This is a genomic window from Peptoniphilus genitalis, assembly GCF_023614525.1.
Classification (GTDB): domain Bacteria; phylum Bacillota; class Clostridia; order Tissierellales; family Peptoniphilaceae; genus Peptoniphilus_A; species Peptoniphilus_A genitalis.
This window is the reverse complement of sequence record NZ_CP097885.1, coordinates 1,008,645-1,066,315: the sequence shown is the minus strand read 5'-3', so window position 1 is coordinate 1,066,315 and position 57,671 is coordinate 1,008,645. Positions and strand designations below refer to the sequence as shown.

Sequence of the window (57,671 nt, the reverse complement as noted above, 5' to 3'; positions counted from 1 at the left end):
AATCCAGGGATTGAAAAATTATATAAGTTTAGTGGAGGGTTTCCACCAAAGGTAGTTGGTCCCATGACAATGGCATAAAGGGACCCAATAATCATGCCAAGTATAAGATACATCATCTTGCCTCGATTATTCCTCATCCTCTGTCTTATAATCCTTATGGACATAAAAATTCCAAATAGGACTCCAAGGGTCATAACTATAAGGGGCATGAGCTTGTCAAAGTTAAACCTCATGACTTCACCAAAGGCTTCAACTACAGGTATGTAGACTCCTGCTATGAGAAGTATTGATGAGCCAGAGATTCCTGGCAAGACCATGGCAGAGATGGCAAGGCCACCTGCTAGGAAGAGATAGATATAGTCAAAGACATTGGGATTAATTAGGTCAAAGTCCCCAATGAATTTTGACTTCCCCCTAAAGATTACTAAGACTACAACGATAAGAAGTCCGAGAAAGATAAAATAAAAATCTTCCTTATTTTCCCTTAAAATTTTTATCTCAGTAGAAATTAAAAAGGGAAGGGACATAAGGGTTAAGCCGAGAAAGACTGAAGTCATGAAGTAAATCTCCCTTTGAAAAAGTTCTGATAGGAAAAAAATACTCAATAAGAGTCCAAAGATCCAACCTAGACCGAGATTAAAGAGATACTTAAAGGCCTGCCTCCTCTTTTCTCCTTGGCTTCCAAAAAATTCGTGCAAGCTGTCTATAAATTTATCATAAAAACCTAGGATGAAGGCAAGGGTGCCCCCGCTGACTCCAGGCACAGAGTCGGCTATTGCCATGACCATCCCGTGAAAAAAATTAATTAACATAATTCCTCCCTTTATCTATGATAACATTTAATTGTGAGAAATATTTTTATATGGGGAAATTTTACAAATTTTTAATATTCTTTAGTAAATTAAAGGTTTATCCTTTAAAATTGTTTTCAAGAGGTCTATAATGATAAACAAGAAAAACTTTTATAGACTAGATAAAATTTGACAAGGAGGATAAGCATGAAAAATAAAAAATTTTTAGGGAGTTTAATAAGCATACTTCTTGGACTGGGACTTGTTACTTACACAAAGGACCCCTTCTTAAGCATCTTTATCTATATCTGCCTTGTAGCTGTCTACAAGTTAATAGGATTTTTGGTTTTAGAAGCTAAATAAAGTCTAGAGGCTCGACAGAGTCTCTTTTTTATTTGGTTTTTCAAGCTAATAAAAAATTCCACTATCTCAAGTGGGAAAATTTTTGTAATTTATATGAGTAATTTTAATAATTTTTTATAAAAAGTATTAAAATGTCCTTAAGAATTTTAGGAGGAAGTATGAAGAATATAAACGTAGACGAACCAGTAGCAAGTCTCATTGAGAAATTTCCAAATTTAAAAAACATTTTAAAGGATTTAGGTTTTACTGAAATTACAAATCCCCTAGCCCTTTCTACTGTGGGAAAAATGGTTTCGATAAAAAAAGGAGCCAAGATAAAAAATATAGACTTGGATTTAATCAAAGAGAAATTAAGAGAAGAAGGCTTTAATCTAGTTGATGAAGAAATTGTTAATGATGGTGGCAAGGAAGATAAGGATAGACTTGAACTTTTAAAATCTTATATCGAAAGACTTTCCAAGGGCGAAGACTTGGAGGCTGTTAGAAGTGATTTTGTAAAAAATTTTAAGGATGTATCTTCAAAGGAAATTGTCAATGCTGAACAAGAACTAATTATGAGTGGCCTTCCCCTAGAAAAGGTCCAAAAACTTTGCGACATCCACTCTGCACTTTTCCACGAAAGTAATATTGTAGATGAGAGTCAAAAGGATTTAGAAAAAATCCCAGGTCATCCCCTAAATATTTTAAGCTTAGAAAATAAAAAAATTAAATTTTTGGCTGACGAGGTTAAAAATAGCGAGGACAAGTTAGCTAAGATAAGAGATCTTTTAAAAATAAATTCGCACTATGGGAAAAAGGCTGGACTTATTTATCCCCTTTTGAAAACAAAATACAATATTAATGGTCCTAGCGATGTTATGTGGGCTGTTGATGATGAAATAAGAAGTGACCTATCACGCATTGTAAAGACAAATTCTTATGATGAGGAAAGCTTAAATAAACTTTTAGATAGGATCTATGAAATGATATATAAGGAAGAAAATATCCTCTTCCCCCTTTTAAAAGAAAACTTCACAGAGGAAGAGTGGAATAAAATTTATGGCGACTTTGAAGAATATGGACTAGACCTTCTTGATGATGTCCCACTTTGGAAGGACTACAAGCCAAAAGAAATCCTACCAAAAGAAGAAGTTTCTTGTGGAAGCCTTGAATTCGAAACTGGAAGCTTAAAGATAAAGGAAGCCCTTCAAATTTTTAGGACCCTTGATGCCGAACTAACCTTTATAGATAAGGATGACTTTGTAAGATATTATTCTGAGGGTAAGGACAAAATATTTCCTAGACCTAAGTCATGTTTAAATAGAGATGTTGCCTCTTGTCATCCTCCAAAAGTTGTCCCAATGGTAAAGTCCTTGCTTGATGATTTCAAAAGCAAGAAGAGAGATCGTCTAGTTGTGTGTAGAGATATTAAGGGAAAGAAAATCCTAGTTAAGTACCTTGCAGTTTATGATGAAGCTGGTGCTTATATGGGTACCTTAGAAACAGTTGAGGATATAAGCAAATACTAATGATATGAAAAAAGCCCCTGAGGGGGCTTTTATTTTATGATATTAAGTATTGTGTCACAGGATTTTTTAATATCTTCATTAAAAACTTTATAAAAAATTTCCTCCTTATTTATAGAGTAATTGGCGTCATAGTATTTTATTATCAAGTCTTTAATTATAAGCTCGAAGTTTTCTTCATCCAGCAACTTCAAATAATTTTCGTATCTCTTTGCACTTATATATCTCCTTAAATTTTCAAATGCCGAGATAAGCTCTTCTTTTTTCTCCAATCCATAGTCACTTAAATAGTCGGACTTAATTCGCTCTATTCTTCTTTCAATTGTGTCCTCAATTAAAAAAACTTTATCAGTCTGCGCCATAGCCTTTATAAGTTCTCCAGGAAGATTTATGCTTCCTATACGTGAAGACTCTCCTTCTACAAAGACCGGACCTTGTTTAAAACTTTTAAAGCTTTCCATAAGCTCCGACTCAAAGGTCTTTTGAGAAGGCTGCAAGCCCATGCCTACTCCCCCAAAGAGGGATCCTCTGTGTCTTGCAAGTCCTTCAAGGTCAAGGACATTCTCCCCCCTTTTCCTTAGCTCTTGTAAAATTTCCGTCTTGCCACAGCCAGTGTAACCTTTAAGGACTACATACTTGTAATCCTTAAGAGTCTCCATAAAGTTGAGGACATGTTTTCTATATGACTTGTATCCGTGATCTAACTTGTAGACCTTGTGTCCCAAGGTCTTTAAGAGATTAAAAAGTGCAGTAGAACGAAAACCTCCCCTAGAACAAAAGAGGACAACTTCATGGTCTTCTTCCATTTGGGAAATGCGCCTATAGTAATCTGTAAGCTTAGGTGCAAAAAACTCCACACCTTTTTCCTTTGCTCCCTTTATATCTCCTGACACATAGAGAGTGCCTACAATTTTTCTCTCCTCATTTGAAAGTAGAGGCATGGATATTGCTCCTAAAATTGTCCCCTCTTCAAACTCTCCTTCACTTCGCAAGTCAATAAAGAGAGGATTTTTAAATTTTAAAATTTCTTCATAATCTGTTGCTTTAAACATAGCTTTATTATAGTTGTTTTAAAAAATTTTTTAAAGTGTTATAGTGAGTATAGAGGTGAAACGATGAAGCTTCAAGTATGCGGAGGTTGTAACGCAAAAATTTCAGCCTCCTCTTTAAAAGCAACTTTAGACATATTGGAAGTATTTAAGAGAAAGGAAGTCTTGGAAGGCTTTGCAAAAAATGACGATGCCGCCATTATAAAATTAAGTGACGATATAGCAGTGGCACTTACCTGTGACTTCTTTCCTCCAATGGTAGAAGACCCCTTTGCCTTTGGAGAAATTGCGGCGGCAAATGCTCTGTCAGATATTTATGCCATGGGTGGCGAGCCTGTGGCAGCACTTAACTTAGTCTGCTTTCCAGAAGAGGAAGACAGAAGTATTTTGGAAGAAATATTAAAGGGTGGAGCTGCAAAACTTAAAGAGGCCCAGTGTAGCTTGGTGGGCGGCCATTCTATTCACGACCCAAGAATAAAATATGGACTTTGTGTCATGGGAATTTTAAATCCCCAAAAAATTTACAGCAACAACTCGTCAAGAGTGGGTGACAAATTAATACTTACAAAGCCCTTGGGCGTGTCCCTACTATCATCTGCAAGGACTGTGGGTGAATGTGAGGATAAGTACTTTAAAGGAGCAGTGGAATCCATGAGGACTTTAAACAAGTACGCCTGCGAAATACTTAAAAAGTACAAAGTAAATGCCATGACCGATGTGACTGGCTTCGGTCTTATAGGCCACTTAAGTGAAATGGTCTCAGACACAGCTGTAATTTATTCAAAGAATTTAAAGATACTTCCCGGTGCCAAGGAGGCTGCAGAAGAATTTCTCTTTACTGCAGGAGGTCAGCGCAACAGAAAGTCTTACGCCGACTTGGTGGACTTTGAAATCCAGGACTTCGCCTTGGAAGAAGTCCTTTTCGATCCCCAAACATCAGGTGGACTTTTGGCAGCACTTGCTGAAGACGGAGAAAAAGCTTTGGAAGAATTGAAAGCTGCAGGAATTCCCGCAGCAATTGTGGGAGAAATAATTCCCCCTCAAGATAAAAAAATAATAGTGAGGTAAAAAATGAAAGAAATCGATGCACTTGGACTTCTTTGCCCAAGACCTGTAATACTTGCGAAAAAGTTAATTAAAGAAGAAAACCCTAAGGAATTTGCAGTCCTTGTAGACAATGAAATCGCAACTGAAAATCTCTCCAAGATGGCGGACCAATTGGGCTACGGCACAGAGGTGGAAAAGGGAGACAAGGTCTACAAGGTAAAATTTAAAAAAGATAGGGACAAAAAGCTTGAACAAGACTACAGCAAGGATGAATTTATTGTAGTCTTTTCATCAGATGAACTTGGCATAGGCGATGAAGAATTTTCCAAAAAACTTTTGGAAGGATTTGTCTACTCCCTTTCAGAAAAAGACCAAGTTCCCACATATGTAGTCCTTTATAATCACGGAGTAAGGCTTTCAACAATAAATGAAAACACCGTAGCCGACCTTAAAAAGTTGGAATCAAAGGGTACAACTGTACTCTCCTGCGGCCTTTGCTTAGGCAACTACAACTTAAAGGAAGAGCTTAAAGTGGGACAAGTGACAAATATGGACAAGATTGTGGATCTGCAAATACATTACAGGACAGTGAAACCCTGTTGAGTTACAAACTTTTAACCTTTAGGTCGGTAAACTATGCCATGGAAGCGGAGAAAAAGACTAAGGACTTAAGGACCCGCCTTATCACTCTCCCATCTTGGATCACATCTGATTGCGGCTTCGGTCTTAAAGTGGGAGAAAATTTGGAGGACGTTTTGAAAATTTTAGGTAGAGAAAATATAGAAGGGATTTACGATCTTAAATGATTTACTTAGACAATGCATCAACAACTTTGATAAAGCCTGAATCAGTAGGCATAGCCGTAATGGAAGGGATTAACTCTCACAATTTCGCAAACCCCAACAGAGGCTCCTATGAAATGTCTTTAAATTCTTTAAGAGCCCTTTACGACTTGCGAGAAAACTTGGGAGAACTTTTTGGCGTGAAGGCACTGAACCTGTCCCTCTGTGCAAATGTCACTACTGCCCTTAACTTAGTTTTAAATTCACTTTTACATGAAAAAGATCACATAATAACTTCAATGGCAGACCACAATTCCGTCCTTCGTCCTTTAAATCATTTAAAACTTAAAGGAGTAGAAGTGTCCTACCTGCCTTTAGTTGGAGATAAAATCGACTTAAGCTACCTAAATAAACTCCTTCAAAAAAACACAAAGGCAGTTTGTCTTACAGCAATGTCAAATGTGTCGGGACAAATCACCAACTTAAAAGCTGCGGCAGACTTTTGTAAAAAACAGGGACTTATTTTAATCATAGACGGAGCACAAGCTACAGGCAGCATGGACTTAAATTTAAAAGACTTTGACCGCACCATCCTTTGCTTCACGGGACACAAGTCCCTTTACGGACCAGAGGGCACGGGAGGTATTGCCCTAAAAGGAGATATAAAATTTGAAGAAGTCTTCTCAGGTGGAGGCGGAAATTCAAATGACGAGCACCAAAGCCCATTTATGCCTGACATATTTGAATATGGCACCATAAATGTCCATTCCAACTTGGGACTTTTGGCTGGAGTAAAGTATGTAAAGTCAATAGGCATTGATAAAATTTCAAAGGACCTCTTTGAACTTTCATCCTACCTTTACAAGTCCTTGAAGTCTTTGGAAGGCATAAGGCTTTATGGTGACCACGACTATCCCCACGGACCAATTGTGTCCTTTAACTACAAGGACTATGCTTCAGAAGAAGTGGCTGACCTACTTTGGCAAAAGGGAGAGATCGCCACGAGGGCAAAACTTCACTGCGCCCCTCTCTTTCACAAGGCCATGGGCACAGATAAAAGAGGCATGGTGCGAGTGTCCCTTTCCACCTTCAACAGCTTTGAAGACGTGGACAAACTTATTGAAACATTAAAAAATATAGCTTAATTATAAGAATACTTATATAAGCTATAATCTGTGAGGGAAGGGGAAAAAGTTAGATAGGTGCTAATTTAGGACTAAAAGGAAGTAGATTAAGCCTAATTTAAATTTCTATTTTAAATTAAAGGGGATAGATGCAAGCCTAAATACTTGCGTCTATCCCCTTTAACAAATTCCCCAATAAAAAAGCAGGTCTTTAATTATTTTTATCTTTTGCCCTTTCTATTTTCGTAGTCTTCTATGATTTCGTTCTTCCATAGAAGACATTTAAGCTCTCTCTTGGGCATTCACAATTAGATCAAGGTTGGTGAATCCATCAAGCTCGGCTTAAGTTAAAAATATTCCCAATATCAACATTGCTCCCAAATAAAAAAGCCTATGAATTTAAACTCATAGGCTTTTCTACTTAAAGACTTCCTAAATCAGTTTTCTAAAATCCCTAATTCAATAAGCCTTTGAATTGACTTTTTTAATTTTTATTTCCTATGACTTCATTGTAAATTTCTTCTGACCTGTCGATGTAAATGTCAGACAAGCTTGCACGGAAGGGTGGTGTACAGAAGAAGAGAGTTATAGCTGCAATTAATCCAAATATAATTGCTAATATTGCTGCTGCAGGTGCTTTAATAGATAGAATTGCTGTGACAAGTGCAATGACTCCAGTAAGCAAAGTAATCTTATAGGCCCTAAGACCTGCCATAAAGCTTTTAGAAAATAATTTTATACCTGCCTTTATTATAAGTATAAGGCTGTCAAAAAAAGGAAGGTCCCTGTATCTTTCATCTGCCATAAAGAAATTCATGTAAGCAAAAATAAAAGATAAAAAAATTGTTACTAGGACATATAAAACTATTAAGCTTATGAGCACCCACTTACTTTCAATTGCAGAACCATAAACCACCATGGAGCCTGCTCCTGATACAAGTGTTGCTAACAAAATTAGGATGACAGTAATAGCTCCCACCAAGATATTCATCAAAAAGACCTTGCCTGTCATAGTTTTTATTCCCCTAAAGTAGTCAGAAAAACTTCCCTCCCTATTATAAAGAAGTCCCCTGCAAATTATGTAGTCAGCTATAAAAGCCACAAAGCCGCCAAGAATTGAAAGGTCACCATCAAAAATATTTTGCAAGATACCCACAATTATTGCATTGACTATAAGTATTAATAGAATAGATCCGTAACTGTACTTTCTCATTAAATCATCTCCTTGTATGTTTTATAAACCCATATTATCACAAATTATTTTAATTCTGTAGTTTTTATTATTTATTTTTGTCGTATTTAATTTTACAAATTATCAAATAAAAAAATATTGCAATCGGTTTCTTTTTCATGCTATAATATTTTTCCGAGTTCATAAATAGGAGGTGAATTATGTTTTTAAAACGAGAAGAAATAGTTAAAAAAATTGAAAAATCTATAAAGAAAAGTGAAAGATTTATTGGAGAAGGCGAGCTAGCAACTTACATACCAGAACTTGCCAATGTTGATCCAAATGGCTTTGCCTTATCCATTGTAACTACGACAGGAGATGTTTACAACTTTGGTGATATAGACACTGTCTTCTCTATGCAATCCATTTCAAAAGTTATCTCACTTATAATGGCTTTAAATGATAATACTATACAAGATGTATTTGAAAAAGTTGGAACTGAACCAACTAAATACAAGTTTAACTCTTTAATACCAATTGATGACAAGCCATCTAATCCTTTGATAAATGCAGGCGCAATAACAACTGCATCTTTAATCGTTGGTAAGGATGTGGACGAAAAATTCCAAAGGGTTTTGAATTTGGTAAAGAAATTATCAGACAGCGAAAAGATAAGCTTCTTAAAAGAAGTTTACACATCTGAAATGGAAACTACTGATGTCAACAAATCAATTGCCTATTACCTTCGAAGCAAAAAAATCTTTTCTTTAAACGCCGATGAAGTTCTAGACCTATATATAAGAAATTGTTCTATAGGAATTAATGCAAGTGAGCTTGCTCACCTTGGAGCAGTTCTAGCTAATGGTGGTTCTGATCTTGTAACAGGCGACGAAATGGTTTCAAAAGAAACCGTTAAAATTGTCCTTGCACAAATGGCATCCTGCGGTATGTACGAAGAAAGTGGAGAATTTCTTTTAAACGTGGGGATTCCATCAAAGAGTGGGGTCAGCGGAGCAATACTTGGCATCGTACCTGGTAAATGTGGAATTTGCACTTATTCGCCAAGACTTGATGCTTCAGGAAACTCAATACGTGGCAAGAATCTTTTGAAAATCTTGTCAAACGATCTAAATTTAAACATATTTTTATAAGGAGTAATTATGGAAACTATAATTCAAACTATTCACGACATAGGAAATTTACTTGGGCAGAAAATGTATGCTGATGCCTTCTCAATGACCACTGGTCTTTTGAGTGACACTATTTATACATACCTGCTTATACCACTACTACTTGGAATTGGAATTTTCTACACTTTTAAAATCAAGGGTGGTCAAATAACAAATATCGGACATGCAATAAAGCTAATTTCTAAGCCAGCTGAGGATAAAAACTCTATTTCCCCTTTTAAGGCTTTCACAATTTCAGCCGCATCACATATTGGTACTGGTAATATCGTTGGTGTTGCCGCAGCCGTATCTATTGGTGGTCCTGGCGCAGTATTTTGGATGTGGGTAACAGCTCTTATTGGTGGAGCATCATCCTTTGTAGAAAATACTCTTGGTCAAGTATTTAAAGAAAGAAACCCTGATGGAACTTTCAAGGGTGGTCCTGCTTTTTACATGGAAAAGGCTCTTGGTAAACCAAAGCTTGCTGCCTTATTCTCAGTTGTAATAGCAGTAGTTTATGGTATTAACTTTAACGCAATGCAAGCTAATACAATCGCAGCTGGATTTAACTCTTCTTTTGGTCTTGACAAAAAAATTGTTGCATTTGTACTAATAATCCTAGCTGGATTAATTATCTTTGGTGGACTAAGAAGAATCGCTGATGTAACAAGTTTACTTGTACCTTTCATGGCAATTATCTATATGGCAGTTGTACTTTTCATAGTAATAAAAAACATTGCTCTTATACCACACATGTTTGGTCTAATCTTTGAAGGAGCCTTCTCTCTTAAAGCAGGCTTTGGCGGCTTATTTGGAACAGCAATCCTAAATGGTATTAGACGTGGACTTTTCTCCAATGAAGCTGGAATGGGTGCAGTACCAAATGCATCAGCAGTAGCAGATGTTTCTCACCCTGCAAAACAAGGTCTCATCCAAGCACTTGGAGTTTATCTAGACACAATCCTTGTTTGTTCAGCAACAGCTTTCGTTGTAATCTTATCTGGCGAAGGAATTTATGCATCAGACTTAAAAGGATTAGAAATCACACAAGCAGCCCTTGCAAATGAAGTTGGCTCTTGGTCAAATTACTTCCTAACATTCTGTGTATTAATGTTTGCCTTCTCTTCAATTGTTGGTAACTATTACTACGGAGAAAATAACATCTTAAAGCTAAACTTTGGTAAAAATGCCCTTAATATCTACAGGGTAATTGTCCTTATAGCTGTAATTCTTGGTTGCGTTGGAGACTTCTCAATCGTTTGGAACACAGGGGACGTATTCATGGGTATTATGGCAGTAATCAACTTAGTTGTATTAATATTTTTAGGAAAGATCTCTGTTGGTGTTTATAATGACTATATGAAACAACTTAAAGAAGGAAAAGATCCTGTATTTAATCCAGAAGATGTAAAAGAACTTAAACCATATTTAGATAAAATTACAGCATGGAATAAGAGATAAAAAAGTCGCAGCTTAGTCTGCGATTTTTCTTTTTAAGATTTTAATTTATAAAAGTCCTATCTATGGTATAATAAGACTACGCAATACATAAAGGAGGAAGACATGAAGAAAATACTTGGCGCTCTAGTGGCAAATGCCTTGTCATTTTACCTACTAGACCTAATGTTTAACAATGTATATTTTGAAAAAGCAAGTGCCTTTGTGGCAATGGCAATAATTTTTTCACTGGTTAACCTTACAATAAAACCAATCCTAAAGTTTTTGTCCTTCCCAATTACACTTTTAACACTGGGCCTATTCTCACTAGTTGTTAACGCAGTGGTCCTTAACATTGCCTTTAGCTTGGTGTCCACAGCCCACATTGGAAGCTTTGGGACAGCCTTTTGGGCATCAATAGTCCTAAGTTTTATAAACAGTGCCATAAGAGAATTTATAAGCAATAACTTTAATTAAAAAAACAAGCCGTAGGAGAAAAAACCTACGGCTTGATTTTTTTAACGGTATTTAATTACATCAGTTGCAAGCTCAAGCATTTCAATGGCGACATTAAAGTTTTCACCAAAGAGGTCAAAGACTGCATCTTCAGAAAGGACTCCACAGGCAAGGTCTTCTGGTAACTCGCCCTTGTCATACCTTTCTAGGTCATCAAAATATTCTTGAGAGCTGTAATAATTGCTAAGCTTCATATATTCATCTTGGTGGTCAGCAAACTTTTCAATTGCAGCCCTTAGTTCTTCAATCAAAGCATTGTGATCATTTAAAATCTTTTCCATCTCACTAATTCTCTTAACAGGATCCATAACATCCTCCTTTATAAAATAAGAAAAACTCTTTTGCATTTATGATTATAATATAAAACTTTTATTAGGGGTGGGAATTCTATAAATTTAACCTAAACTTAACAAAATTCATAAGTCTACAAATAGAAAAAGATAGACACAAAGCCTATCTTTTTCTTAGTTTTGGTTTTTCTATTGTATTTTACTTATTTGATATAGTGAACGTGATTTATTATGTCCTTGTAGACTTCTTCTTTTCTCTCATTATAGATGACCTTGTTTTGTTCGAATATATTGTTTCCTTCACTGTCTATAGAAACAATTAGGGGACCAAATTCTTCAACATCACATACCCAAAGTGTTTCTGGCATACCAAGTTCCTTCCACTGTGCATCTACAATTTCTTTTACCCTCGTAGCTGCCCACACAGCGTTACCTGCTGGGATAACTAGGTGAAGGGCCTTGTTTTTCTTACAACCACGAGCAGTTCCTTCGCCCATGCCACCCTTTCCAATAATTATTCTCACGCCAGTTTTATCTATAAACTCTTCTTCAAACTTTTCCATTCTCATGGAAGTTGTTGGTCCAACAGAAATCATTTCGTACTTGCCATCTTTTTCAGCAATAATTGGACCTGCGTGTAGGATTGCCTTGTCCTTTACATCAACTGGAAGTTCAAGTCCTTCTTCTATTACCCTTCTGTGAGCAACGTCACGACAAGTTACCATTCTTCCTGTTAAATAAACAATATCTCCAACCTTTAAGTCTTTTATATCTTCAGCTGATATAGGTGTTGTTAAAATTTTTTTACTCATAGTTCTATCCCCTCATGACTTAGTATTTCATAATTCATTTCTTCGTCAAGTACAATTAGACCTCTTCTGTGTGACCAACATCCAACATTAAGTGCAACAGATAGTACACTTGGGTGTCTAGCTGTGTTAACAATGTTAACTCCCATTACAGAGTTTTCTCCTCCAAAACCTTGAGGTCCAATTCCAATTTTATTAATTCCTTCTTCTAATCTTTTCTCTAAGTCTCTAGCTCTTTTGTCTTCGTTTTCTTCTCCAACTTTTTTCATAAGGGCAAGCTTGGAGTTTACTGCTGCAGTTTCAATTGATGTACCAATTCCAACTCCAACTAAAAGTGGTGGGCAAGCATTAAGTCCATAGGAAGTCATCCTATCAAGAATGAATTTTACAACTGCTTCGTAGCCTTCACCTGGCATAAGAGTTACACCTGCACCTGGAAGTGAACAGCCACCTCCTGCCATGTAAGTGTAAATTTTTGCTGATGAACCTGGAACAGTTTTTGTAAATACTGTTGGTGTTCCCTTACCAATGTTTTTGCCTGTGTTGTACTCTTCAAAAGTTTCAACACTGTTGTGTCTTAGTGGAGTTTCCATAGTTGCCTTGTAAGTTGCTTCTCTTAGAAGTTCTTCTAAGTTTCCTCTTAGTGGGAAGTCTTCTCCAACTTCACAGAAGAATTGTAGGACTCCAGTGTCTTGGCAAGAAGGTCTCTTCATTTCCCAAGCAAGTTCTTGGTTCTTTTTCATTGTTTCGTAAATAGTTTTTGCTAGTGGACTAGTTTCCTTCTTTGAAAGCTCTTCAAGTTTGTCTTCAACATCCTTTGGAAGTTTCATACTAACTAATCCAACAAAAGCTGACATTTCGTCTATTAATTTTTTTTCTAAATTTTCTTTGTTCATTTTATACTCCTTTTAATTTGGGAAGAAAGGGAAGAATATTGGTAGTAGGATTAGGGCAAATATTCCACAAACTATAATAAGTGGCAAGCCTGCCTTTACATAATCGTTAAACTTATATCCCCCAATGTTATAAACCATTGTGTTAGCTGGCATTCCTATTGGCGTTGCGTAAGCCATGGATCCACCAATTACTGTTGCCATTAGGACTGCTCTTGGGTCTGCTCCAATTGCCTGTGATATGGAAATGGAAATTGGAACCATAAGGGCAGTAGTCGCTGTGTTTGACATGAAGTTTGTAAGTATTGCGCAGATTATAAAAATTATAATCATAAGTGCTGTTGGAGAAGGATTATCTCCTAACTTTGACACAATTGTGTTGGCAATTAAGTCACCTGTGCCTGTTTCCTTTAAGGCTGATGCAAGTGCAAGTGATCCAACATATAAGAGAATTGTGTTCATGTCAATTGATTTTATAGCATCTGATGATGAAATAACTCTTGTAACTACAAGAACTAGGGCTCCAATCCAAGCTGAAACAAAAAGTTTTATTCCTATTTTCTTTTCAAATACCATGGCAAGTACAGTGAAAATTAAAACTATAAGTGAAACCCATCCCTTCCATTCAGGAATGTCATCGTAGGATTTTTCTTGTGAGTAAATTGAATCTGCATCTTCATTAGCTGCATTGTCAGGAAGAAGTTTAAATCCAATTGTCACGAAAAATATTATTCCAACAATCAAAATAGGTAGTCCAATCTTCGCATACTCAAAAAATCCAAAGGACTCTCCAATAGTTTCAAGTCCTGATTGGGCGATCATGTTACCTGGTGCTCCAATTAAACTCAAATTTCCACCCATAGCTGCTGCAAAAACAAGTGGCAGCAAAATTTTTGATTTTGGGAACTTTGTCGATTGAGAAATCCCAATTAAAACTGGAATTAAAACTGCAGCTGTTCCTGTGTTTGATAAAATCCCCGACATCAAACCAGTTATAATCATAACTGCAGCGATAAGTTGCCTTTCAGTTTTGGCAAACTTTGTAACAAGTCCACCAACTTTTTGTGCCATTCCTGTTTCGAAGAAGGCAGCTCCAATGATAAACATTGCCATAAATAGGAGTACATTTGAGTCAGTGAAACCAGCAAAGGCATCCTTAGCTTCTAGTATATTTGTTAGTGTTAGGCCCACTGCAACGATCATAGCAGTAACCCATAGTGGAATTTTTTCCCATGCAAACATAACTATTGCAAAAAGTAAAAATCCAAGTGTAATTGTTTGCGTATTCATAATAGCCTCCTTAAACTTTGTTGATTCCATTATATGGAAGGCATTCTAGCTAATCTATCCCTATCTTAAGTAAAAATTTTGTCATGAAAACAAAAATTTTTAAATTTTTAAAAATTTTTAAGAAAAGCTTTTCCATTTAATCTTAAGATTTTACATCTTTAGTCCTATTTTATCCCATAAATTGCCCCTTCTTTATATTTTTAATAAAAAAACCTATCTTAAATTTTTGATAGGTAAAATTTTAAGATTTGAAAATTTATATTTTTTAATTTCAAATAAAAAACTTCGGCATAACCGAAGCTTCTAATTTTATAAATTTTTCATTTCCTCTTCTAAGTTTTTAATTATTCTCTCGTAAACTTCTCTCTCAATGTCTTGAGTCCTTAACTTTATCTTATCCTCTTCCTTATTTTCTCTTGGCATGGACCAGTCTCTTTTTGCCCTCAACCAATGTGGATTGTCTTCGCTTAAGAAGACTTTTTTAAACTGGGCATCTATCTCAAGAGTTTCCTTGTCCAAACTTTCCCTGTATTCAGAGGGTGACCTGCCAAAGCTTTCTCTAAAGGCATTGTTAAAGCTCCTAACATTAGAAAAGCCATGATCAAAGGCTATATCAGAAATTTTTTTCTCACTTTGCTTGAGGTCCTTTGTTGCATTTGAAAGTCTCTTCCTCTGCAAGTATTCTGTAAAAGAAATCCCAAGATTCTTTGAAACAATTTCAGAAGTGTAGTTTGGATGGTAGCCAACAAGGTCAGCCAAGTCCTGAAGACTAATTTTCTCCCTGTAATTCTCGTCTAGGTACTTTATTATCTTCCTCATAGCTTCATCGCTGTCTGCCCCAAACTTTTCACTCTTGCTTCTTACTTCTTTCTCTGCAAAGTACAACAAGGAATTTAACACAACTTCATCACTTGCAAGAGACCTCATCATGATTTTTTCCAGAGAATCATCTTCAAAAGAAGTAATGATGTTGACAATAGATTTTCTAATTTCCCTTGCATAGTCACTGTTTCTTGTCAAGTCATCTGTTGCTCCCTGCCAAAAATACCTATCTCTATTTTTCCCGAAGGCATTTAAGATTTTGGGACTAAAGTGAAAGACAAGGGCAATAGTTTCTCTCTCCTTAGCAAGAGTTGCGTGGCCCTCATTGCTATTAAAGAAAATTATGTCATCTTTTGAGAGTTTATAAATTTTTCCATTGACGCAGGCCTCAAGGCTCCCATTTATTACCACCAAGCACTCAACGTCTTCGTGCCAATTATAATTAAAGGCACCTACATAGTAGGCGTAGCATTTTATATTTATTTTTTCATTTTCAATCTTCCTGTCATAGGAAAAATTAAGCTCTTTCATAATATCAACCTCAAGACAATTTTATCATATACCTTGAGTTTTTGCCTCTTTAGAAAATATTATTACAAAAAAAGATAGACCTATGGCCTATCTCTTTATTAGTCTTCCATTAAATACTTCACTGTTACTGCTGCCATGGTCTTTGCACAAATAACCATTGCATCTTCTCTGATGTCAAATTTTGGATTGTGGTTTGCATAGGGTGCGTCTTCTTTTTTTGCTCCAACGAAATAAAAACAAGATGGTCTTTCCTTTGCGTAGTAGGCAAAATCTTCTGATGCTGTTTGAGGTCCACCATCATAAATTTTTTTGACTTCTTTTATATCTGCTTCTTTAATTGCATCTACTACTAGGTCTGTCATGGCTGGGTCGTTGTAGAGGACTGGGTAGTCGTTTTTGCATTCTACTTGGACTTCCATGCCAAAAGTTTCGCCAATTCCCTTGGCAATTCTTTCTATTTCTTTTTCAATTTTTTCTCTTGTTTCATCTGACATGGACCTTATGTCTCCTACTAGTCTCACAGAGTCCTTTATTATATTAAAACTTCCTTCACCTTCAAAGGATCCAATTGTAACAACTCCGTTTTCAAAGGGAGACAGCCTTCTTGATACAATAGTTTGAACTGCTGTTACGAAGTGTGAAGCTGCAACTATAGAATCATTTGCTAGGTGGGGCATAGATCCATGACCGCCTACACCTTGGAACTTAATAGAAAACTTTGACCTACTAGTTTGGGTGTTGCCCTTGTGGTATTGAACATCTCCATAGTCCACGGCTGACATTACGTGAATACCAATGACATTGTCCACTCCATCAAGAACTCCAGCTTCAATCATTTGCTTTGCTCCCCCTGGTGGTGTCTCTTCTGCGTGTTGGTGGATAATTACAATCTTGCCCCTTAGTTGGTCTTTCTTTTCTCGCAAGATGTCTGCCAAAACCATGAGGTAGCCTGTATGAGCATCATGACCACAAGCGTGCATTACGCCAGGATTTTTTGATGCAAAGGGAAGCCCTGTCTCTTCCTGAATTGGCAAAGCGTCAAAGTCTGCCCTAAGGGCAATAGTCTTGCCAGGCTTACCTGTGTCAATGACAACTCTAAGTCCATTGCCTCCCATATTTTTTGTGACCTCTACGTCCTTGCTCTTGTAGTAGTCGGCAAGGTACTTCGCAGTCTCAACCTCTTCAAAGGAAAGCTCTGGGTTCTCGTGAATGTGGCGACGGTGTTTTACCATCTCATCTTGTCTCTTATCTATCTCGTCAAAAATCTCTTTAAGTAACATATTCTCCCCCTCTTTAATTTTTATTTTACTAAATTATACTCCTAAAAATTTGTATTTTAAAGGGACTAGAAAACTAGCCCCTAGATATTTATATATTTATTTTTAATTAGTCTGCCTTAAAGAATTCTACTCCTGCTGTGAAGATGTCTTCAAGTTCCATGTCTCTGATGTTCTTGAATGTATTTTCTACAAATCTTTCGCTGTGGCCCATCTTGCCAAGGATTTTTCCGTCTTCTGACATAAGTGCTTCAACATTTAATGCTGAGCCGTTTGGTGCATCTGCGTAGCAAAGTGCAACTTGTTCGTTTCCAAAAATTTCCTTTATTTTACTAATATTATTTGCAAAAAGTATATATTTTACACTATTAACTACGAAACACAATTTACTAATAATTTATATCCATATTATTCTAATACTAATTCAAATCTATAGACTTGTTTGGCTTCAGGATATTTAACTTTGTCCACTTTAGATATAAACATATCGAATGGTCTAACATAAATTTTAAAGTCTCCATACAACGCTTTATATACTACAAATAACTCTCCTGTTTCGCTATGTGTTGCAATATTAAGAACCTCATAGTAATTACCTTTAAAATGTCTATAAGTCCTATTTATAAAAATTTGCCTATTCATAACTACACCTTTTTATTTTTTGATAGATTATTAATTTCTTTAAAGATTCCAAAATTAATAATACCTATGCAAATACCAATTATTATTAGAGCAAAGGTTACACTAACCCAAGGTTCTTTATCAATTAATTTGCCTATATTTTTTATATACCCTATAAAATCACTAACTTGATTTACAGAAAGACCTATAAGAAAAGCTAAAACAATACCTATAACAGTGAGTTCTTTATAATCTCTTAATTTATTCATAGCTCTTTCTTCATCTAATCTACTCTTAGCATCCTTAATTGCCTTACTAGAAACTTCTTGTTTAATTTCTGCTAAAATTTCAGATTTCAATTTTTCCTCGACTAAATCTTTGGTCTTAGCATCTAGCTTGCTATATTCTTGGCTGTTAGATATAGCTAAATCAATAAGTTTGTCCAATTCTTTTCCCATTATTAATTACCATCTTTTATTTTTTCAACAATTTTATCTATTTTATCATCTTCTTCATCAGAAAAAGGACCAATAAATTTAATATCTTCATTATGATAAATTGCATCAATTTTATTTTTATATAATTTATTATCAGATGGTAATTCATTAAGTTTTTCAAAAACAATTTGACAAATTCCTAAGTCTGGATATATTCTTAATGGTCTATTTTGCAAGTTATAAATACCTATTCTCAATCTACCTGAGTAAGTTGAATTGATATGTTGAGCAGATACATATACCCCAGCTCTAATATATCTTGTTCGAGGCATTATATGTGCACTTACACCATTCGGAATATCCACCTTTTCTTTTAAAGATGCAAGAATAAACTCGTTTGGTCCTATACTATATCCAAAATCACTTAGTTCTTTTTCTTCATACAAGTTTTTTAAAATATCATTATCTCTTAAATCAATAGTTTGAACATCATTTTTTAATACATAAATTTTTTCACCTATGTGTAAATCATAAGATTCACTTTGCAAACTTTCTTCGTCAAAAGGAACAATAATATTTTTATATTTTCGTATATCGTTATCTACTAAAATCATTTTCACCATCCCTATTTTGTTTTAGTATACAACTTAGACATATAAATTACAATTAAATTAAGCTAAAACAGAAATATTAATAAAATCTCATAAACTTACACAAATTTTTAGTAAATATAAATTATTTGTGGACTACAAATGTAGCCCAAAATTTTTTTATATTTTTACTAACTTAGTCTGCCTTAAAGAATTCTACTCCTGCTGTGAAGATGTCTTCAAGTTCCATGTCTCTGATGTTCTTGAAAGTATTTTCTATAAATCTTTCGCTGTGGCCCATCTTGCCAAGGATTTTTCCGTCTTCTGACATAAGTGCTTCAACATTTAATGCTGAGCCATTTGGTGCATCTGCGTAGCAAAGCGCAACTTGTTCCTTGTCTAAGATTTCCTTGATAGCTTCTTCACTTGCAATGAATCTTCCTTCTCCGTGAGAAATTGGAACCTTGTAAGTTTTGCCTTCGTCAAGTTTAGCAAGCCATGGTGAATTGTTTGACATTACTACTGTGTCTACAACTCTTGCAATGTGTCTTGAGCAAGTGTTGTATGTTAGAGTTGAATCATCTTCTTCAAGGTCTTTGATCTTGCCATAAGGAAGAAGTCCTGTCTTAACTAGAGCTTGGAAGCCGTTACAAATTCCAAGGATCAGTCCGTCGTTGTCATCTAATAGTGTTTCGATTGCCTTCTTAACTTTTTCAGACCTAATTACATTGGCAATAAATTTACCAGATCCACCTGGTTCATCTCCTAGTGAGAAGCCTCCAGGTATTGCAAGAATTTGTGCCTTGGAAATTTTTTCTGCCAATTCCTCTATAGATTCTTGAAGAGCCTTGTCGTCCTTGTTCCTAAAGATTACAACTTCTGGTTTTGCCCCAGCTCTTTCAAAGGCTCTTGCTGTGTCGTATTCTGAGTTTGTGCCAGGGAAGGCTGGGATAACAACCTTAACTTCATCAACTGGCTTCTTAGACTTCATCCTTCTCTTTGGAGCCTTAGCTTGGTCAATCTTTTCAAGTTTATGTGAGTCAAGTGGCTTGAAGATTTTATCCATTGTAGTTAGATATGCCTTAGATAGTTTTTCTATATCTAATTTTTCTCCATTGACAATCATTTCATCTTCTGTGAATTCACCAAGTTTTTCTATGAAGTCCCTATCTTCTAGGTACTCAACTATAAAGGATCCATAAAGTGGTGAGTATAGGTCATCTAATTTTATATCAAAGCCCACATTGTCTATTGCCATTTCAAAAATTTGTGGAAGGCTACCCTTATGAGTTATAGCTGCAGCAGAAATTACATTTCCTGCCTCAATTTCTTTTTGTAGGCTTAGGAAGTTTTCTTTTGCCATGTCTAGGTCAAGGGCTCCAATGTCATCTCTCTTTGTTCTTATAAGTCCAAGTTTACCCTTGCCCTTAAATTCTGGGCTGATGATGTTTTTCGCATCAACAATATTTACTGCAAAGGAAATTAATGTTGGTGGAACATTTATGTCCTCGAAGCTTCCACTCATGGAGTCCTTGCCCCCAATTGGTGGTGCGTCAAAGAATCTTGATGCCTTTAGGGCTCCAAGAAGTGACTTAAGTGGCTTTGACCATGACTTCTTGTTGTCCATCTTTTCATAAAATTCTTGGAAGGAAAGTCTAATGCCTTCAAGTGGTGCACCTGCTGCCACAAGTTTTGCAATAGATTCAACTACTGCATAGTAGCCGCCAAGAAATTGTGATTCTTCAGATAATTTTGGATTAAAGCCGTAAGACATGACTGAAGCTGTTCTCGATTCGCCATCATCTGTTGGGATAAGGGCTGCCATAACTTGGGCTGGTGTATTTTGTTTTTTACCTCCAAGAGGTTGCAAAACTGTTGATGCTCCTACTGATGAGTCAAAGAGCTCAATCATATTCTTCTTAGAAGTTATGTTTAAGTCTTGTAAATATTTTTCAAGATCTTCTAGTCCATCCTTCTTATTTAAGAATTTTGGAAGATCTTCGCTTACAACTTCAACTTCTTCAAATCTCTTGGCACCAGTTTGGTTTACAAAGTCGTAACTCATGTCGCAGATAAGTTCGTCCTTGTAGTACATCTTTAATCTATTGTCACCAGTTACCCTAGCAACTAAGGTAGCTTCAAGATTTTCCTTGTCAGCAAGTTCCATAAATTTGTCTACGTCGTCTTTGTCTATAACAACTGCCATTCTCTCTTGAGATTCTGAAATTGCAATTTCTCTTGGCTTTAGTCCCATGTACTTTAGTGGAACCTTGTCAAGTTTTACTTCGATGGAGTCTGCAAGCTCGCCAATGGCAACGGAAACTCCACCTGCACCAAAGTCGTTACACTTTTTGATTAACTTTGCTGCTTTTGGATTTCTAAATAGTCTTTGAATCTTTCTTTCTTCTGGAGCGTTACCCTTTTGCACTTGGGCAGATTCTGTTTCAATAGAAGAAACATTGTGAGACTTTGATGAGCCAGTTGCTCCACCAATTCCATCTCTACCAGTTCTTCCACCAAGAAGAATAACTACATCTCCTTCAGTAGGTTCTATTCTCTTTACATTTTCAAGAGGACAAGCTGCTATAACTGCACCAGTTTCCATCCTCTTTGCCACATAGCCTGGGTGGTATAATTCGTCAACAAGTCCAGTTGCAACTCCAACTTGGTTACCATAAGAAGAGTAGCCAAGTGCTGCTTCTGTGACAATTTTCTTTTGTGGTAATTTTCCTTCAAGAGTTTTTTCAATTGGAGTGAAAGGATCTCCTGCTCCAGTTACCCTCATAGCTTGGTAAACATAGGACCTACCAGAAAGTGGATCTCTTATGGCACCACCAAGACAAGTTGAGGCACCGCCAACAGGTTCAATTTCTGTTGGGTGGTTGTGGGTTTCGTTCTTAAACATAAGTAGATAGTCGCGGTCTTCTATCTTGCCATCAACTTCTACCTTTACCTTAATCTTTACAGAGCAGGCATTTATTTCAGATGAAACTTCTAGGTCATCTAGTTTTCCATTTTTTCTAAGTTCCTTGGATAAAATTGTGCCAAGTCCCATTAGGGTAACTGGCTTTTTAACTCCAAGCTCTTCTCTCATCTTTAGGTAGTCGTAAAAAACTCTCTTGATTTCCTTGTCAAGTTCAGTCACTACGTTAAAGTCAACGTCAAGTTCTGTGTTAAAAGTTGTGTGCCTACAGTGGTCAGACCAATAAGTATCAATTATTGCCACTTCAGTTTCATTGGGGTCCCTGTTTTCTGACTTGAAGTAGTCTTGCAATACCTCTAAGTCTTCTGGACTCATGGCAAGAGACTTTTCTTCAACAAATTTAATAAGTCCATCCTTGTCAAGTTTATTGAAGCCATCATAAACTAGATTTTCGTGATTTTCCTTTGCATCTTCCCTAAGTTCAGTTTCCTTATATACATCAACTTCTTGAGAGTCAACTGGGTTAATCAAGAAGGCCTTAATCTTTTCAAGGTCAGCTTGGCTTACTCCTCCAATGTCATAAACTTCTGTGACCTTGGCTCTTAGCTTTTCATCAGTGAAAAGGGCAAGAGTTTGGATAAGTCCCTCTTCCCTGTTGTCAAATTGTCCTGCTTGGTATTGGATTCCAATAGGATTTTCAAAGGACTCTTCTAATTTTTTGTAGTCTTCATAATAAACTTCTTCTACTGGAGCTTCATAAAAAACGCTGGCCAAAGTTTTTTCTAAGCTTTCATCTTTTATGTCTACGTCGTATCTCCTGTAGGTCTTTATATAAGTAGTTTCGATTCCAAGAGAGTTTTTAATTTCTTCTCTTAGGGCCTTTGATTGGTGGTCAAATTCATTTTTCTTGCAGATATAAATTCTCTTAACATTATTTTTCATCTTGAACTAACTCCTTTGGCTCCACTGCGTAAGTTCCATTAAAGCAAGCTTCGCAGAATTTATTTTCTTTCATCAAAGTAGCATTTAACATTCCCTCCATGGATATAAAGGCAAGGGAATCTGCTCCAATCTTCTTTCGCATTTCTTCTACAGAATAGTTTGCAGCAATAAGTTTTTGTCTGGAAGGTGTGTTAATTCCATAATAACAAGGGAATTTTACTGGAGGAGAAACTATCCTCATGTGGACTTCCTTGGCTCCAGCCTTCTTCATCCTCTTGATGAGATTTTTGGAAGTTGTTCCTCTTACAATGGAGTCATCAACTAGGATAATTCTCTTTCCCTTTAAAACAGTTTCAAGAGGGTTAAGTTTTAATTTTACAGAAAGTTCTCTTTCTTCAGCAGTTGGTTTGATAAAGGTCCTTCCCATGTACCTGTTTTTAACAAGACCTTCTGCAAAAGGAATACCAGATTCTTGTGCATAACCCATGGCAGCTGGGGTACCAGAGTCTGGAACTGCAATTACAAGGTCTGCCTCAACAGGAGCTTCTCTCGATAAGATTTCTCCACACCTTCTCCTAAAGTTGTAGGAGTTAACTCCGTCTAAAGTGGCATCAGTTCTTGCAAAGTAAACATACTCAAAGATGCAGTGTTTCTTTTCAGCTTTTTCAAAAAAGTCTGAGTGGATTCCCTTCTTATCTACAACAATAATTTCTGAAGGTTCAACATTTCTTATGGCATCAGTTCCAATTATTTCAAGAGGAGCATTTTCAGAAGCAATTATTACTTCTCCATTTTTTGCCCTGCCAATAAGAAGTGGTCTAAAACCATTTGGGTCCCTAAAGGCAATTAGCTTGTCCTCAAAAAGCATTACAACGCTGTAGGCTCCCTTGATTCTTGCCATGGTCTTCTTAACTGCTTCTACAATGTCGCCCTTGTAATATTTAGCAACTAGTGAAAGGATAACTTCTGTGTCGATTGCAGTTTGAAAAAGCATGCCTTCTTCTTCAAGCTCATCCCTAATTGATTGATGGTTCACAAGGTTTCCATTGTGAGCAAGAGCAAACTCTCTGTTCTTTGAAAAGGCAAGTAGGGGTTGTGAGTTGTACCTATAGGATCCGCCTGCTGTTGCATAACGAACGTGACCAATCCCAACATTTCCCTTTAGCTTCAAGAAGCTTTCATCATCAAAGTTGTCATAGACAAGTCCCATACCCTTGTCTAATATCATGTCCTCTCCATTAAATACACAAATACCTGATGCTTCTTGTCCCCTATGTTGAAGGGAATTGAGTCCGTAAAATAATTTTTTACTCACATCATTTTGTGAGTAGATTCCTATAACGCCACACATTATTCTGCCACCTCGTTCTTCCTAAAATAAAAATCTTCCATTCTTCCTCCAATTAAAAAAGCTCATCAAAAAGATGAGCCAAAAATACCTATTAAAAAATTAGTCGCAAATATAGAGTCTATACGGCCGTGAGCTTTATCCATAAAAAATTTTGAATTCATAGGACATGATAACATGGCTAATAACCTCCATAATGTAATGAATTAATTATATCATAAAATTTTTATAATGTGGAAATAGCTTTTAAATTTTAAATTTTTATCAATTAAATGTTTTTTATGTCTTAACAAATTTTCTCTTATGAGTTTCAACAGAGAACTTTATTCATCCTTCTTCTTTGCTGCCAAGCTATCTACCATGAAGATGGCAATCATTGTGTAAAGAAGCCAAGACTTCTTTGGGTAGGAAAGATAAATTGGCTGCCAGATTGGCTTGAACTTTTCCTTGTAGGCCCTAAGACCTTCAAAGGAGTAAAACTTGTAGCCAAACTTATAAACCAAGTAAGCAATCTTTTCTTCCACAAAACTGTTGCTATTGATGCCGACATTGGAGAGTGGCGCCATGCCCATTGCAAAATATTTTTTTCCCTTGTCCTTAAAGTATAGGAAGAGATTTAAAAATAAATATTCCATAATGCTGTTGGGAGTTCCCTCTCTGTAATACCTCATGAGGTCAATGGTTGCCCAAGTATCTCCAGGGTTGGGCATAATATTTGCAAAGGCAAGGATCTTTCCATCTTCATCTTTTACTATTGCCATGTCACAAAGTCCCAGGTAATCCCTGTCGAAATAGCCAAGAGAAAATCCCTTTTCCCTTCTTCCTCCAAGCCAGTCATTGGAAATTTCTTCGAGAGTATCTAAGAAGTCCTTGTCAAAGGGACCACTTACAACTTCAAAGCTATAAGAGTTCTTTTCAAATTTTGACATTACATTTCTTTGTGACTTGTGGTCACGACCCTCTAGGCTAAATTCTTCTAGGTCAATGGATGCAGTTTCTCCAAACTTTATAAAGGAGAAGCCAAAGTCATGGAGCTTAATAGTTTCTTCTTCGCCAACTTCATAAAAAATTGCCTTGTAACCATAGAGGTCTGCTTCCTTTACAAATTTTTCAAGGAGCTTCTTGTAGTCCTCTTCCTTACCAAAGGGTGACCCCATGACAATGATCCTGTCCCAGTAGGTGTAAATGGACATGCCACAAGTTGCCTGACCTTCCTCTTCATAATAATAAATTTCCTTGTCACCGACTAGGGCAAGGGGAGCTTCTGGTCCAGACTGGTAGTCTGATAATATCTTCATGACCTTGTCCCTATCTAGCTCTTCGCCTAACTTAATTTTTTCTCCCTTTAAATATCCTATCAAGACCTTCATTATACAAATCAAAATCAAGAAGAAGAAGAAAAAGTTGAGGAAGGACCTTTCAAAGGGAATCAATAGAAAGTCCTTGTAGTTAAGAGGAGTGAGCCTGTAGTTTAAAGCCATAAAATAAATTGTCACAAGAGAGATGAAGGCAAGGACAAGAAGGTCCAAGGTTAGGGCCTCTGGCGAGTAAACAAATTGCTCTCTTGTTGCCACGTCTTTAGTTTTCACTCCTAGGTAAATTAATATTAAGATGTAGAAAATTTCAATTAAGCCAAAGCCTGAAAAGATTGAATAAACTAGGGCTAGACTTAAAATGATTAAGCTTAAGCTTCCTGCCCTCTTCACTCTTTCCCTCTTGGCTCGTCCCAAAATAATAAAGGCAAGTCCAAAGATTATGCTTGGAAATTGGTATAGCAAGTTGGCATTTATTGGAGAAAAATTCTTGAGCCAATGAAACTTTGACAACTCGTCGGGAATTGTAGATGAAAAAATCATAAAGGACCCGCCAAGATAGAGCATAAGGGAAAAGATATCAAGACCCAGAGATTTTATAATTCTCGAGGGAATCTTGTCATTCTTCTCATCAAAGATAGATCCCAAGTCATGAACAAAAAATACTGCCCCAAGCATAAAGGGAAGGATGTAGTAAAAAAGTCTATACAAGAGTAGCCAAGATAGAATCAAGTCTGTCTCAATCCCAAAGGACTTCATGGCTCCCAAGACAACAAGTTCAAAGGATCCAAGTCCACCTGGTATAAAGGAAGCAAGTCCAAGAATACATCCAATCGCAAAAATTCCTATTACCTTAAATAGGCTTAGTCTTACCCCAAGAAAAGTTCCAATAATATAGAAGAAAAGACTTGCACAGGACCATTCCATAAGGGAAACCAAGGACACATCTCTTGCGTATTTTTTTGAAATGGAAAAATCTCCATCATTTTTAAATTTTGAAACATAAAATAAAACTGGATAGTAGAGGATTGCTCCAAAAAGCCAAGGGCTGTAGTGGAGGAGGACTTCCTCTCCTGATACAAGGGTATAAACAAGGGACAAGAGTGCCAAGCTTGATAGTCCTACTATGTCAAAAAGAAGAGATTTAACTAAAAACTTTAAAAGGTTTTTGTCCTCCTTGCCTTGTCCGTAGTACCTTATCCTTAAGCCAAGATTTATAACTCCTCCAAAGCCTATTAGGTTGTTAAAGGAGTTAACTGTAATGGACCTCTTGATTATGTAGGATTTTTTTCTGTCAAGATTCAAGAAGTCACTTAACAAGATGTCGTAAAATATCATGGGAGAGAAGGCAAGAAAACCCAAGACACCCATGGCAAAAACTTTTACCAAAGAAAGTTGATGAAAGATTGCTGAAATTTCTTGGAGAGAAATCTCCTTCCTTAGTTTTGTAAATTCAAGGACAACAAGTAAGATGACACCACCTAGGAAGATAGGCCTTATCCAAGACAATATTTTTTTTAAATTTTTCATTTCTTAACCTCTTTTTTTAGAAAATCAAGGACCACCCTGTTGTATTCCTTGGGGTTTGACCTGGCAACCTTGTGGCCGTGATTTTTTATAATGTATAACTTAGATTTTTTTATCTTTTTAGCAATTTTATAAAAATTTTCAAGATAAATTAGGTCCCTTTCTCCAGCCAAAATTAAAACTGGGAAGTCAAACTTCTCGTAGTCCGAGTCCTTTATCTTTAACTTATTAAAATTTAATGAATAGACAGAGGAATAATATTCAAGACTTGTAAAGATCTTGGATAAAAATAATAGGTTGTAGTAAAAAATATAGGATAAAAGCCTTGGAATTAATTTTACTTGAGAAAATTCTTTGTTGGGAGAATTTAAAATAAGTCTTTTCACCCTATTTGGAAAATTCTTGGCAAAGGTTAGGGCAAGATTTGCTCCATCAGAAAAGCCAAGCAGGTTTATCTTATCTATTTTTAAAAAGTCCAAGACATCTAGGACGTCAAGAGATAGGTCCTCCATGTTTAAGTCCTTAGACCTGTCGCTCTTTCCATGACCCCTGGTATCCATGGCTATGACCCTGTAAAATTTTTTAAATTCCTTTATTTGCTTTTCAAAAAAATTGGAATCGTCGCCGTTGCCGTGAAGGAGAAGAAGGTCCTCGCCCTCTCCAAGAATTTTTACATAAATCCTCGCGCCGTCGCGAACTCTAATAAATTTTTCCATACCATCACCTGAGTATCCCTCTCTACTTGACCTATTGTACCACTATTTTCTTATTTTTTCTTAAAAGAAGCATATATTCTATTAGTCATAAGGAATCAAATTATAAATATCTAAAGATTTTTTAAGATGCTTTTATCTTTATTGCTTACAAAAAATAATTTTGCTAAAATATCTATCGATAATATTTATCAATTTAAGGAGGACACAATGATAAAAAAAACATCTGTAATTTTTATCTTGTGCTTAACACTTTTATTCAATTCAATAAGTGTATTTGCACAAGCTACAAATGACAAAAAAGTAAGTTTAAAACTAGAAAAGACGTCGGATAAATATATGGAATTTTCCATCGAGCCAAAGGAGACCATAGATAAAATTTCAGGAATAAAGACTGACACAGTTTTTACTCACGAAAAAATGCTAAAGAATAGCATCGGTTGGACTTCTAGGAAAAAGGGTTATGCTATTGAAAATGGAAAACTTTACATAGAGACTATTAAGAACAAACACACAATAACTCTTAATCTAAATGACGGAAGTGATCTTCATTTTATCCTAAAGGATGGTAAATGCGAAAGTATAGATTTAGCCCATCCACCAAAGGGAAAAATTCACTTAAAGTTAGAGGGTTACTTTGAAGGTGCTCTTGTGGGACAAAGAAAGTATGATGCAGTAAGTGCATCAACTGGAGCTGCAAGTGACAACAAGAACTCCGACATAAAAGTCTATGGTCAAATAACTGAAGAAAATGAAGCTCCTAATCCAAAAGCTTGGAAAGAGCTTTCCAAATCTGATATAGAAGTTGATAAGGGATTAACAAAAATAACTTTAGACCCTAAGTCTGGAATGAAAGCTAACTTTAACGCTCTAGACTCTTCTATTACTCTAGCAGGTGAACCAAAAAATGTTGGTGACTATCCTGTGAAGGTTGAACTAGTTGATATATATGGCAGAAAGGCAACTAGCAATGCCGCTTGGTTCTCTGTTTCTGATATAGAATCGACTTACCTCGACAAGGTTATGAAGGATGTAAATACAAAGCTTAAAACAACTCAAAATAACAAGGTATTATTTAATCAGGAGCCTTGGTATATTGGTTATTTCAATGAAAACAATAGGGGAGCTAATCAATCCTTTACTGTTCCCAAGAATATAAATCTATGGCAAGGATCTCATGAAAGTGGAACCTATGGACAATTAGGATTGATTTTGCCAATAAGTGAAAATCCAGATAAAAATAAATTCCAATATAGACCTGATGAAGAAAGAATTCCTATTCAAAATTTCGTCCTAGAAGAAGGAACTAATCTTACACTTGTAAATATGAAGGTCTTCTCTGGAGTAAATATAATTGTAAAAAAAGGGGCTACTCTAAATGTTCATGATTCATCAATTTATGGAAGAATAACAGTTAATGGCGGTAGGCTTAGGATAAACTACGACCCTAAGGGGACTTTTCAAGGTGAGTTTGGAAAGTCTTCAGGTGCAAAAGTTGTTTCTGGATCATCTATCCAAGGACAAATTATCCTAAATGATGGAGCGGTTTTGGAAAGCTCTTATATTTATTCAAATACAAATAATTTGACAGATGCCAATAAGGCTATAAAAAATACAAGACCTGTTGTCCTTGTTAAGGGTAAGGCCTTTATAAAGGGAAATGTGTTTGTAAAAGGAGATGAATCTCCAACAGGAAGTGAAGCAAATGGCTTGCCTTATAGAGGTCAAACCGGTATGGAAATTGATGGTGGATCTCTTACTGTCTTAAAAGATTCAAATCTTTATGTATATGGTGGTGGAACTACTGCAACTACATCTCGTGGTGGTAATGCTCTTGTTCTTAAAAATAAGGGTAAAGTTCTAGGTGACGGAGGTCTTGCCCTTATGGGTGGAACTGGTCAAAGTGGAGAAGGTGGATATGCGGCTTGTGGAGATGGAATCATATCAACAAAGTCTGCTTACCTAAGAGCTGGTAATGGTAGCATTGAAACACTTGCTAAGGAAGATGGCATTGAAATAACAAAAAATGTTGTTGGAAGTGTCCATAATGGTAAAAAAGGAACCGGAAGAATAGCAGAAGAATATCCTGAATTCTGGGGACATAGCTCTCTTCCTAAAAAGTTAGATGATGAAAAAATTGGAAAAACTCTTATAAACCCTAATGGTAAAGATAAGGTTGAGGGTGAAACCCCACCTGTTTTTGAAGATAAAAAACCAGGCAAATTCCTAAAAAGAGTTGAACTTGTTACTAATTCTTTCCACAACAAATCAACTCAAATCAATAATAGAAGCGAGGACTCCAAGGCTTGGCTAGAAAAATTAGCTAAGGGCGAAGGAGAGGTCAAACTTGGAGAGGAAAAGTTAAATCTTGTTCAAGATGAGATTCTTGGACAAAAGGGCTATAAGGTTGATGGAAACTTCTTATATATCTACGGATTAAAAGTAGACGATAAAATAGATATTAAGCTTGATGGATATGTGCCCCTTAGCTTAAAGGCTGTTGCAAGTAACTACCCAAAAATACCATATTTATTAGTTGCCTTTAAGGGAGAAAAGGAAGAAAGACCTTATCTTCCTGAAAAAGAGCTAGATATTTCAGATGAAAGTGTCAATGCTGCAAAAAATTATATTAATGATATTACAATCAATGAATCTGCCCTAAATCAAGCAGGTGTAAATATTGGTAAAAATTCTTCAACTATAGATGCTTTCAAAGAAGCAATTAAAAAAGCTAAAGAACTTGCTAACAAAGCAAGTCTTAACAATGAAGAAAAGAAGGAACTTGTTTCTTACTTCAATAATAAGTTTGAGGAGCAAACAAAAAATATCAAACTGGATATGAATCTAGATGATAAAAAAGTTATAGCTAATAAATATGATAACACTAGGCTCCATGCAAAATTAAATAACGGAAAAGTAAATTACTCCTCTGAGTTGCAAAACCTTTCTAAAACTGCTTATCCTAAGCTTACAATTTATAGGATTGATAAAAGTTCTTATGAAACAAGACAAGATTTAGATGCAACTACTAGAGCAACTGTTCCAAAATTTGAAGATCACATTTTAGATGAAAAATACTATGACATTAAGAAGCTTCCAAATAACAATCAAGATAGGACTTCTGTGCCAAATAACAAATACGAAATTGATATTAAAGAAAATGATATAAAAAGAGACTTCCCAGAAACGAAACTTTTAAAAATTGTTTTCTCTGTAGAACTTGCTAATGGCATTGAAGCAAAAAGCTCTGACTTTGTATTTCTAAATGACACAAAGCCTGAAGATAAGCCTAGTGAAAATCCATCAACAGAAAATAACAATACACCTGCTGATAACAATACTTCAATTGTAGAAGAAAAAGATCCTATTAAGGAAGAATCAAATAAAAATATTGCCAAGCCAAAGATAGAATCCACAGGTCATTATGAATACAGGCTAACAAAAAAATATTCGCCAACAAAAGTTAAGCATACTAAAAAGACTTCTCAAAAATCTTTTATAGCTGGCTATCCTAATGGATTATTTAAACCAGACAGTTCTGTCACAAGAGCTGAAGCTGCTCAAATGCTTTGGGTCTTAGAAAATGCCACTGCATCAAACTTAAAAGCAGACTTTAAGGACGCAAAAGACTCTTGGTACAACCAAGCTCTCAACTATACAATATCTAAGGGAATGTTGCTTGCTAAGAATGGCAACATTAGACCTGATGTCCCTATGACTAGGGGAGAATTTGTTAGAATGTTATATCCCCTTCTAGCAGATAAGTCAGGTGGACCAAGATTTAATGATATTGCAGGTCATGAGTTTGAAGCCGCAATATTAAGAGCTAGTGCCAATGGAATAATAAAGGGCTATCCAGATGGAAGCTTTAAACCTGATGGAAAAGTCACTAGAGCGGAAACAGTTACTATGCTAAACAAATTATCTAATAGATATTTGACATTAGATGACCTAAAGAAAAATAATTCTAAAATAAAAGAATTTTCTGATGTTCAAAAATCTCATTGGGCATACTTGCAAATTATGTCAGCTGTAAACTACCCTATCATAAATGAAGTTACAGAAACTTATTACACTTATAAGGATGGATATGAAGAATCTTGGGACAAGGTTTGGGTTGAAAATTCTAAAGAAGTTACTGAAGATAAGGACCAAAATAATAAACCAGATTCAAATACAAAAAAGGATTATATTGAAAGTAAATTAGATGACAAAACTTCTAATGTTAATATAGAAGGAAAACTTACGAAAGATGCAAAGCTTGTGGTTGTAGATAAATCCACTAAAAAGGATGGTAAGGTTACAATAACAGTTCCTGAAACTATTTTAAAGGATTATAAAACTTTAAAACCTACACAAGACAAGCTTTATGAAATCGTAAAATCCTTTGATATAAAAATACTTGGTGACTATCAAGGAAAACTTAAAATAAGCTTGCCTGTTGGTGAAGAAAACAATGGAAGAAAGGCTATTATAAAGCACCTTTCAAAGAATGGTTTAAAAACTTATACATCAACTGTCGAAAAGGGCAGCGTAAGCTTTGAAGTAGATAGCCTATCACCTTTTGTTGTTATAGTCGAAAAGGATAAAGTTGATAAGGAACTTGTAAATCTAAAGAAACAACTCCAAGAAAAAATTGATCTTGCAAAGGAAAAAGATGAAACTAAGTTTACAAAAAAATCCTTTGATGCCTTGAAAGCCGAGATAGCAAAAGCAGACTCCTTAAAAGATTCTAATGATAAGGAAGCTTTAAAAGTGGCCTTAAAAGACTTGCAAAATTCACTTGACTCTTTGATAACAATTGGCGATTCATCAATACTAGAGAAAAAGCTAGAAGAAGCTTTAAAACTAACAAAAGATGAATCTTACACAGAAGATTCAAGGAAAACTTTAGAAAACTTCTTAAATAGATTTGCAGGATATGACTTCGATAATGCTACAGAAGATGATATTAAGCATGATTTAAAACTAGTTGAAGAAGCAGTTAATAAGCTTGTAAAAAAACCAAGCCAAGTGATAGTAGAAGTGTTAGTTAATATGGGTGGCTCTTCAAGCGATAATCTAAAGGGAATTCTTGGAAAAACTTTCGCAGACTTGACAAGTGATTCTGGAAGCTACAAGATTGAAGATCCAAGTATAAGTGGTAAAGTCTTCCTTGGATGGAAAATAAATGATGGCTCAGAAATTTTATCAAGTGATGCCTTAAAATCAAAAGTCATTACACAGGATATGGTTAAGGACGGAAGAATAAATATTTCTGCTGAGTTTAAAGATGAAGTCAAGCCTTCACAAGAGGATGCTAAGACACCTAAACTCCTTACAGATAAGAAAAATAAGGCAATTGCCATAGACAGAAATAATGAAGAGACTAAAACTTGGCTTAACCTTCTAAAAGGGTCTACTGTTACTCTTTCTATATATCTTAGTGGAGAAAAACTAAATTTTACGACAACTAATTCTTTAGAAAGAGGCTACTATGTATATACTAATTCTTCTCTTGGAGTTAGAGGTATAAATATCGGGGATATAGTGAAGATAATTGTCCCTGGTTATAAGGACGTCTTTGTTAAGGCTGAAAAATTTGGAAGAAGCTACAACTTAGTTCAAATTGAAAATCCTGAAACTAAAGAAAATAATAATCCAAGTTCCGAAAATAATAATGTACAACCAAGCGAAGGAAAAAATCCTAAGCCAAACACTCAACTTAAAAAAATTATTTTTGCAGAATCTGAAAATAGAAAGATAAGGCTAAAAAAAGATCACCCAGATAATGGTGACTGGCTAAGCCAAATAGAAGAAAAAGCCCTCGTTAAGAAGCTAGAAAATAATACTTTTGTAGATCTAAATAAAGGTAACATTAAAATCTATAATAAGACCTCTACAAAATCTATAAGTATTTATAATTTAAAAGCAGGTGATATTATAAAAATATCACTAGATGGTTTTGAAGATGTTTATCTAAAGGCTATAAAAAATGGTCAAAGCTATCAGCTAGTTCAAATAGAAAAGCCAAACCTCTAAATAAAACAAATAATATAGTAATTACTCCTAATAGTGTCAGATAAAACTGGCACTATTTTTTTATTCATACTTTATCTAATCCCAATCATTTTCATGGCAAAGAAAAAAGAGCAGGCCTAAGCCTACTCTCTTTCCAAAAAAGTATTTATTTAAATGTGTTGTCGCGATTTTAATTTTTTGCTTTCACAAATTTTATTTCTTAAATACTATTTTCTAATGAAAATTTATTATTCAACAGTAATTTTTGATGCTCCCTCAATTTTTACATTTGAGTTGTAATATTTTGTAAGTGCCTTAATCATGTAAGCTGGGTCTTTTGCTCCAGCTGTTTCATAACTAGAGTGCATTGCTAGTTGTGGAAGTCCAATGTCAACTGCGTGAAGGGAAACTTGTGTGTTTGATAAGTTTCCAAGAGTTGAACCACCTTGCATGTTAGATCTGTTGGCAAAGTGTTGAACTGGTACATCAGCAAGGGCACAAATCTTTTTGAATACTGCTTGTGAAAAGGCATCTGATGTGTACTTTTGGTTAGCAGCTTCTTTGATTACAATACCTTGGTTCATGAAAGTTCTGTTTTCGTCATCAGTTAATTCCTTGTGGTTTGGATGAACTGCGTGAGCATTGTCTGCACTTACTAGGAAGGATTTTGCAACAGCCTTGTGGTACTCTTCTTCTTCAAAACCAAGACCAGCATTAAGTCTTTTTAATGTGTCGTGAAGAAGTGTTGACATAGCACCTTGTTTTGTGTTTGATCCAACTTCTTCGTTGTCGAAGCAGCAGTAAACATTTACTACCTTGTCGTTTGAACCAGCTATAAAGGCCTTAAGTGAAGTGAAGGCACATTCTAGGTCGTCAAGTTTTGGTGATGAAACAAATTCATCCTTATAGCCCCAGATTTTTCCTTCTTGTCTATTTACTAAGAATAGGTCCTTAGAAATAATTTGTTCTTCCTTAACTCCAAGTTCTTCAGCTATCATCTTGTTGTAGTCGCCTTTTTTCATAGAGCCACTTGTAAATAGTGGAAGAAGGTCAACTTGTCTATTAAACTTATAACCGTTGTTTACTTCCCTATTCATGTGGATGGCTACATCAGGTATGATTAAGATGTCTTTGTCAATGTATAAAAGTTTTGATACAATTGCGCCATCTTCTTCAACTAAGACTCTTCCACCTAGGGTAAGAGGCTTGTCAAACCATGTCCAATCAATTGGTCCACCATAAACTTCTACATTTAATTTTACATAGTCTCCTGGGCCATCAAGCTCTGGCATACTTTTCACCTTGTAAGTTGGTGAGTCAGAGTGAGAAGCCACAAGTTGGTAGTGGTAATCTGAAAGATCACTACCTACCTTAAAGGCAATAATACTTGAGTCGTTTCTTGTAGTGTAATAGTTCTTGCCCTTTTCAATAGTCCAGCTTTCGCCTTCCTTTAATTCTATAAAGTCTTCCTTGTCAAGATATGTCTTCACAGTGTCAATTGTGTGGAACATACTTGCAGATTTTCTAATAAATTCTAACAATTCCTTTGAAGTTTCTAAATAATTCATACTTCCTCCTTTTAGAATTTAGCTAAGTTTTTTATCTTCCTTTGCCCTAATCATTGGTAGGATTACTCCAAGTGCAACAAGTACAAGTGGTGTAATTACGTTAAGTGCCATTTGCATTGGATCGTCTGAAATCATTCCTAGCATACAGCAAGCAGCTGTTAATATGAAGCACCAGAAGCCAAAGAATAGAGCAATTCCTTGGTTACGAGTAAAGTAGAATTCTCTTTTTACGTCGCCCCTGTTCTTTCTCAAGAAGATATAAGCCAAGAATACCCATAGGTAACGAAGTGGCATTGTGATTGAGTTAAGCTTTGTTAATTGTCTTAATACAGTTGCAGCACCTGGCACAAGGATTTGTGCAAGGATAATTGAGCCTGCAAGAACAATTATAAGTTTAATACCATTGATGTAAGCACCGTATTTATTTTTCTTAAGAAGCTTTCTTGGGATGTATTTATTTGTCTTGTCATCATCAAGTAGCATTCTTAGTGGTGCGTCAATACTTACAACAAGTGTAGAGAATTGACCAATCATATTACATAGAGCGTAAACAATCATAATCTTGTTTCCAAGGCCATAATATTCTCCAACTCTTTCGAAGGCCCAGTAAGCACCATTAGCTGCGTAAGAGTCAAAAGTTGCTGAGTCTGCGTTGATAATAGCAGGATCAAACATCATACCCATAGCAATAGTACCAAAGATAGCTGAAATAATTACCATTACAGCAGCGAAAATCATTGCCTTAGGGAATTCCTTTGAAGAGTTACCTTCCATGTGGTTTACATAAGGACTCATCTTTTCAATACCACCAACAGCAAATACAAGAATTGATAAAGAAGTGAAATACTTCATATCAAAAGTTGGAATCAAGTTGTCAAGGGACCAGTCCATAGCTTGGTAACCACCATCTGGATTAATCTTTGGTGCAGCAAGCATCATTAAGATGTAAAGAATACCCATGACAAACATACTTGAACCTGCAATAGTTGCAAGGTTTTTAAGTGGGTTAAGACCTCTACTTGCTACCCAGCAGAAAATTAAAAATACTGCTAGAGTTGCGATTTGTACATAAACAGTTGGTAGGGAATCATAAACTTCTGCGTTTTGGAAGAACATCCAAGACATAGCCTTTAGTCCACCAGAACCCTTTGAAGCAATGTAAGTGATGTGACATGCCCAATAAGTCCAACCTGCGTAATAAGCTAACTTATCACTAGAAGTTGCTCTTATCCATGATGTAACTCCACCACCTTCGTCCTTGAAGGAAGAACCAAGTTCCCCAACCATAAGTGCGTTTGGAATAAAATAAAGTGCGAACATTAGGATCCATGAAAATATTACTTGGATTCCGTTAAAGAATACGAAACCGTTAACAACATTTCCAAAACCCCATAAAGTGGAAAAGGCCATGAATGCCAGCATATACCACTTAATTTTCTTTTGTGAATCTTGCATTTTAACTCTCCTCTCAAAAAAATAATTGCATGATTAATTTAATTATAACCTTAAAAAAATAGACCATCTAGTGTATTTAAAAAATAAGAAAAACATTTTACTATTTTGATTTTTAAATTGTTCCACTTTATACTAGTTTGGTACTAAATTTTTGAACCTTTAAAAATACAAGTCTATATTGCTTTTAAGCATAAGAGGATCTTCATTTGAAATAATTTTGATTAATCTTGACCTATTAATAAATACAATTTTTAAGAGAGTTTAACATTGTCTTTTATCATTAATTTCTATTATATTTTTAAATTTTTATAAAAATTTTTCCAACAAAAAATCCCCGATTTTTTATCGGAGATCTTTTGTTGGAAAAATTAGGAGGGCTTTTTCTATCAGGAAAATATTTTTATATTTTCTTTTTATATAGATTTGATGCTTAAATTTATTTTCTCAATTATTAGCTAGGGCTTGCTCAACAATCAATTTTTTTTGATTTTCTAATTTGTTTTCATTTACCGAGTTAGTTCTTAATGCAAGGTATGAGAAAAACATAGGAATAATTACTACACAGGCAGCAATTATTGCGTTGTTAAGATTTAATTCTTTAAATAAAGTTATCGCTATTACCGCAGCACATATTCCGCCCAATACACTTGATGAAATAAATAGAAGTTTTGGAATCCTAAATCCTCTATTTTCAAACTGCTCTGGATAATTTTTGGGTATATACATACATTTTATATTTAAGTAAGCATTAATAACCATTGTTGGAATCATAAGCATGGATATTGCATTATCTACATTCATACCTGTAAGGATTGGTATAAGTGCAATAACATAGACCAACAAATAACAGTAATATGGATAACCATCACTAGACTTCTTTTTAAAAATTTCTGGTAACCATCCATCATCTGCCATTTGCGCTAAGGGATTTCGTATCATAACAAGAACTGATAAAAAAGAAGATATGATTGCACATATTCCTCCACCAATAACAAAGAAAGCAAATAGTCCTGGACTTAAAATAGCTTTTGCTGTAACACTCAAATTATTACCAGCATACTGATCAAATGTGAGTACACCTGAAGCAACAAAGGACATAAATCCATAAATTATAGAAACTACAATACAAGTTAATAAAATTCCCAAAGGTATATTTCTTTTTGGTTTTTTTGTTATTGGAATGACTCCTACTGGTCCCATAGTTGTTCCTTGACAAGCCCATCCCATCACAGCTATAGCGCCTATAACTCCTGGAATCCCATTTCGGAAAAATCCTCCATCGTAACTCATATTGAAATAATTATTAATATTAACTTTTGGAATTCCTAAAAATACAAAAATAACTAAAGCTAAAATTAATAATCCTGTAACTATATTTTGAAATATGGTTACAAACCTGTTTCCTCTTATAGTTAATAGAAAGAAAATAGTTAAAATTATTGAACTTGATAACTTCAAATTATCTGTAAATATTGGCCATAAATCACCCAAATATTGAGTAAGAGCCAAGGCATATCCTGTAAACCCAAATGCCCAGATAATATTAGTCCATCCACCAAATCCTGTTAATATAGGAGGAAGAAGCATGCCCTTCATGCTGTAATCTCCGCCTTCTATAACAAATACTCCCGAAATTGCCATATTATACCAATAGGCTAAAAGCATATAAAAGACACTGATAACTGTAATAGGCAATATAGACCTGCCAGTCCTGGCCATGGCTGATCCTAAAGTAACAAATATTCCTGATCCAATGGCTCCGCCTACACCGAGCCCAATAATATTAATCACACCAAGTTGTTTTTTATTAGTCATGCTGAATACTCCTTAATGATGTCTATTTTATTCTCCATAATACTTTTCCTTGTGCTTATTTTTTACTGCATAAATAATCCTGTCTATTCCTTCTTTTAAATAAGATCTTGGACAAGCTAAATTAAGTCTTACAAAACTTCCAGAGTTTTTAACAAACATGTTTCCTGCTTCTAATAAAACACCAGCTTTATATGCAAAAAACATTGTTATCGCTTCATCTTCATCAAAATATTCTCCAAAGTCTGCCCAAGCTAAATAAGTTGCTTCAGAAATGTTAATTCTAACCTTTGGTAAATTCTTTTCTAAGTAATCCTTGGTAAATTTAAAATTTTCATCCAAATACTTACTCATTTCTTTTAACCAATCTTCACCTTCTTCATAAGCTGCTTGACTAGCTGCTATGCTAAGAGGATTGTCAAAGTTATAATGATTTTTGTTCCAAACTTTTCTCAAATTTTCGTTTCTAATTATGATACTTGAAAACATTAGTCCCGCTATATTAAAGGTTTTACTAGCAGCCATGCATGTTACTAGCTTGTCATAATCACCTAAGATCTTACCTAGAGGTATGTGTTTTTGTCCTTCTCTTAAAATATCACAATGAATTTCATCAGAAATTACCCACAAATCATTTTCTTCTATTATATTTGCTACTTTTTTTAGCTCTTCTTCTTTCCAAACTCTTCCTGTAGGGTTGTGAGGATTGCAAAAAATAAACAACTTTGTTTTTGAATCCCTTGCCTTGTCTTCTAAATCTTTAAAATCAATTGTATAGTAACCATTTTCAAGCTTTAAATCTGAACAAACAGATTCTTTATTAGAAGAATCTGCTGCATATTTAAAATATGCATAGGAAGGTGTAAGGAAGAGTACTTTTTCATCTTCTTTTAAAATGTAGTCTACCAATTCAAACAAGGCTGGAATAATTCCATTGCTTGTAACAAGTTCTTCTCTTGCAAAACTCCATCCATATCTTCTTTGACACCAAGATAATAAAGATTCATAAAAATCATCTGTAAATACTCTTGTATAACCTAAAATTTTTTTATCTAATCTTTTTTTAATTCCCTCAATTACAACATCAGGTGTTGCGAATTCCATATCAGCTACCCACATATGAATAAATTCATCATCAGCGTAGGGAAACTTCATACTATCATCAGCATGAAATATATAATCTCTAAATCCATCTATCTTTAGTGCGTTAGTATTTTTTCTGTCAATTCTTTCATCAAAGTTATACATTAAACCATCCTTCCAAACTTATCTTTTATACAAAAGTTAATTTAATAATACATATAGTTTGAAGCAGTGCTTATTTAACTTATTAAATCAATTGTGTTATCTTTTTTTATTGTCAATTATTAAATAAAAACTTCTTCTGCTACTTCTTTTAGTAGGGCTATCTTCTTCCATTGGTCTTCTTCTGTCACTGCGTTGCCTTCTTCTGTTGATGAGAAGCCACATTGGGGTGAGATACAAATATTTTCTAGAGGAATATAATTTGAGGCTTCTTTAATTCTTGCAATTAACTCATCCTTGTCTTCAAGCTCTGGTCTCTTACTTGTTACAAGACCTAGGACAACTTTCTTGCCTTCTGGTATTTTTGCAAGGGCCTTGAAGTCTCCAGATCTTTCATCGTCGTATTCTAAGAAAAATCCATCGATGTCCTCTTTTGCAAATACATAGTCGGCAACATCATCATAGGCTCCTTGGTAAAGCCAGTGACTCATGAAATTTCCCCTGCAGATGTGAGTTAAGATTTGCAAGTCCTTTGGAGCTCTTTCATAAATTTTATTGTTGTAGTCTAAGAATTCTTGTCTAAGTTCATCAATAGTCTTGCCAGAATTTTCGTATTTCTTCCTGTAGTTTTCGTCAACTGTTCCAATCCAGCTTACATCATCAAATTGTAGGACCCTGCCTCCAATCTTGTAAAATTCATCTACAAATTCTACATATGCCTTTACAAGGTCATCAATAAATTCTCTTGTAGAATCATATACATCCTCTATACCTATAGTTGAATCAATTGATTGGGCCAAGAAAACTGCTATGGCTGGTATTGTTAGCTTTGGTGTGAAGTCGTCTTCTTCAAATTTTTGTATAAACTTAAAGTGGTCTAGGAAGGGATGATTCTTAGATGAGACTTTAGATTTTACTCTGATATTTTCTCTTCTCAGTTTTTTTCCATTAAAATCAAAACTATCATTTTTATCTATTTCTCTTTCTAAACCTTCAAAGCCCCACCAAAAATCAAAGTGCCACCAAGACCTCCTAAATTCTCCATCTGTATAAAACTTTAATCCTGCATTTTTTTCTTTTTCCACAAGCTCTCTTATTGCCTCATCTTCAACTTGTCTTAGGCACTCTGCCTTGATTTTTCCATCTTCAAAATCTCTTCTAGCTTTTTTTAAGATCTCTGGTCTCAAAAAGGATCCTACTACTTCGAACTTACCTGGCGCTAAATTTTTTGTCATCTTATTTCTCCTTTTAAATCCTTAAATCAAAACTTCTTCTGCTACTTCTTTTAAAAGGGCTATCTTCTTCCATTGGTCTTCTTCTGTCACTGCGTTGCCTTCTTCTGTTGATGAGAATCCACATTGGGGTGAGATACAAATATTTTCTAGTGGAATGTAGTTTGCCGCATCTTTAATTCTTGCAATTAACTCTTCCTTATCTTCAAGCTCTGGTCTCTTGCTTGTCACAATGCCAAGGACAACTTTCTTGCCTGCTGGAATTTTGGCAAGGGCCTTGAAGTCACCAGATCTTTCGTCATCGTATTCAAGATAGAAGGCCTTCACATTTTCTCTTGCTAGGACATAATCTGCAACTGCGTCGTAGGCTCCCTTGAAGTGGAAGGAAGACTTGTAGTTTCCCTTGCAGATGTGAGTTGTAATATTTAGTCCTTCTGGTGCATAGGCTATGGCCTTGTTGTTTATTTCTAAGTAGATCTTCTTAAGGTCTTCGATGTTTTTGCCATCTTTTTCATAAAGTCTTGTTGCATCTTCATCTACTAGGGCTCCCCAAGTGCAATCATCTATTTGTAAGTTTCTGCATCCTAAGTCATAAATTTCTTGGAAGAATTCGCCATATGCTCTTGCAAGGTCGTCCACAAACTTACCTTCATCTTCGTAGGGATTACCAGCTTTGATTTGATTGTAAACTCCTCTTAGGAGTTGAGCTGGTGATGGAATTGTTTGTTTTGCCACAGTATTTTCATCTTCAAATCCTTTTACAAATTTGTAGTGGTCTAAGAAGGGATGGTTTTTACCTCCAAGCTTTCCAACAATTTTTATCCCATCAGGTCTTAGGGTTTCTCCATGAAAGTGGATGAGTTCATCTTGACTTAAAGTATATTTTTCTATTCCTTCAAGTCCCCAAAAGAAGTCGTAGTGCCACCAGGACCTCCTAAATTCTCCATCAGAAATTATTTTTAGGCCAGCTTCCTTTTGCTTCTTCACAAGTTTTTCTATTTCTCTGTCTTCAACTTTTTTAAGTTCTTCACCTGAAATTTCTCCCTTAGAAAACTTTTCTCTTGCGATTTTTAAATCTCTTGGTCTCAAAAAAGATCCTACTACGTCAAACTTACTTGGTGCTAAAATTTTTGTCATTTTCTTTCTCCTTTTTCTTAAATCCATCTTGAGAATGTATAAAAAAAGTCCTTACTGTTTATAAAAACAATAAGGACGAATTATTTCCGCGTTACCACCTATTTTGCATATGGAATGCCACTCTCAAGTACCAACATACTCTATCTCTATAACGGGAGCTCCCGGAAAAGTCTAATATCGACTAATCCCATCAGAGGCCATGTTCACCCAAATCTTCCTTTGACCCTCTCAGCTAAACGGGCTTCTCTGTAAAATTCCAAAATGGATTACTCTTCTCTTCAAATGGTTTAAATTTTATTTTATGTTAGCATCATTAATTTTACCTGTCAAGAAAATTTTTAATTTATTTTTCTCAAGAGTTCATCAACCCTGTCTCCAAGGTCTTCTAATTTTTCTCTAATTTCTTTGATTTCTCTGTTTACACGTAGGTCTGTAAAGATGTTGTCAAAGATTACATCAACAAAAAAATCATAAGTTGAGTCAGGGATTTCTTCGTCGAGATCAATCCTAATATCATTTAGTTCTCTTTTCGCAACTTCCAATTTATCTCTAACTATCTTTAAGTTACTGTTGATGTCTTTTATCTTTCCTCTTTTTACAAGTCCAACTAGGCCAGAGTCTGCGAAGAGATCAAAAAGTCCCCATCTTGATGCACTCTCTGTAAGCTTTATGGTCTTGTCAATTTCATTTTTAAGGTCAAGTAAGGCTTGGTGAGCTTCTTTTAATTCTTTTTCTTGTGACATAAAATTCTCCTTTATACTTTTTTTACTTAGCTGGGTCTTCTATTTCATTTGTCTCCCTAGAGATTATCGCCCTGTCCCCAGACTTTAAAAGTGTGTTGCCCCTTGGGACAATTATTTCTCCATTAGGTCTTTGCACCATTATTATAAGTTCATCTTTTCTTATGTGGAGGTCCTTTACCATCCTGCCTGCCCAAGGATGAGTCTCAGAAATTTTTATTTCATGGAGGTCCTCACCTGTGTAGTCGAAGTAAGTTTCTCCTCCAAGAACAAGTATGTCCCCATCCCTAAGATATGTGTTGCCCCTTGGGACTATACTCTTATGGTCTCTTTCTATCTTGGCGATTATAACGTTAAAGGCAAGTTCAATATCTGATATTTTTTTATTAACCCATGGAGAAATTTTTGTAACATGGGTCTTAATAAATCCAATGTCTGTCTTGTCTGAATAATAGTTAAAGGTCCTTAGGACTGTATCATCAGGGTCGTACATATCAACTTTTTTCGTTGCAAAGGGAAGAGCTGTTCCCTGGATGAGAAGTGAAAAAATACAAATTACAAAAACTATGTGGAAGATGTCTATGGATAGGCTCACTCCAGAGTTTACCACCATTATGGCAAAGGCAATGGCAGCTGCTCCCCTAAGTCCTGCCAGGGAAATTATTGCAAGTTGGTTTTTCTTCATCTTAAAGGGTGCCATTAGTCCAAAGACTGAAAGTGGCCTTGCTATTATTAGCATAAAGATTGCAAGTATAAAGCCTATAGGAAGGGCATCCACTATTAAGTGGATGTCTGATAAAAGTCCCAAGAGGAAGAACATGGCAATTTGAAAAATTGTTGAAAGGCCATCGAAGAAAAATACAATGTCTCTCTTCTTCTTGAACTCGTGGTTGCCAATATAAATTCCAAGAACGTAAAGTGCCAAGAATCCATTTCCGCCAAGGCTTTGAGTAAGGGCATAAGTTCCTATCATCAAGGTTGCAATGAATACTGAAAAAAGTCCATCTTCATCAAGGGATAATTTTTCTATAAGTTTCATAAAGACAAAGCCAGCAAAAATCCTCCAATTATGCCAAGGACAACTTGTTGCAAAATTATTATTGGAATGGAGACGCTATAGCCTGATAGAAGTGACAAGAAGACCATGGTCATGGTGTAGGCCGTGGGGTCGTTGGACCCACTTTCGATTTCAAGTAGGGATGCTGTCTTATATTTTAAGTTTAGGTTCTTTGATACAAGTATGTTTGATACAGAGGCATAGTCTGTCGATGCCACAACTGATCCAAGTAGCATTGACTCTAAGAAGTCAAACTTCAAGACATAGTGGCAGAAGGCTCCTGTTATCAAGGCTGTTGCAAGAACTCCAAGGCTGGCAAGTATAATTGATTCCCTTGCTCTCTCTCGGCCCATGTTCCAGTTGGTACCAAAGCCCCCATAAAAAATTATTATCATAAGTGCTATTGTTGCAATATTCTCTGAAATTTTATAATTGTTAAAGTCATAGCCTAGTCCCGAGAACAAAACTCCTAGAATCAAGAAAAGCAATAGGGCAGGCAGGCCCGACTTGTTGGATATTTTAGTGGCGATCATTGCCAGTAAAAGAATCACTGTTATTAGTAATAGATTCATAAGCTCTCCTCTTTCTAATTTGAAAAATCTATTTTTAAAAAGGAACTGCCCTGTGACAGTCCCCATTTAATGTGATTATAACATTTTTATCTAGTTAAAGCGTCAAATAATCTCAACCTTTTTCAAATTCTGTTTGCTGATTTAAAGATATAAAAGAGCACGCCAGTTAAAATATAAAATCCAATTAATACAAAGAAAAGTCTCTTGTTCTTAGTGAGGACTGCCATAATAAGAGTTAGGATAATTATAGCAATTGCTAGGACAATCTGCGCCATCCTAAGACCGTCATTTATTGCCCCCTCACTAACCCTTAGATAATTGTTGGCAAGGACAGAAACCATTATTAGGGTAACTAAAAAGATTATTATTTTTTCTAAAATTTTTAAAATTTTGTCCTTATTCATTTTCCCTCGCATAGGCTTCAATGCCTTCTCTTAAAATCCTCATACTCTTTCTAATATCGTCAACATTTAACACAAAGGCAAGTCTTACCATTTGTCTTCCTTCTTCCTTGTTCTTAAAGAAACCTGCAGCAGGTGCAAACATCAAAGTCTCTCCATCTATTTGGAAATTTTCGATTAGCCAAATTGCAAATTTTTCTGTGTCGTCAACAGGAAGCTTTGGCATGACATAAAAGGCTCCCTTTGGTTTTTCTACAGTAACTCCAGGAATTTTTATAAGTTCTTCGTAGATAACGTCACGTCTCTTTTGGTATTCCTTGTTCACTTCTTCAAGGTAAGAGGGGTCTATTCCATATAATTTTGCTGCTGCCTTTTGTTCAAGAGTTGGAGCAGCAAGTCTGCAGTTACAAAGTTTATTTATGGCATCCTTTATTTCTGGATTCTTTGATGCAATAGAACCAATTCTTGCCCCACAAGCTCCAAACCTCTTGGAGATGGAGTCAAGTAAAATTAAATTATCTTCAATTCCTTGGACTTCTCCAAAGGACTTATAGTCGTTGCCATCGTAGACAAATTCCCTATAAACTTCATCTGCAACTATATATAGGTCGTGTTTTTTTGCAAGCTCAACTATTCTCATAATTTCCTCTTCTGAGTAAAGAGCTCCTGTTGGATTAGTTGGGTTTGAAAGTAGGATTGCTACAGTCTTGTCATTTATGTGTTTTTCAATTTCTTCAATTTCTGGAAGGGCAAAACCTTCTTTTGGATCAGTCTTAAAGGCCTCAACTTCAATACCAAGTTGTTGGAAAACTGTCCTGTAGTTTGTGTAGAAGGGATCAGTTGTTAGAACTTGGTCTCCTTCGTCACAAATTGTTTGAAAGGTAAACACAAGGGCCTCGCTGGCACCATCAGTGATGTAGATGTCCTTGGCATCAAAATTTATTCCCCTGTTTTTGTAGTATTTAGCAGTCGCTTCCCTAAGTTCAATAAGTCCTTGGGCATGGGCATAAGGAAGAGGTCCCTTCTTTACATCTCTAAAGGTCTCAAAATAAACATCTGGCACTTCAATGTCTGGTGCCCCAATGTTTAATTCGTAAATTTTTATTCCCCTTGCCTTTGCAGCATCTGCATAGGGCGTCAACTTCCTAACTGCTGAATATTCTACTTCTTGAATTCTCTTTGATAATTTCATGTTTTCTCCCTTCAATCCCTCTATCTCATTGCCATCTTAAGTCTGGTCCAAAAAATTTAATTGGGACAAATTTTTGAAAAACTCTTGAAAAGACCCTGTCTGTGTAGGTCTCTGACAATTCCTTTGGCGACAAGTTTGTAGAAATTAATGTCTTCTTGCCACGTAAAAGTCTAGTATTTATTATGTTAAAAATCTCTGAAGCTGTAAAGGAATTTACAAACTCAATTCCCAAGTCATCAACTATTAAGAGGTCTGCCTCAAAATAAAGATTGTACTTGTCATCTTCTATATTTTTAAACTTTCTGTCTTCTATGGTCTTTAAAATCTCGTAGGCTGTTTGATAAATTACTATGACGTCGCTCTTTATAAGTTCTGCCGCAATGCAATTTAGAAGAAAGGTCTTGCCTTGACCTGTTGGTCCCCAAAGGAGGAGGTTTAAATCATTTTCTTCCTTGAAGTCCCTGATGTATTTTTTAGAAATCGCCAAAATATTTCTCATGTTTTCTCTTGGCGACATTTCATACTTTTCATAAACTTTTTCAGAAAAGACATTTAAGTCAAACTTGTCAAAGTTCTCCTTGTCTAGCATATAGGAAATTGAGGACATGTCGTATAATTCTGACACAATTAACTTCTTGAGGCAGTGGCACTTCTCGTCATCTTCATTTATGCCAGTGTCGTGGCAGTCCTTACAAGTATAAATTTCTTCTAGGTAATCTCTTGGATAGCCATTCTTTTCAAGATAGTCCATCTTTTGTATCTTTAAATTGTAAATTTTTTCTGATGCCTCAAGAGACTTGTCAGCATCTGGATTTGTTATCTGATCCATGGAGGCCCTAAGGGCAATGTCCCTTATTAGCCCATCAATTTGCCTAACTTCAGGAATTTTTTTATAAATTTCCTCTAGCCTTTTCTCGTGGACTACAGAATTTTTTCTCCTCAATTCTTCATAATAATTACTTATCTTTGCCGTCAGTTCCATAATCAACACCTAGCTTTTTAAAACCCTCTTTTTGTTTTCTCATGGCAACATCAAAGAGGTCATCTTCTGAATAATTTGCTGTTATTTGCTTAAAGTTGTGAAAAGCTGTGGGCTTTCTCTTCTTTTTCTTTTGATCCTTTTCTTCAACATCTTCAGGTGACTTTATATCCAAGTCCTTCCACTTCATGAGGATGGCATCAACATAATTGACATTGGGTTTGGAAATCTTCGAAGTCCTCTTGCAGGCCTCCAAGATTAAGTCTTTAGAAAATTTAAATTCATCAAACCAGGAGTTGATAATGTTAAAGTCAACTTGACTAAACTGCTTGTCCACTCCAATGTATCGCATGATTTTCTTGTACCTATAATATTTTATGTCGTGCTCAATGTAGGACTGCTCAACATCTTCCATGGTCCTGATGTTGTCTCTGGACCAGTTTCTCACAACTTGCTCTACATAGGAAATGTTGTAAATTCCCTTGATCTCTGTTGTGTAGAAAAAGGCCTCTTCAATTAAATCAGCTGGCATATTGTAAGCTGTGATCCAATTTATTATGTCGATTTTTTTCATAGGGGCAATGGGCTCTCTCATGAGGAACTCTGCCCTAGTAAGTAGGTTGGCATAGGTTGGGTTTGCCACAACTTCTGAATAACCCTTGTCCTTTTTCTTTTCCTCTGCCTTTAGGTTGTAGACATTTTTGATATAGAGTTCCTTAAGGTTTACAAACTTAAGCTTATCGTCTTCCATTTCAACTATGCCCATCTTCTTCCAATAGGCCCATGCCCTATTGACATCGGACTCAAGAATACCAAGATAATCGGCGAGCTTTTCGTTAGTAATATCAGTCCTATTTTCCTTGGCAAACTTATAACCCAAGAGATAAACTTTTACAAACTCGCCATTGGCTCCTGGCATAAAATCATTTATAAAAATATTCTCAATGGAAGTTTCTCCAAGGTCGTATTTATTATTTTCAAGTAAAAACATATTTCACCAATCTCTTTCCAGATCTAAGTCCATCTTTATAGCATAGTTAAAAGTCTTGTTTAAAATTATCTTAAAGGAAGACTTATTTTCATAAAAGTCAGGAAGGCTTTCATCATAGCTTCCATTGGGAAACTTCATGAGAAAGCTGTATCTCTTTTTAAAACCAAGCTCTTCATAAACCCTTATAGCCCTCTTGTTGTAGTGGGCTGCAAATAAAAATATTTTCTTGAAGCCTCTTTCCTTTAAGTAAGTGAGGAAGAGCTCAAGTATCCTTTTGCCAATCCCTTGGTTTATGTAATTGGGATCTAATACAATGCCAAGCTCTGCCTTCTTTAAAAATTTATTTATATTTTTAAGAGACAAGTAGCCAATAATTTTTTCATCGCTTTCGATTACAAAATATTCTGATAGGGGCCTTCTCGTCTTCCACTTAAACCACTCTATTATATCTTCTTCAGACTCTTCAATAAAATTATACTCCAAAAAAAGTGGCGATTCATGACGTCCCCAATTTCTAAAAGTAAAGACATCTCTTAAGTTCATCTTCCTAAAACTAAGGTCTGGATAATTTTCCATAAAGAGCCTCCTTTTATTATTATATACTATTTTAACTTGTCTATAAAGGAGTATAAGAATTTTCAAATTTATGAATAAGACTTATTCTCATTGTGCAAAAAGATAAATTACTTAATTTACATTGTTTAAATTTCTTTAAATTTTAAGCTTTTATGATAAAATAAAGTAAGGTTATTAATAAATTTTATACAATTCGTAACAGGAGAGAATTTTTATGAGAAAAAATGACAATTTAGATGAAATTGATGTTGAGATTCTTGAGCTCTTGAGAAAGAATGGACGCATGAGCCACGAAGACATTTCAAAAAAATTGAATCTAACAAGGCCTGCTATCCATAGAAGAATATATAAAATGGAAGACGCTGGTTACATCAAGGGCTACAAGGTCCTAGTTGATTGGCAAAAGATTGGCTACAACGTGGACACCTATGTCCTCTGCAAGGTCAACACCAACGACTTCAAGAGCCTTATCGCTAAGATAATGGGAATCCAAGATGAGAAATTTAAAATATTTGAATGCTACAGGGTCACAGGCGAACACTGTATCATGCTTAGGATTAAAACAATAAATACTTCAGACCTCACAAGGTTTTATGATATGATTTTAAAAATCGATGGTATACTTGATACTAAAACCCTTCTTATTCTATACTCCGAAAAGGGAAATGACGAAATTTTTACAAGGGTTGATACTGAATAGTTAACAAAGGATGATTTTATGGAAGAAAAAATACTAGTTGTAGACGACGAATCTGCAATCTCTGATATTATAAAGTTTAATTTTGAGAAGGAAGGCTACCTTGTTGAAACAGCTTGCAATGGCAAAGAAGCTATTGCTCTTGCAAAAGAAAATAATTACGACCTAATCCTTCTAGACATAATGATGCCAAAGCTAAATGGCTTTGAAGCTCTAAGGGAAATAAGAAAAACTTCTGATGTTCCTGTCATCATGCTGACAGCAAGAGAAGAAGAAGTTGATAAGGTCTTGGGTCTTGAGCTTGGAGCAGACGACTACGTTGTAAAACCCTTCTCTATGAGGGAGCTACTTGCAAGGGTCAAGGCCGTCCTAAGAAGGTTTGATAGCCCAGACAAGAAGGATGATTCATCTATCTTAAAGGTCATGGATCTTGAAATTGATTTAAACAAGTACCAAGTCCTAAGGGGCGATGAGGTAATTGAACTTACCCTACGTGAGTTTGAACTCTTAAAGTTCTTAGCTTCCTACCCAGGAAGGGTCTTCTCTAGGGAAGAGCTCCTTGAAGAGGTTTGGGAGTATGAATACTATGGCGACATAAGAACAGTTGATGTTACTGTTAGAAGACTCCGTGAAAAAATTGAAGATGAGAAAAAGGGTTTTAAATACATCAAGACTAAAAGGGGAGTTGGCTATTTCTTTGCATCAGATAACGGTGAAGCCTAATGAACCACTCCATTAAGTCTAGATTTATTTTAATTTATGTGGTCCTAGTTCTTATTTCCATGTTTATCGCATCTACCTTTATCATCGATAGACTGGAAAATGTCCAAATAGAAACTGCCACTTCCTCTATGGTTAAGACCATGGACACACTTGCCACAACAACATCGGCATTTTTTAAAGATAATAATTATAGAAATCTACCCCAGCTTGACGTAACGCTTAAAGACTGGGGTATTTCCAGTGAAGAAACTGCCTATGTAATTTCACCAGACAAGGCTCCAAAGATCCTTGCAAGCACGCAAAATATTTCTCCCAAGGAGGCTGAAGATGCCTACTCAGTGAAATTTATCGAGCCAAAGCTTGTTATGGATGCAGCAGGAGGCAAGACTCGCGAAAAAATTGTGGAGTACAAAAACCTAGGCGATGTGGAAAAACATATTGCAAGGCCAATCTTATCTGGCGATGGGGACATACTTGCCATAATTTATATGACCAGGAACCTAAATTCAATTTACTCCGTAATAGAGGACTCCAAGGTAATTATTACTTACGCAACTTTGATTTCTCTTTTGACAACTTCTATATTGGGATATTTTATTGCCAACTCCATCACTGGTCCCATCCGTACCCTCACTAAGAAGGCCAAGGCCCTTGCTAAGGGTAACTTTAATCAAAGCATTGAGGTCAAGAGCAAGGATGAAATTGGCGAGCTTGGTATGATGTTTAACTTCTTGACTAAGGAGCTCCGTGAGTCCATAGAAAAGATGGATCTGGAGAGGTCAAAGCTTGACACAATCTTTAACTACATGGCAGAAGGTGTCATTGCCATTGATAGGAAAAACAGACTTATCCATGCCAATTCCATTGCCAAGAAGATTTTAAATATTTCAGAGAAGGACTTTAACAGGGTCATCAACTTAAAGTCCATTAACCTATACAATATCGACTACAAAAATGAAGAGAGCCTCCGAGGAGAAGAGCTGACAAAAATTGCCAACTCCTTCTACAAGATCAAGTACGCACCCTACAAGTCCGATGCCTTTATTAACTCTGGGCTAATTATAGTTTTGCAAGACGTAGACAAGGAGCACATGTTAGACATTATGCGTAAGGAATTTGTTGCCAATGTCTCTCACGAGTTAAAGACGCCTATAACAACTATAAAGTCCTACACTGAGACCCTACTTGATAGCGACCTTGACAAGAAATCGCAAAGAAACTTCTTAAAGATTATCGACAGGGAAAACTCCAGGATGTCTAGAATTGTTACAGACCTCTTGTATCTTTCCAACATTGACTACAACAAGGACAATCTAACTTTATCAAGCATTGACACCTATGAGTTTATTGCCGAGGCCATAGAATCTCAATCAATCTTAATAGTTCAAAAAAATCACAAGATTGAATTAAATATTGATATGGATATAAAAGATATTTACGCAGACAGAAGCGGAGCAGATCAAATCCTTACAAACATTATTTCCAACGCCTGCAAGTACACACCTGAAAATGGGAAAATTGTTATTGATGCAACAAATAAGGGAGACCTTGTAGAGATTAAGGTAACTGACAATGGTATTGGAATCCCTAAGGAAGACCTGCCAAGGATAACTGAAAGATTTTACAGGGTTGAAAAGGGCAGGAGCAGGCAAATGGGTGGAACAGGTCTTGGTCTTTCCATTGCAAATGAGATGATAAAATCCTTTGGAGGCAGTCTAAAGGTTGATTCTGTCTTTGGAGAGGGAACTACTATTACCCTCCTCTTTAAAGCAAGCGAAGGTGATAACAATGATGAAGAACTTGCCTAAAGCAACGTCAACCTATATCCTCATAGGCCTAGTCCTCCTCTTGGTCTTTCAATCAAAAAACCTCTGGCTATCCTTTGACACAAAGTCTGAGGACCAGGTTAAGATTGGTGATGTAGATGAATTCTTGCAAGAAATTTTAACTCCCCAAAGGCTTATTGCAAACTTTGGCGAGAGAGACCACTACATGACTACAAACTTGGGCTCTTACTGGAAGATGACGGGAGAAAATATTTCTGAAAAGCTTCAAAAGGCAACCTCAGAAAACCTAAAACTAATTGACACAGAAGAGTACTTAAATCTTCAAAAGCAAAAGTCCTTAGTTTTTAAATTTAACTCACCTTTATCAGGTTCTGTTTTTGTGAACCTAATTGGGGACAAGAGAAACTCCAACGACATCAACCTAAGCGTGGACTCCATTTACATTTCCAGCCTTGGAGAAATTTATATCTCTGGTAGCAAGAATTTTTATAAGCTAGTAGATATTAAAGTTGACTTTGACATAAATGAAATTTTAGATGAAGTTAAGGTCAAGGGAATCCATGCAGTGAACTTCTACGAGGCCTATGGGATAAAGAAGGACATCTACATTCCTGACGAGGACTACCTATCCCTTCAAAAAGTTGCCTATGTCTCTGGCTTAAGCAAGCTTGAAGAAGGTATGAAGTCCAACTTGGCTGAGAGGTTTTTGGGCATCCCCATTGACTACATCAGGGAAATGTCCGTTGATGGAAAAAATACCTATGTCTATGAAAACGAATATCTATCACTTTCCAGCGACGGTATAATCGAGTACTCCCTTGAGTCCCTCTTTGACGTCAAGTCAAGAGACCTCAACAAGTCCCTTGATAGGGCTGTGGAATTTATTGCCCAAAAAACTGGCATAAGCTCTGGAATTTATCTTGAAAAAATTGAGCCTTGCGACTACAACGACAGTCTCGGCTACAGATTTTTCTTCAACTTAAAAGACGGTCAGATTCCCCTAGTTCTTCCTTCCAAGGACCACAGCTTTATTGAAATCGACGTCTACTCCGAGTATGTAAAAAATTATAGGGAATACTACATCCGTAAGGACGACAACCCAATTTATAAAAAGGAAAAAATTTCTATTGAAGGCATCCACAAGATTTTAAGGAAGAATAGGAGACACTTTAACAACAAGCCTGTCATGGAGATCCTATCTTCCATAGAAAACTTAAACCTTGTTTATTTAATTTTTTCTAGCGACGAGGCAGAAGAACCTACCCTAGTCTATGAAATGACATACATGGGTAACTTCTATTACTTTAATGTGGAAAATGGAAGTCTAATGATGGTGAGGTAATTATGGATTGGAATAGAATTAAAAAAATTTTAATAATTGCCCTTGTGATTGCCAACGTAGTCTTGTTTTGCTACAGCAACTACAACAAGTTTAAGATGAGAAACGAGTCCACAAGAATTGACTTTGTAAGAGAAGTAACAGCCCTCTTAAAAGAAAAAAATATAACTTTGGACACAAAGATCCCAAGAAGGAGAAGGAAACTCCCTTCAGTCCTAGTTGCCTTTGAAACTTCATCAGAAGAAGACATCAAAGAGAGATACTTTGGAGGCAAGGGAAGGGTGGAAAGACCAAGTACTGACCTGGCAGAGATTTCTCTAGGCGACGAATATATAAACCTCGTTAATGGTCGCAGGGTTTACTATGAAAATAGGAAGGCAGAAAACAAATACGACATCAAGAGCCTAGATGAAGCTCAAAAAATTGCCAAAAAGTTTTTGTTGGACAAGAAGTACGACACCAGGGACATCTACCTAAGCTATTACGACGAAAGTGATGGCGAGTACATCTTGAACTACACCAAGGTCTTTGAAAACATACCTGTAGAGTCCTCTTACACCAACTTTATCATCGACAAGAGGGGAGTCATGTCTATGGATAGGCTCTGGCTCAATGTCTTGGATAAGTCTGACCAGAAGATATACTTGTCGCCTGCCCCAAGGGCCCTCCTCTCCTTGTTAAATAAGACAGACTACTATGACAAGACCATAGAAAAGATCACTCCTTGCTTTTACTTTAACCCAGAAGACCAAGGTTACATCGAAGACATCACCCGTGCAGTAAACGGTCGTGCCATACCAGGCTGGAAGGTCAAATTTTCTGACGGGGAATACACAGTTCTATCCAACTATTAAGGATCCCTAAGCTTAACAATTTTAGGTACCTGTGTTACAATAAAAGTTGGAGGTTTTTATGAAATTTTGCTCTTTGGCAAGTGGCTCCAGTGGCAACTGCCAATACATTGAATATAAAAATACAAAAATTATTATAGATGCTGGACTATCTGGCAAAAAAATCGAAGAGAACTTAAAAAAGATAGGAGTAAACCCCTCTGATATTGATGCAGTCTTTGTAACTCATGAACACATAGACCACATCAAGGGAGTTGGTGTCCTATCAAGAAGGCACAACTTAAAAGTCTTTTCCAACATGATGACCCTTGATGCCATGCTCCCAACTGTGAAAAAGTTGGACCCAAAGAATACTTTTATCTTTGAAAATGGCAAAGCCTTCACCTTTAAGGACTTAGACATCATGCCCATATCCACCTTCCACGACTGTGCAAGTGGCTGCGGCTTTGTCATCAAGGGAGACAAAAAACTTTCTCTTCTCACAGATACAGGCTGGGTCAACCAAGAAGCCATGGAGAAAATGGATGGGTCAGACTTAATATATCTTGAGTCCAACCACGACGTGGACATGCTAATAAATGGGACCTACCCCTATCCAACAAAACAGAGGATCCTTTCTACTAAGGGCCACCTCTCAAACGAAAATGCAGGCGAAGTTCTTGCTATGATATTAAAAAAGAAACAAGAACAGGTAATCCTAGGTCACTTGTCTACAGACAACAACTTGCCAGACCTAGCACTTAAGACAATAAATGACTTGCTTGCATCAGAACATAAAAAGGAAAACACAGACTACACCATAGATGTGGCTCCAAGATCGGACCCATCAAAAGTCTTTGAACTTTAATAAACAAGGGAGGAAAAATTTGAACATACTACTTACAAATGATGACGGAATAAATGCTGAGGGCATAGAAGTCCTTGCCAAGGCTCTCCTAAAGGAAGGCCACAAAGTAACAATTGCAGCACCAAATGTTGAGAACTCTGGCAAGTCCCACGCCATTACTTTTAAGAGTCCACTTATGGTCCAAGAAACAAAACTAGAAGGCCTAGAAGATGTAAAAAGTCTTTGCGTCTATGGGACACCTGCTGACTGCGTAAGAGCAGCAGTCCACCTACTAGATGAAAAATTCGACTTCTGCTTCTCAGGAATAAACTCTGGCTTTAACGCAGCTACAAATGTCCTCTACTCAGGCACAGTTTCAGCAGCCATCGAAGCCAACCTATTTAACATACCTGCCATAGCAGTCTCATCTCAATGGGTAAAGGGTCACTCAAAGTTTGACACAGGAGCAAGAGTTGCAATGGAAGTCTTTAACAAACTCGACGACTTTAAAAGACTCCAAGTCCTAAATATTAATGTCCCTTACCTTGACTATGAAGAATTAAAAGGGATAGAAGTTTGTAAGGTTGGTGCCGATGTCATGTCAATCTATGACATCTCCGAAGAAGGAGAAGGCTACAACATGAGACTAAAGGGCTTTCCAAAGGACAACAACGAAAAGGATTCAGACATCCACTTCTTAGGTCAAGGCTACGCAACAGTGAGCCCACTCTTGTACGATGTAACTAACCTAACTCTTATAAATGAGTTAAGCCAAATGTTAAAGTAAAAATCTGAGAGGAAAAACGTGAACTATAAATTTACCTTACTATTTCTAATCTTATTAATCTTTGGAATATTTTTTAGAACAATAATGTAAATAAAGAATTTAAAAAGTCCTCGTGACTTTTTATTTTTTTGATATAATCAAATAAAGAGGTGATGAATTTGAAAAAATTATATATTTTTTTGGGCCTAGTTCTAATCCTTTGCGGCTGTCAAAATAAAAGAATAGATAGTCTCTACAACTACAAGACAGACTTTGTCGGCGACAACTCAAAGGTCTCACACATAGTTTCAAACCAAGACTATCCCAAGGGCTTCCAAGTGGGCGCCATTGAAATACTTTCAAGCAAGTCACCCTATGGACTTAAAATATTTGTGAAGGACACCACTAGCATCAATAGAGAAGACCTCTTCATCAATGCCATTGAGAGCTTTGCCCTAATAGGCAACCTCGACAGGATCTATTATGTAGAAAGTGGCAGAGACTTTGAGGCAGAAAAAAATAAAGAACTAAAGGACAAGATCTTCATCTTCTACAGGAAGGAGATAGAAGAAATCCTAGAAGAAAAAAACACAAGCCTAGAAGCAATATCAAAGGACAGAGAAAGCTTCGAGGACTTTGTAAATAATTGGAATAAATAAAAGAGAAGGTTGTAGTAGTAACTACATAAGACCTTCTCTTTTTTGTGCTTCTTTTACTTTGATTTACCTTCTTATTTTTATTAAATATAGTTTTTCATCTAAACTCATTAATTATCAAATAGTTTTTTGTCATCAATACTTTTTCATAAAAATCTTCTTAGACAAAATTTGATAACCCTTAATTAACTCTCCTATCCATAATTAATTCCTAAAAATTTTTATTACATTAGAAAAAATTTTTTATAAGCTTATCAGATATCCTTGATAGTTTATTCAACTAAGCTCAATAAAAATCATAAAATTTTATTAAGGCATTCACAGAGATCTTAAAGCAAAACAAGATTAAGAAAACAAAAAATAAAAAAGAGAAGGACTAAGCCTTCTCTCTTTACTTATCTAGGATTTCTTTGGAAGTTCTTTTGAACAATCTTAAGATCACTAGTGTCAATATTAAATTGGTTCTTGTCTTCCTTAACCCAGTGAGCAATGTAACGGTCTTTTCTATCTAAGAAAGTGTTACTTGCACAAAGAATATCTTCATATGCCCACATAGATGTATTAACATCCTTGTAAGTTACAAGACTCAAGTTGTTCTTGCCAATGTAAGTCTTGTCGACAATTCGCTTAAAGGCCTTGTTAGATACAGCTGCAACTTCTTGTCTTGGGATAAACTCGTCTCCCTTATAAGTTGCAAGCCCATCAGTGTAAATCTTTAGCCAACCTTCATTGAAAGCAGCTTGGATTTCGGCCTTAGCCCAGTGATTATCACTTAAGTTCATATTGTTGCCACTAGCATCGCCAAGTTCTTGGAACCTCTTAAGAGTTGCAATCCATTCGTTCCTTGTAATCTTAGCTTGTGGCTTAAAGTTTCCATCATCATAACCAGCAAATACCTTTGCTTCAGTTACAATCTTAACAGCCCTAGTGTACCAAGCTTCTCCAACGTCCTTGTAAGAAATCTTGAAGTTAGGATTGTACTTGTAGCCATCCTCAACTAATGCGTTGGCAAGAATTTGCGCAGCCTCAGCACGAGTAAGACCATCATTAGGTCTGAAGTAACCATTAAAGCCTTGCATGTATCTTACTTCTTTGAAGTAGTTGTCAGAAACAGGTACAGGAACCTTAACAATCTTTTCTTGAATAATAGTTTCGTACCTTACTTCAGGATACATTGGTATAGGTCCGCCTGGATAAGATGGATAATCAGGTCCACCTGGATAACCTGGTTCTGGTGTTGGTGGTATATTCTTATCTTGAACAATTACATCAATTCTTACAGTCACACTTGTTCCATCTTTATAAGTTACCTTTATAGTTGCAAAACTTTCTCCTCTCATACTAACATCTGGTTTATTGACAATTTCAATATCAGCAATTTCTTTTCCAAGAGGTGGAGTTATTTTTTCAAGGTACTTATCCTTAGTAGGTTGTACATCCACATCTGTTATTACATATTTAACATTTGGTTGTGGAACAATTGGAGCAGCTTCTCTAACATATATTGCTGTGATTGTAGTTTCCCTTGTAAATGTTCCAGTCAAAGGTTTATTCCATCGAGAGAATTTCCAATTATCTTTTTTAAGGTCATCTTTAACTTCTGGTTCGCTCGCAGGAATTTTAACAACTTTTTCAGGATTTACCCAGAATGTTTGAGTTTGTTGTTCCCCTGGTTGAAGTTTTGCTTTATCTGTCTTATCAACTATAACTTTTACATAATTGTCTGGAACAGCTGGTTTGTTTTCTCCATCTTTTTGTTCGACTACATCACCAATTACATTGTACTTAA

The 57,671-nt window shown here is 35.9% G+C and carries 48 protein-coding genes, 1 pseudogene and 1 other annotated feature (2 of these 50 cut by a window edge); of the genes and pseudogenes, 18 read left to right on the top strand and 31 right to left on the bottom strand.

What is annotated here, in order from left to right:
* Window positions 1–812 carry the 5' portion of a DUF368 domain-containing protein gene (locus M9426_RS05040; RefSeq protein ID WP_250341515.1) on the bottom strand. Its footprint begins 82 nt before the window's first position, so only the first 812 of its 894 coding nucleotides appear in the window; its start codon is at window positions 810–812; its stop codon lies off the left edge, out of view.
* Between the two features lie 186 nt (window positions 813–998).
* Here M9426_RS05040 and M9426_RS05035 point away from each other — a divergent pair, with 186 nt between their 5' ends.
* Both M9426_RS05035 and M9426_RS05030 read left to right on the top strand, forming a co-directional pair.
* Window positions 999–1,154: a hypothetical protein gene (locus M9426_RS05035; RefSeq protein WP_005955185.1), complete on the top strand. Its 156-nt coding sequence runs from the start codon at window positions 999–1,001 to the stop codon at window positions 1,152–1,154.
* Between the two features lie 158 nt (window positions 1,155–1,312).
* Window positions 1,313–2,662 carry a DUF438 domain-containing protein gene (locus tag M9426_RS05030; RefSeq protein WP_250341514.1) on the top strand — a complete coding sequence of 450 codons (1,350 nt, stop codon included), beginning with the start codon at window positions 1,313–1,315 and terminating at the stop codon, window positions 2,660–2,662.
* Between the two features lie 29 nt (window positions 2,663–2,691).
* On the opposite strand, the gene mnmH is transcribed toward M9426_RS05030, so the two are convergent.
* Window positions 2,692–3,711 (bottom strand): tRNA 2-selenouridine(34) synthase MnmH, encoded by a 1,020-nt coding sequence (gene mnmH / locus M9426_RS05025; protein WP_250341513.1) that lies wholly within the window; start codon window positions 3,709–3,711, stop codon window positions 2,692–2,694.
* A 63-nt stretch (window positions 3,712–3,774) separates the two neighbouring features.
* Between mnmH and selD the strand changes: the two genes are divergently transcribed.
* Genes selD through M9426_RS05005 form a run of 4 tightly spaced genes read left to right on the top strand, consistent with a single transcriptional unit; the run spans window position 3,775 to window position 6,682 of the window.
* Entirely contained in the window at window positions 3,775–4,776 is a 1,002-nt protein-coding gene (gene selD / locus M9426_RS05020) for a selenide, water dikinase SelD (protein WP_250341512.1), read from the top strand.
* Window positions 4,777–4,779: 3 nt separating this feature from the next.
* Window positions 4,780–5,358, top strand: a complete 579-nt coding sequence (gene yedF, locus M9426_RS05015; protein ID WP_250341511.1) for a sulfurtransferase-like selenium metabolism protein YedF — start codon at window positions 4,780–4,782, stop codon at window positions 5,356–5,358.
* Window positions 5,355–5,561, top strand: a complete 207-nt coding sequence (locus M9426_RS05010) for a putative Se/S carrier protein (RefSeq protein ID WP_256466619.1) — start codon at window positions 5,355–5,357, stop codon at window positions 5,559–5,561. The genes yedF and M9426_RS05010 overlap by 4 nt, the downstream gene beginning before the upstream one ends.
* Window positions 5,558–6,682: an aminotransferase class V-fold PLP-dependent enzyme gene (locus M9426_RS05005; protein ID WP_250341510.1), complete on the top strand. Its 1,125-nt coding sequence runs from the start codon at window positions 5,558–5,560 to the stop codon at window positions 6,680–6,682. The genes M9426_RS05010 and M9426_RS05005 overlap by 4 nt, the downstream gene beginning before the upstream one ends.
* A gap of 463 nt (window positions 6,683–7,145) precedes the next feature.
* Here the strand turns inward: M9426_RS05005 and M9426_RS05000 are convergent, their stop codons facing one another.
* Complete coding sequence (locus tag M9426_RS05000; RefSeq protein WP_250341509.1) at window positions 7,146–7,874, bottom strand: hypothetical protein; 729 nt, start codon at window positions 7,872–7,874, stop codon at window positions 7,146–7,148.
* A gap of 179 nt (window positions 7,875–8,053) precedes the next feature.
* Here M9426_RS05000 and glsA point away from each other — a divergent pair, with 179 nt between their 5' ends.
* The 3 genes from glsA (at window position 8,054) to M9426_RS04985 (ending at window position 10,915) form a co-directional block, all read left to right on the top strand.
* Window positions 8,054–8,983, top strand: a complete 930-nt coding sequence (gene glsA / locus M9426_RS04995; RefSeq protein WP_060800501.1) for a glutaminase A — start codon at window positions 8,054–8,056, stop codon at window positions 8,981–8,983.
* A gap of 9 nt (window positions 8,984–8,992) precedes the next feature.
* Window positions 8,993–10,462, top strand: coding sequence for an alanine/glycine:cation symporter family protein (locus M9426_RS04990; protein ID WP_250341508.1), 1,470 nt, complete (start codon window positions 8,993–8,995; stop codon window positions 10,460–10,462).
* A 102-nt stretch (window positions 10,463–10,564) separates the two neighbouring features.
* Window positions 10,565–10,915, top strand: a complete 351-nt coding sequence (locus tag M9426_RS04985) for a phage holin family protein (protein ID WP_005955198.1) — start codon at window positions 10,565–10,567, stop codon at window positions 10,913–10,915.
* A 41-nt stretch (window positions 10,916–10,956) separates the two neighbouring features.
* On the opposite strand, the gene M9426_RS04980 is transcribed toward M9426_RS04985, so the two are convergent.
* From M9426_RS04980 to M9426_RS04915, 14 genes are all read right to left on the bottom strand, one after another.
* Complete coding sequence (locus M9426_RS04980) at window positions 10,957–11,262, bottom strand: DUF4298 domain-containing protein (protein ID WP_005955375.1); 306 nt, start codon at window positions 11,260–11,262, stop codon at window positions 10,957–10,959.
* Window positions 11,263–11,447: 185 nt separating this feature from the next.
* Window positions 11,448–12,056, bottom strand: a complete 609-nt coding sequence (gene ttdB, locus M9426_RS04975) for a L(+)-tartrate dehydratase subunit beta (RefSeq protein ID WP_005955236.1) — start codon at window positions 12,054–12,056, stop codon at window positions 11,448–11,450.
* Entirely contained in the window at window positions 12,053–12,949 is an 897-nt protein-coding gene (gene ttdA / locus M9426_RS04970; protein ID WP_250341507.1) for a L(+)-tartrate dehydratase subunit alpha, read from the bottom strand. Before ttdA ends, ttdB begins: the two co-directional genes overlap by 4 nt.
* 12 nt (window positions 12,950–12,961) lie before the next feature.
* Window positions 12,962–14,236, bottom strand: a complete 1,275-nt coding sequence (locus M9426_RS04965) for an SLC13 family permease (RefSeq protein ID WP_250341506.1) — start codon at window positions 14,234–14,236, stop codon at window positions 12,962–12,964.
* A gap of 309 nt (window positions 14,237–14,545) precedes the next feature.
* The gene (locus tag M9426_RS04960) at window positions 14,546–15,589 is read right to left on the bottom strand and encodes an AraC family transcriptional regulator (protein WP_148464992.1); all 1,044 of its coding nucleotides are present in this window, start codon (window positions 15,587–15,589) and stop codon (window positions 14,546–14,548) included.
* Between the two features lie 98 nt (window positions 15,590–15,687).
* Window positions 15,688–16,869 (bottom strand): amidohydrolase, encoded by a 1,182-nt coding sequence (locus tag M9426_RS04955; protein ID WP_250341505.1) that lies wholly within the window; start codon window positions 16,867–16,869, stop codon window positions 15,688–15,690.
* A 106-nt stretch (window positions 16,870–16,975) separates the two neighbouring features.
* Window positions 16,976–17,251 carry a phosphoribosylformylglycinamidine synthase subunit PurQ gene (locus M9426_RS04950; protein WP_250341504.1) on the bottom strand — a complete coding sequence of 92 codons (276 nt, stop codon included), beginning with the start codon at window positions 17,249–17,251 and terminating at the stop codon, window positions 16,976–16,978.
* A 23-nt stretch (window positions 17,252–17,274) separates the two neighbouring features.
* A complete protein-coding gene (locus M9426_RS04945; protein WP_195445136.1) occupies window positions 17,275–17,508 on the bottom strand; it encodes a DUF1653 domain-containing protein in 234 nt (77 codons plus the stop codon).
* Window positions 17,509–17,510: 2 nt separating this feature from the next.
* Window positions 17,511–17,945 (bottom strand): hypothetical protein, encoded by a 435-nt coding sequence (locus tag M9426_RS04940; RefSeq protein ID WP_195445138.1) that lies wholly within the window; start codon window positions 17,943–17,945, stop codon window positions 17,511–17,513.
* Window positions 17,946–17,947: 2 nt separating this feature from the next.
* On the bottom strand, window positions 17,948–18,538 hold the full coding sequence (locus M9426_RS04935) for a dCTP deaminase (RefSeq protein WP_195445140.1): 591 nt from the start codon (window positions 18,536–18,538) through the stop codon (window positions 17,948–17,950).
* 172 nt (window positions 18,539–18,710) lie between these two features.
* On the bottom strand, window positions 18,711–22,379 hold the full coding sequence (locus M9426_RS04930) for a phosphoribosylformylglycinamidine synthase (RefSeq protein WP_250341503.1): 3,669 nt from the start codon (window positions 22,377–22,379) through the stop codon (window positions 18,711–18,713).
* Window positions 22,369–23,730, bottom strand: a complete 1,362-nt coding sequence (purF, locus tag M9426_RS04925) for an amidophosphoribosyltransferase (RefSeq protein ID WP_005955159.1) — start codon at window positions 23,728–23,730, stop codon at window positions 22,369–22,371. Before purF ends, M9426_RS04930 begins: the two co-directional genes overlap by 11 nt.
* A gap of 320 nt (window positions 23,731–24,050) precedes the next feature.
* A complete protein-coding gene (gene mprF, locus M9426_RS04920; protein ID WP_250341502.1) occupies window positions 24,051–26,570 on the bottom strand; it encodes a bifunctional lysylphosphatidylglycerol flippase/synthetase MprF in 2,520 nt (839 codons plus the stop codon).
* Window positions 26,567–27,283: an alpha/beta fold hydrolase gene (locus M9426_RS04915; protein ID WP_250341501.1), complete on the bottom strand. Its 717-nt coding sequence runs from the start codon at window positions 27,281–27,283 to the stop codon at window positions 26,567–26,569. The genes mprF and M9426_RS04915 overlap by 4 nt, the downstream gene beginning before the upstream one ends.
* Window positions 27,284–27,490: 207 nt before the next feature.
* Between M9426_RS04915 and M9426_RS04910 the strand changes: the two genes are divergently transcribed.
* Entirely contained in the window at window positions 27,491–33,301 is a 5,811-nt protein-coding gene (locus tag M9426_RS04910; RefSeq protein WP_250341500.1) for an S-layer homology domain-containing protein, read from the top strand.
* Between the two features lie 227 nt (window positions 33,302–33,528).
* Here M9426_RS04910 and M9426_RS04905 read toward each other — a convergent pair whose 3' ends face one another.
* The 13 genes and pseudogenes from M9426_RS04905 to M9426_RS04845 form a co-directional block, all read right to left on the bottom strand.
* Window positions 33,529–34,848, bottom strand: a complete 1,320-nt coding sequence (locus tag M9426_RS04905) for a M18 family aminopeptidase (protein ID WP_250341499.1) — start codon at window positions 34,846–34,848, stop codon at window positions 33,529–33,531.
* An 18-nt stretch (window positions 34,849–34,866) separates the two neighbouring features.
* Window positions 34,867–36,303 carry an APC family permease gene (locus tag M9426_RS04900; RefSeq protein ID WP_148464985.1) on the bottom strand — a complete coding sequence of 479 codons (1,437 nt, stop codon included), beginning with the start codon at window positions 36,301–36,303 and terminating at the stop codon, window positions 34,867–34,869.
* A gap of 444 nt (window positions 36,304–36,747) precedes the next feature.
* A complete protein-coding gene (locus M9426_RS04895; protein WP_250341498.1) occupies window positions 36,748–38,118 on the bottom strand; it encodes an APC family permease in 1,371 nt (456 codons plus the stop codon).
* Window positions 38,119–38,145: 27 nt separating this feature from the next.
* Window positions 38,146–39,363: a MalY/PatB family protein gene (locus M9426_RS04890; RefSeq protein WP_148464983.1), complete on the bottom strand. Its 1,218-nt coding sequence runs from the start codon at window positions 39,361–39,363 to the stop codon at window positions 38,146–38,148.
* A 119-nt stretch (window positions 39,364–39,482) separates the two neighbouring features.
* On the bottom strand, window positions 39,483–40,595 hold the full coding sequence (locus M9426_RS04885) for a 5-methyltetrahydropteroyltriglutamate--homocysteine S-methyltransferase (RefSeq protein ID WP_250341497.1): 1,113 nt from the start codon (window positions 40,593–40,595) through the stop codon (window positions 39,483–39,485).
* 21 nt (window positions 40,596–40,616) lie between these two features.
* On the bottom strand, window positions 40,617–41,729 hold the full coding sequence (locus tag M9426_RS04880; RefSeq protein ID WP_148464981.1) for a 5-methyltetrahydropteroyltriglutamate--homocysteine S-methyltransferase: 1,113 nt from the start codon (window positions 41,727–41,729) through the stop codon (window positions 40,617–40,619).
* A gap of 68 nt (window positions 41,730–41,797) precedes the next feature.
* Window positions 41,798–42,020 (bottom strand) — a binding site (T-box leader).
* Between the two features lie 47 nt (window positions 42,021–42,067).
* Window positions 42,068–42,472 carry a hypothetical protein gene (locus tag M9426_RS04875; RefSeq protein WP_148464980.1) on the bottom strand — a complete coding sequence of 135 codons (405 nt, stop codon included), beginning with the start codon at window positions 42,470–42,472 and terminating at the stop codon, window positions 42,068–42,070.
* A 22-nt stretch (window positions 42,473–42,494) separates the two neighbouring features.
* Window positions 42,495–44,098: pseudogene (locus M9426_RS04870) on the bottom strand (potassium/proton antiporter).
* A gap of 122 nt (window positions 44,099–44,220) precedes the next feature.
* Window positions 44,221–44,502 (bottom strand): hypothetical protein, encoded by a 282-nt coding sequence (locus M9426_RS04865; RefSeq protein ID WP_250341496.1) that lies wholly within the window; start codon window positions 44,500–44,502, stop codon window positions 44,221–44,223.
* Window positions 44,495–45,691, bottom strand: a complete 1,197-nt coding sequence (locus M9426_RS04860; RefSeq protein WP_250341495.1) for a pyridoxal phosphate-dependent aminotransferase — start codon at window positions 45,689–45,691, stop codon at window positions 44,495–44,497. The genes M9426_RS04865 and M9426_RS04860 overlap by 8 nt, the downstream gene beginning before the upstream one ends.
* A 25-nt stretch (window positions 45,692–45,716) precedes the next feature.
* Entirely contained in the window at window positions 45,717–46,673 is a 957-nt protein-coding gene (locus M9426_RS04855) for an ATP-binding protein (protein ID WP_060800487.1), read from the bottom strand.
* Window positions 46,648–47,661, bottom strand: coding sequence for a DnaD domain protein (locus M9426_RS04850; RefSeq protein WP_060800486.1), 1,014 nt, complete (start codon window positions 47,659–47,661; stop codon window positions 46,648–46,650). The genes M9426_RS04855 and M9426_RS04850 overlap by 26 nt, the downstream gene beginning before the upstream one ends.
* Before the next feature lie 3 nt (window positions 47,662–47,664).
* Window positions 47,665–48,237, bottom strand: a complete 573-nt coding sequence (locus M9426_RS04845; RefSeq protein WP_250341494.1) for a GNAT family N-acetyltransferase — start codon at window positions 48,235–48,237, stop codon at window positions 47,665–47,667.
* Window positions 48,238–48,451: 214 nt separating this feature from the next.
* Here M9426_RS04845 and M9426_RS04840 point away from each other — a divergent pair, with 214 nt between their 5' ends.
* The 8 genes from M9426_RS04840 (at window position 48,452) to M9426_RS04805 (ending at window position 55,885) form a co-directional block, all read left to right on the top strand.
* Window positions 48,452–48,937: an Lrp/AsnC family transcriptional regulator gene (locus M9426_RS04840; protein WP_005955134.1), complete on the top strand. Its 486-nt coding sequence runs from the start codon at window positions 48,452–48,454 to the stop codon at window positions 48,935–48,937.
* 18 nt (window positions 48,938–48,955) lie between these two features.
* Window positions 48,956–49,657: a response regulator transcription factor gene (locus tag M9426_RS04835; protein ID WP_005955155.1), complete on the top strand. Its 702-nt coding sequence runs from the start codon at window positions 48,956–48,958 to the stop codon at window positions 49,655–49,657.
* A complete protein-coding gene (locus tag M9426_RS04830; protein ID WP_250341493.1) occupies window positions 49,657–51,465 on the top strand; it encodes a HAMP domain-containing sensor histidine kinase in 1,809 nt (602 codons plus the stop codon). Before M9426_RS04835 ends, M9426_RS04830 begins: the two co-directional genes overlap by 1 nt.
* Complete coding sequence (locus M9426_RS04825) at window positions 51,446–52,786, top strand: hypothetical protein (protein WP_250341492.1); 1,341 nt, start codon at window positions 51,446–51,448, stop codon at window positions 52,784–52,786. The genes M9426_RS04830 and M9426_RS04825 overlap by 20 nt, the downstream gene beginning before the upstream one ends.
* Window positions 52,787–52,788: 2 nt before the next feature.
* A complete protein-coding gene (locus M9426_RS04820) occupies window positions 52,789–53,637 on the top strand; it encodes a two-component system regulatory protein YycI (protein WP_250341491.1) in 849 nt (282 codons plus the stop codon).
* Between the two features lie 58 nt (window positions 53,638–53,695).
* Window positions 53,696–54,481: an MBL fold metallo-hydrolase gene (locus M9426_RS04815; RefSeq protein ID WP_148464972.1), complete on the top strand. Its 786-nt coding sequence runs from the start codon at window positions 53,696–53,698 to the stop codon at window positions 54,479–54,481.
* A 19-nt stretch (window positions 54,482–54,500) separates the two neighbouring features.
* Window positions 54,501–55,247: a 5'/3'-nucleotidase SurE gene (gene surE, locus M9426_RS04810; protein ID WP_250341490.1), complete on the top strand. Its 747-nt coding sequence runs from the start codon at window positions 54,501–54,503 to the stop codon at window positions 55,245–55,247.
* Between the two features lie 158 nt (window positions 55,248–55,405).
* Window positions 55,406–55,885, top strand: coding sequence for a DUF4825 domain-containing protein (locus M9426_RS04805; protein ID WP_250341489.1), 480 nt, complete (start codon window positions 55,406–55,408; stop codon window positions 55,883–55,885).
* A 392-nt stretch (window positions 55,886–56,277) separates the two neighbouring features.
* On the opposite strand, the gene M9426_RS04800 is transcribed toward M9426_RS04805, so the two are convergent.
* A protein-coding gene (locus M9426_RS04800; protein WP_250341488.1) for a Rib/alpha-like domain-containing protein crosses the window boundary here: on the bottom strand, window positions 56,278–57,671 show its end. 6,667 nt of this gene lie beyond the right edge of the window; 1,394 of the gene's 8,061 nt are visible here — the last part of the coding sequence; the start codon falls outside the window, past its right edge; its stop codon occupies window positions 56,278–56,280.

Coding starts and splice junctions, on each gene's coding strand:
- M9426_RS05035 (WP_005955185.1), top strand. CDS start 999: ATGAAAAATAAAAAATTTTTAGGGAGTTTAATAAGCATACTTCTTGGA.
- M9426_RS05030 (WP_250341514.1), top strand. CDS start 1,313: ATGAAGAATATAAACGTAGACGAACCAGTAGCAAGTCTCATTGAGAAA.
- mnmH (WP_250341513.1), bottom strand. CDS start 3,711: ATGTTTAAAGCAACAGATTATGAAGAAATTTTAAAATTTAAAAATCCT.
- selD (WP_250341512.1), top strand. CDS start 3,775: ATGAAGCTTCAAGTATGCGGAGGTTGTAACGCAAAAATTTCAGCCTCC.
- yedF (WP_250341511.1), top strand. CDS start 4,780: ATGAAAGAAATCGATGCACTTGGACTTCTTTGCCCAAGACCTGTAATA.
- M9426_RS05005 (WP_250341510.1), top strand. CDS start 5,558: ATGATTTACTTAGACAATGCATCAACAACTTTGATAAAGCCTGAATCA.
- M9426_RS05000 (WP_250341509.1), bottom strand. CDS start 7,874: ATGAGAAAGTACAGTTACGGATCTATTCTATTAATACTTATAGTCAAT.
- glsA (WP_060800501.1), top strand. CDS start 8,054: ATGTTTTTAAAACGAGAAGAAATAGTTAAAAAAATTGAAAAATCTATA.
- M9426_RS04990 (WP_250341508.1), top strand. CDS start 8,993: ATGGAAACTATAATTCAAACTATTCACGACATAGGAAATTTACTTGGG.
- M9426_RS04985 (WP_005955198.1), top strand. CDS start 10,565: ATGAAGAAAATACTTGGCGCTCTAGTGGCAAATGCCTTGTCATTTTAC.
- M9426_RS04980 (WP_005955375.1), bottom strand. CDS start 11,262: ATGGATCCTGTTAAGAGAATTAGTGAGATGGAAAAGATTTTAAATGAT.
- ttdB (WP_005955236.1), bottom strand. CDS start 12,056: ATGAGTAAAAAAATTTTAACAACACCTATATCAGCTGAAGATATAAAA.
- ttdA (WP_250341507.1), bottom strand. CDS start 12,949: ATGAACAAAGAAAATTTAGAAAAAAAATTAATAGACGAAATGTCAGCT.
- M9426_RS04965 (WP_250341506.1), bottom strand. CDS start 14,236: ATGAATACGCAAACAATTACACTTGGATTTTTACTTTTTGCAATAGTT.
- M9426_RS04960 (WP_148464992.1), bottom strand. CDS start 15,589: ATGAAAGAGCTTAATTTTTCCTATGACAGGAAGATTGAAAATGAAAAA.
- M9426_RS04955 (WP_250341505.1), bottom strand. CDS start 16,869: ATGTTACTTAAAGAGATTTTTGACGAGATAGATAAGAGACAAGATGAG.
- M9426_RS04945 (WP_195445136.1), bottom strand. CDS start 17,508: ATGAATAGGCAAATTTTTATAAATAGGACTTATAGACATTTTAAAGGT.
- M9426_RS04940 (WP_195445138.1), bottom strand. CDS start 17,945: ATGGGAAAAGAATTGGACAAACTTATTGATTTAGCTATATCTAACAGC.
- M9426_RS04935 (WP_195445140.1), bottom strand. CDS start 18,538: ATGATTTTAGTAGATAACGATATACGAAAATATAAAAATATTATTGTT.
- M9426_RS04930 (WP_250341503.1), bottom strand. CDS start 22,379: ATGAAAAATAATGTTAAGAGAATTTATATCTGCAAGAAAAATGAATTT.
- purF (WP_005955159.1), bottom strand. CDS start 23,730: ATGTGTGGCGTTATAGGAATCTACTCACAAAATGATGTGAGTAAAAAA.
- mprF (WP_250341502.1), bottom strand. CDS start 26,570: ATGAAAAATTTAAAAAAAATATTGTCTTGGATAAGGCCTATCTTCCTA.
- M9426_RS04915 (WP_250341501.1), bottom strand. CDS start 27,283: ATGGAAAAATTTATTAGAGTTCGCGACGGCGCGAGGATTTATGTAAAA.
- M9426_RS04910 (WP_250341500.1), top strand. CDS start 27,491: ATGATAAAAAAAACATCTGTAATTTTTATCTTGTGCTTAACACTTTTA.
- M9426_RS04905 (WP_250341499.1), bottom strand. CDS start 34,848: ATGAATTATTTAGAAACTTCAAAGGAATTGTTAGAATTTATTAGAAAA.
- M9426_RS04900 (WP_148464985.1), bottom strand. CDS start 36,303: ATGCAAGATTCACAAAAGAAAATTAAGTGGTATATGCTGGCATTCATG.
- M9426_RS04895 (WP_250341498.1), bottom strand. CDS start 38,118: ATGACTAATAAAAAACAACTTGGTGTGATTAATATTATTGGGCTCGGT.
- M9426_RS04890 (WP_148464983.1), bottom strand. CDS start 39,363: ATGTATAACTTTGATGAAAGAATTGACAGAAAAAATACTAACGCACTA.
- M9426_RS04885 (WP_250341497.1), bottom strand. CDS start 40,595: ATGACAAAAAATTTAGCGCCAGGTAAGTTCGAAGTAGTAGGATCCTTT.
- M9426_RS04880 (WP_148464981.1), bottom strand. CDS start 41,729: ATGACAAAAATTTTAGCACCAAGTAAGTTTGACGTAGTAGGATCTTTT.
- M9426_RS04875 (WP_148464980.1), bottom strand. CDS start 42,472: ATGTCACAAGAAAAAGAATTAAAAGAAGCTCACCAAGCCTTACTTGAC.
- M9426_RS04865 (WP_250341496.1), bottom strand. CDS start 44,502: ATGAATAAGGACAAAATTTTAAAAATTTTAGAAAAAATAATAATCTTT.
- M9426_RS04860 (WP_250341495.1), bottom strand. CDS start 45,691: ATGAAATTATCAAAGAGAATTCAAGAAGTAGAATATTCAGCAGTTAGG.
- M9426_RS04855 (WP_060800487.1), bottom strand. CDS start 46,673: ATGGAACTGACGGCAAAGATAAGTAATTATTATGAAGAATTGAGGAGA.
- M9426_RS04850 (WP_060800486.1), bottom strand. CDS start 47,661: ATGTTTTTACTTGAAAATAATAAATACGACCTTGGAGAAACTTCCATT.
- M9426_RS04845 (WP_250341494.1), bottom strand. CDS start 48,237: ATGGAAAATTATCCAGACCTTAGTTTTAGGAAGATGAACTTAAGAGAT.
- M9426_RS04840 (WP_005955134.1), top strand. CDS start 48,452: ATGAGAAAAAATGACAATTTAGATGAAATTGATGTTGAGATTCTTGAG.
- M9426_RS04835 (WP_005955155.1), top strand. CDS start 48,956: ATGGAAGAAAAAATACTAGTTGTAGACGACGAATCTGCAATCTCTGAT.
- M9426_RS04830 (WP_250341493.1), top strand. CDS start 49,657: ATGAACCACTCCATTAAGTCTAGATTTATTTTAATTTATGTGGTCCTA.
- M9426_RS04825 (WP_250341492.1), top strand. CDS start 51,446: ATGATGAAGAACTTGCCTAAAGCAACGTCAACCTATATCCTCATAGGC.
- M9426_RS04820 (WP_250341491.1), top strand. CDS start 52,789: ATGGATTGGAATAGAATTAAAAAAATTTTAATAATTGCCCTTGTGATT.
- M9426_RS04815 (WP_148464972.1), top strand. CDS start 53,696: ATGAAATTTTGCTCTTTGGCAAGTGGCTCCAGTGGCAACTGCCAATAC.